52 protein-coding genes and 1 pseudogene (1 of these 53 running past the window's edge) are annotated in these 55,973 nt (G+C 63.2%); 32 read left to right on the plus strand and 21 right to left on the minus strand.

Features of this window, described 5'->3' with window-relative positions; genetic code table 11:
- Window positions 1–432 precede the first annotated feature (432 nt).
- Window positions 433–1,815: an APC family permease gene (locus HMPREF3173_RS01180; protein ID WP_070571158.1), complete on the plus strand. Its 1,383-nt coding sequence runs from the start codon at window positions 433–435 to the stop codon at window positions 1,813–1,815.
- 169 nt (window positions 1,816–1,984) lie between these two features.
- Here HMPREF3173_RS01180 and HMPREF3173_RS01185 read toward each other — a convergent pair whose 3' ends face one another.
- On the minus strand, window positions 1,985–2,158 hold the full coding sequence (locus HMPREF3173_RS01185; protein WP_070571159.1) for a DUF2986 domain-containing protein: 174 nt from the start codon (window positions 2,156–2,158) through the stop codon (window positions 1,985–1,987).
- A 142-nt stretch (window positions 2,159–2,300) separates the two neighbouring features.
- Here HMPREF3173_RS01185 and HMPREF3173_RS01190 point away from each other — a divergent pair, with 142 nt between their 5' ends.
- Together HMPREF3173_RS01190 and HMPREF3173_RS01195 are read left to right on the plus strand one after the other, a co-directional pair.
- Window positions 2,301–3,359 carry a sterol desaturase family protein gene (locus HMPREF3173_RS01190; protein ID WP_070571160.1) on the plus strand — a complete coding sequence of 353 codons (1,059 nt, stop codon included), beginning with the start codon at window positions 2,301–2,303 and terminating at the stop codon, window positions 3,357–3,359.
- A gap of 61 nt (window positions 3,360–3,420) precedes the next feature.
- Complete coding sequence (locus HMPREF3173_RS01195) at window positions 3,421–5,970, plus strand: excinuclease ABC subunit UvrA (RefSeq protein WP_070571161.1); 2,550 nt, start codon at window positions 3,421–3,423, stop codon at window positions 5,968–5,970.
- A gap of 32 nt (window positions 5,971–6,002) precedes the next feature.
- On the opposite strand, the gene HMPREF3173_RS01200 is transcribed toward HMPREF3173_RS01195, so the two are convergent.
- A complete protein-coding gene (locus HMPREF3173_RS01200) occupies window positions 6,003–6,932 on the minus strand; it encodes a malate dehydrogenase (RefSeq protein WP_070571162.1) in 930 nt (309 codons plus the stop codon).
- A 280-nt stretch (window positions 6,933–7,212) separates the two neighbouring features.
- Between HMPREF3173_RS01200 and HMPREF3173_RS01205 the strand changes: the two genes are divergently transcribed.
- Window positions 7,213–7,659 (plus strand): MaoC family dehydratase, encoded by a 447-nt coding sequence (locus tag HMPREF3173_RS01205; protein ID WP_070571163.1) that lies wholly within the window; start codon window positions 7,213–7,215, stop codon window positions 7,657–7,659.
- A 14-nt stretch (window positions 7,660–7,673) separates the two neighbouring features.
- Here HMPREF3173_RS01205 and HMPREF3173_RS01210 read toward each other — a convergent pair whose 3' ends face one another.
- Window positions 7,674–8,090 carry a tetratricopeptide repeat protein gene (locus tag HMPREF3173_RS01210; RefSeq protein ID WP_232095182.1) on the minus strand — a complete coding sequence of 139 codons (417 nt, stop codon included), beginning with the start codon at window positions 8,088–8,090 and terminating at the stop codon, window positions 7,674–7,676.
- Between the two features lie 401 nt (window positions 8,091–8,491).
- Between HMPREF3173_RS01210 and HMPREF3173_RS24495 the strand changes: the two genes are divergently transcribed.
- From HMPREF3173_RS24495 to lapD, 3 genes are all read left to right on the plus strand, one after another.
- Entirely contained in the window at window positions 8,492–8,662 is a 171-nt protein-coding gene (locus HMPREF3173_RS24495; RefSeq protein WP_167358089.1) for a hypothetical protein, read from the plus strand.
- 145 nt (window positions 8,663–8,807) lie between these two features.
- Window positions 8,808–9,485: a cysteine protease LapG gene (gene lapG / locus HMPREF3173_RS01215; RefSeq protein WP_139146797.1), complete on the plus strand. Its 678-nt coding sequence runs from the start codon at window positions 8,808–8,810 to the stop codon at window positions 9,483–9,485.
- A 9-nt stretch (window positions 9,486–9,494) separates the two neighbouring features.
- On the plus strand, window positions 9,495–11,441 hold the full coding sequence (gene lapD, locus HMPREF3173_RS01220) for a cyclic di-GMP receptor LapD (protein ID WP_070571166.1): 1,947 nt from the start codon (window positions 9,495–9,497) through the stop codon (window positions 11,439–11,441).
- Window positions 11,442–11,468: 27 nt separating this feature from the next.
- Here the strand turns inward: lapD and HMPREF3173_RS01225 are convergent, their stop codons facing one another.
- Both HMPREF3173_RS01225 and HMPREF3173_RS24765 read right to left on the minus strand, forming a co-directional pair.
- Complete coding sequence (locus HMPREF3173_RS01225; protein WP_070571167.1) at window positions 11,469–11,810, minus strand: tryptophan synthase subunit beta; 342 nt, start codon at window positions 11,808–11,810, stop codon at window positions 11,469–11,471.
- Window positions 11,811–12,092: 282 nt separating this feature from the next.
- Window positions 12,093–12,479: a hypothetical protein gene (locus HMPREF3173_RS24765; RefSeq protein WP_256543710.1), complete on the minus strand. Its 387-nt coding sequence runs from the start codon at window positions 12,477–12,479 to the stop codon at window positions 12,093–12,095.
- Here HMPREF3173_RS24765 and HMPREF3173_RS24770 point away from each other — a divergent pair.
- Window positions 12,478–12,750, plus strand: coding sequence for a hypothetical protein (locus HMPREF3173_RS24770; protein ID WP_256543734.1), 273 nt, complete (start codon window positions 12,478–12,480; stop codon window positions 12,748–12,750). The genes HMPREF3173_RS24765 and HMPREF3173_RS24770 overlap by 2 nt on opposite strands.
- A gap of 121 nt (window positions 12,751–12,871) precedes the next feature.
- Window positions 12,872–13,501: an SDR family NAD(P)-dependent oxidoreductase gene (locus HMPREF3173_RS01235; RefSeq protein ID WP_256543711.1), complete on the plus strand. Its 630-nt coding sequence runs from the start codon at window positions 12,872–12,874 to the stop codon at window positions 13,499–13,501.
- A gap of 59 nt (window positions 13,502–13,560) precedes the next feature.
- Here HMPREF3173_RS01235 and HMPREF3173_RS01240 read toward each other — a convergent pair whose 3' ends face one another.
- The 3 genes from HMPREF3173_RS01240 to HMPREF3173_RS01250 are packed head-to-tail and all read right to left on the minus strand — an operon-like array spanning window position 13,561 to window position 15,448.
- Complete coding sequence (locus HMPREF3173_RS01240) at window positions 13,561–14,367, minus strand: DUF3618 domain-containing protein (protein ID WP_070571168.1); 807 nt, start codon at window positions 14,365–14,367, stop codon at window positions 13,561–13,563.
- A complete protein-coding gene (locus HMPREF3173_RS01245; RefSeq protein ID WP_070571169.1) occupies window positions 14,364–14,792 on the minus strand; it encodes a phage holin family protein in 429 nt (142 codons plus the stop codon). The genes HMPREF3173_RS01240 and HMPREF3173_RS01245 overlap by 4 nt, the downstream gene beginning before the upstream one ends.
- On the minus strand, window positions 14,792–15,448 hold the full coding sequence (locus HMPREF3173_RS01250; protein ID WP_256543713.1) for a hypothetical protein: 657 nt from the start codon (window positions 15,446–15,448) through the stop codon (window positions 14,792–14,794). The genes HMPREF3173_RS01245 and HMPREF3173_RS01250 overlap by 1 nt, the downstream gene beginning before the upstream one ends.
- Before the next feature lie 423 nt (window positions 15,449–15,871).
- Between HMPREF3173_RS01250 and HMPREF3173_RS01255 the strand changes: the two genes are divergently transcribed.
- The 5 genes and pseudogenes from HMPREF3173_RS01255 (at window position 15,872) to HMPREF3173_RS01270 (ending at window position 21,079) form a co-directional block, all read left to right on the plus strand.
- Window positions 15,872–17,173 carry an SDR family oxidoreductase gene (locus HMPREF3173_RS01255; protein WP_070571262.1) on the plus strand — a complete coding sequence of 434 codons (1,302 nt, stop codon included), beginning with the start codon at window positions 15,872–15,874 and terminating at the stop codon, window positions 17,171–17,173.
- A gap of 60 nt (window positions 17,174–17,233) precedes the next feature.
- Window positions 17,234–17,521, plus strand: a pseudogene (locus tag HMPREF3173_RS24775) (hypothetical protein); the annotation flags it as partial.
- Window positions 17,522–17,560: 39 nt separating this feature from the next.
- On the plus strand, window positions 17,561–18,775 hold the full coding sequence (locus HMPREF3173_RS01260) for an MFS transporter (RefSeq protein WP_070571170.1): 1,215 nt from the start codon (window positions 17,561–17,563) through the stop codon (window positions 18,773–18,775).
- Between the two features lie 101 nt (window positions 18,776–18,876).
- Window positions 18,877–19,776: a LysR family transcriptional regulator gene (locus tag HMPREF3173_RS01265; RefSeq protein ID WP_070571264.1), complete on the plus strand. Its 900-nt coding sequence runs from the start codon at window positions 18,877–18,879 to the stop codon at window positions 19,774–19,776.
- Window positions 19,777–19,960: 184 nt separating this feature from the next.
- Complete coding sequence (locus HMPREF3173_RS01270) at window positions 19,961–21,079, plus strand: sensor histidine kinase (RefSeq protein WP_070571171.1); 1,119 nt, start codon at window positions 19,961–19,963, stop codon at window positions 21,077–21,079.
- Window positions 21,080–21,087: 8 nt separating this feature from the next.
- Here HMPREF3173_RS01270 and HMPREF3173_RS01275 read toward each other — a convergent pair whose 3' ends face one another.
- Complete coding sequence (locus HMPREF3173_RS01275; RefSeq protein ID WP_070571172.1) at window positions 21,088–21,486, minus strand: MerR family transcriptional regulator; 399 nt, start codon at window positions 21,484–21,486, stop codon at window positions 21,088–21,090.
- Window positions 21,487–21,560: 74 nt separating this feature from the next.
- Here HMPREF3173_RS01275 and HMPREF3173_RS01280 point away from each other — a divergent pair, with 74 nt between their 5' ends.
- Both HMPREF3173_RS01280 and HMPREF3173_RS01285 read left to right on the plus strand, forming a co-directional pair.
- Window positions 21,561–22,625, plus strand: a complete 1,065-nt coding sequence (locus HMPREF3173_RS01280; protein ID WP_070571173.1) for an SDR family oxidoreductase — start codon at window positions 21,561–21,563, stop codon at window positions 22,623–22,625.
- Window positions 22,626–22,763: 138 nt separating this feature from the next.
- Window positions 22,764–23,663, plus strand: a complete 900-nt coding sequence (locus HMPREF3173_RS01285) for a DMT family transporter (RefSeq protein WP_070571174.1) — start codon at window positions 22,764–22,766, stop codon at window positions 23,661–23,663.
- A 67-nt stretch (window positions 23,664–23,730) separates the two neighbouring features.
- On the opposite strand, the gene HMPREF3173_RS01290 is transcribed toward HMPREF3173_RS01285, so the two are convergent.
- From HMPREF3173_RS01290 to HMPREF3173_RS01305, 4 genes are all read right to left on the minus strand, one after another.
- Window positions 23,731–24,984, minus strand: a complete 1,254-nt coding sequence (locus tag HMPREF3173_RS01290) for an OprD family porin (protein WP_070571175.1) — start codon at window positions 24,982–24,984, stop codon at window positions 23,731–23,733.
- Between the two features lie 60 nt (window positions 24,985–25,044).
- On the minus strand, window positions 25,045–26,349 hold the full coding sequence (locus HMPREF3173_RS01295; protein ID WP_043215617.1) for a CitMHS family transporter: 1,305 nt from the start codon (window positions 26,347–26,349) through the stop codon (window positions 25,045–25,047).
- 123 nt (window positions 26,350–26,472) lie between these two features.
- Complete coding sequence (locus tag HMPREF3173_RS01300) at window positions 26,473–27,786, minus strand: dicarboxylate/amino acid:cation symporter (protein ID WP_070571176.1); 1,314 nt, start codon at window positions 27,784–27,786, stop codon at window positions 26,473–26,475.
- A gap of 63 nt (window positions 27,787–27,849) precedes the next feature.
- A complete protein-coding gene (locus HMPREF3173_RS01305) occupies window positions 27,850–28,929 on the minus strand; it encodes a 4-oxalomesaconate tautomerase (RefSeq protein WP_083299896.1) in 1,080 nt (359 codons plus the stop codon).
- A 147-nt stretch (window positions 28,930–29,076) separates the two neighbouring features.
- Here HMPREF3173_RS01305 and HMPREF3173_RS01310 point away from each other — a divergent pair, with 147 nt between their 5' ends.
- Entirely contained in the window at window positions 29,077–29,970 is an 894-nt protein-coding gene (locus HMPREF3173_RS01310; protein ID WP_043215830.1) for a LysR family transcriptional regulator, read from the plus strand.
- A gap of 48 nt (window positions 29,971–30,018) precedes the next feature.
- Here the strand turns inward: HMPREF3173_RS01310 and tcuB are convergent, their stop codons facing one another.
- The 3 genes from tcuB to HMPREF3173_RS01325 form a co-directional block, all read right to left on the minus strand.
- Window positions 30,019–31,200, minus strand: a complete 1,182-nt coding sequence (gene tcuB, locus HMPREF3173_RS01315; RefSeq protein ID WP_070571178.1) for a tricarballylate utilization 4Fe-4S protein TcuB — start codon at window positions 31,198–31,200, stop codon at window positions 30,019–30,021.
- Window positions 31,181–32,635, minus strand: a complete 1,455-nt coding sequence (tcuA, locus tag HMPREF3173_RS01320) for an FAD-dependent tricarballylate dehydrogenase TcuA (protein ID WP_070571179.1) — start codon at window positions 32,633–32,635, stop codon at window positions 31,181–31,183. The genes tcuB and tcuA overlap by 20 nt, the downstream gene beginning before the upstream one ends.
- Window positions 32,636–32,783: 148 nt before the next feature.
- Window positions 32,784–33,704: a LysR substrate-binding domain-containing protein gene (locus HMPREF3173_RS01325; protein WP_070571180.1), complete on the minus strand. Its 921-nt coding sequence runs from the start codon at window positions 33,702–33,704 to the stop codon at window positions 32,784–32,786.
- 215 nt (window positions 33,705–33,919) lie between these two features.
- Here HMPREF3173_RS01325 and HMPREF3173_RS01330 point away from each other — a divergent pair, with 215 nt between their 5' ends.
- The 6 genes from HMPREF3173_RS01330 (at window position 33,920) to HMPREF3173_RS01355 (ending at window position 39,576) form a co-directional block, all read left to right on the plus strand.
- A complete protein-coding gene (locus HMPREF3173_RS01330; RefSeq protein ID WP_090344703.1) occupies window positions 33,920–34,855 on the plus strand; it encodes a cyclase family protein in 936 nt (311 codons plus the stop codon).
- 126 nt (window positions 34,856–34,981) lie between these two features.
- The gene (locus HMPREF3173_RS01335; RefSeq protein WP_070571181.1) at window positions 34,982–36,154 is read left to right on the plus strand and encodes an MFS transporter; all 1,173 of its coding nucleotides are present in this window, start codon (window positions 34,982–34,984) and stop codon (window positions 36,152–36,154) included.
- A 73-nt stretch (window positions 36,155–36,227) separates the two neighbouring features.
- Complete coding sequence (locus HMPREF3173_RS01340; RefSeq protein ID WP_070571182.1) at window positions 36,228–37,133, plus strand: LysR family transcriptional regulator; 906 nt, start codon at window positions 36,228–36,230, stop codon at window positions 37,131–37,133.
- Between the two features lie 92 nt (window positions 37,134–37,225).
- Window positions 37,226–38,023 (plus strand): SDR family NAD(P)-dependent oxidoreductase, encoded by a 798-nt coding sequence (locus HMPREF3173_RS01345; RefSeq protein WP_070571183.1) that lies wholly within the window; start codon window positions 37,226–37,228, stop codon window positions 38,021–38,023.
- A 21-nt stretch (window positions 38,024–38,044) separates the two neighbouring features.
- Window positions 38,045–38,452: an SRPBCC family protein gene (locus tag HMPREF3173_RS01350; protein WP_070571184.1), complete on the plus strand. Its 408-nt coding sequence runs from the start codon at window positions 38,045–38,047 to the stop codon at window positions 38,450–38,452.
- 137 nt (window positions 38,453–38,589) lie between these two features.
- Window positions 38,590–39,576: a zinc-binding dehydrogenase gene (locus tag HMPREF3173_RS01355; RefSeq protein WP_070571185.1), complete on the plus strand. Its 987-nt coding sequence runs from the start codon at window positions 38,590–38,592 to the stop codon at window positions 39,574–39,576.
- Between the two features lie 28 nt (window positions 39,577–39,604).
- On the opposite strand, the gene HMPREF3173_RS01360 is transcribed toward HMPREF3173_RS01355, so the two are convergent.
- From HMPREF3173_RS01360 to lhpI, 4 genes are all read right to left on the minus strand, one after another.
- The gene (locus tag HMPREF3173_RS01360; protein WP_070571186.1) at window positions 39,605–40,390 is read right to left on the minus strand and encodes an SDR family oxidoreductase; all 786 of its coding nucleotides are present in this window, start codon (window positions 40,388–40,390) and stop codon (window positions 39,605–39,607) included.
- A 230-nt stretch (window positions 40,391–40,620) separates the two neighbouring features.
- The gene (locus tag HMPREF3173_RS01365; RefSeq protein WP_070571187.1) at window positions 40,621–41,631 is read right to left on the minus strand and encodes an aldo/keto reductase; all 1,011 of its coding nucleotides are present in this window, start codon (window positions 41,629–41,631) and stop codon (window positions 40,621–40,623) included.
- 170 nt (window positions 41,632–41,801) lie between these two features.
- Window positions 41,802–42,809, minus strand: coding sequence for a trans-3-hydroxy-L-proline dehydratase (lhpH, locus tag HMPREF3173_RS01370; RefSeq protein ID WP_070571188.1), 1,008 nt, complete (start codon window positions 42,807–42,809; stop codon window positions 41,802–41,804).
- Between the two features lie 22 nt (window positions 42,810–42,831).
- Window positions 42,832–43,737, minus strand: a complete 906-nt coding sequence (gene lhpI, locus HMPREF3173_RS01375) for a bifunctional Delta(1)-pyrroline-2-carboxylate/Delta(1)-piperideine-2-carboxylate reductase (RefSeq protein WP_070571189.1) — start codon at window positions 43,735–43,737, stop codon at window positions 42,832–42,834.
- Window positions 43,738–44,046: 309 nt separating this feature from the next.
- Between lhpI and HMPREF3173_RS01380 the strand changes: the two genes are divergently transcribed.
- The 8 genes from HMPREF3173_RS01380 (at window position 44,047) to HMPREF3173_RS01415 (ending at window position 51,792) form a co-directional block, all read left to right on the plus strand.
- Complete coding sequence (locus HMPREF3173_RS01380) at window positions 44,047–44,841, plus strand: FadR/GntR family transcriptional regulator (protein ID WP_256543720.1); 795 nt, start codon at window positions 44,047–44,049, stop codon at window positions 44,839–44,841.
- 171 nt (window positions 44,842–45,012) lie between these two features.
- Window positions 45,013–46,437 (plus strand): MFS transporter, encoded by a 1,425-nt coding sequence (locus HMPREF3173_RS01385; protein ID WP_337993573.1) that lies wholly within the window; start codon window positions 45,013–45,015, stop codon window positions 46,435–46,437.
- Window positions 46,438–46,696: 259 nt separating this feature from the next.
- On the plus strand, window positions 46,697–47,473 hold the full coding sequence (locus tag HMPREF3173_RS01390; protein ID WP_070571191.1) for an ABC transporter substrate-binding protein: 777 nt from the start codon (window positions 46,697–46,699) through the stop codon (window positions 47,471–47,473).
- 24 nt (window positions 47,474–47,497) lie between these two features.
- On the plus strand, window positions 47,498–48,187 hold the full coding sequence (locus HMPREF3173_RS01395) for an ABC transporter permease (protein WP_043208939.1): 690 nt from the start codon (window positions 47,498–47,500) through the stop codon (window positions 48,185–48,187).
- A 16-nt stretch (window positions 48,188–48,203) separates the two neighbouring features.
- Entirely contained in the window at window positions 48,204–48,899 is a 696-nt protein-coding gene (locus HMPREF3173_RS01400) for an ABC transporter permease (protein WP_371906658.1), read from the plus strand.
- Window positions 48,900–48,908: 9 nt separating this feature from the next.
- The gene (locus tag HMPREF3173_RS01405) at window positions 48,909–50,021 is read left to right on the plus strand and encodes a succinylglutamate desuccinylase/aspartoacylase family protein (RefSeq protein WP_070571193.1); all 1,113 of its coding nucleotides are present in this window, start codon (window positions 48,909–48,911) and stop codon (window positions 50,019–50,021) included.
- A gap of 18 nt (window positions 50,022–50,039) precedes the next feature.
- Complete coding sequence (locus HMPREF3173_RS01410; protein ID WP_043208946.1) at window positions 50,040–50,804, plus strand: ABC transporter ATP-binding protein; 765 nt, start codon at window positions 50,040–50,042, stop codon at window positions 50,802–50,804.
- A gap of 79 nt (window positions 50,805–50,883) precedes the next feature.
- Window positions 50,884–51,792 carry a MurR/RpiR family transcriptional regulator gene (locus HMPREF3173_RS01415; RefSeq protein WP_070571194.1) on the plus strand — a complete coding sequence of 303 codons (909 nt, stop codon included), beginning with the start codon at window positions 50,884–50,886 and terminating at the stop codon, window positions 51,790–51,792.
- 60 nt (window positions 51,793–51,852) lie between these two features.
- Here the strand turns inward: HMPREF3173_RS01415 and HMPREF3173_RS01420 are convergent, their stop codons facing one another.
- Window positions 51,853–53,232 (minus strand): purine-cytosine permease family protein, encoded by a 1,380-nt coding sequence (locus HMPREF3173_RS01420; RefSeq protein ID WP_070571195.1) that lies wholly within the window; start codon window positions 53,230–53,232, stop codon window positions 51,853–51,855.
- 220 nt (window positions 53,233–53,452) lie between these two features.
- On the opposite strand from HMPREF3173_RS01420, the gene HMPREF3173_RS01425 reads away from it, so the two are divergent.
- A protein-coding gene (locus tag HMPREF3173_RS01425) for a bifunctional diguanylate cyclase/phosphodiesterase (RefSeq protein ID WP_070571196.1) crosses the window boundary here: on the plus strand, window positions 53,453–55,973 show its 5' portion. 32 nt of this gene lie beyond the right edge of the window; only the first 2,521 of its 2,553 coding nucleotides appear in the window; its start codon is at window positions 53,453–53,455; its stop codon lies beyond the right edge, outside the window.

Raw genomic sequence — 55,973 nt, forward strand, 5'->3', positions numbered from 1 at the left:
CGGAAATACAGGGTTACTTCAGACCTTCCTTAGTGGTCATCGAGCAATATTGCCGCTGTTGTCATTCGAAATCCGATATCCGTTCGATGGCAATATAAATGCCTTGAAAGTACTAAGTAGTTACACCTACTTAATGAACTACAGGAATTGACCTGCAGTGGTACGGCTCTTCTAGTTCCGAAGGCCCGGTTTTATATCGCTGCCATGGCCTGGCGCCATTCGAGCCCGCAGGTCGCCCCACTCATGCCGTAAAACGCTTGTGAAGCTGCAAGTTTCAACGTAGCGACTCTTGGACGTGCTGAATGCGTTATTTCAACGCAGGTCATCACGTGCCCGCACCGAGGTTTTTTCAAAGAGAACAAACGTACCCCCATAGTCACGATCGACTCAAATACCGCCAGTGCCTTGCCTCTGAACTTTCAGGAGTCAGTAATGAATATAACAACAAATGCGGCCGATACCTCCTCCCACCATTCACCGTCGCAAAGCACCTCATCAAGTCGTTTCCGCCAGTCCATGAGCCTGACCGCCCTAGTGCTGTTCGGTTTAGCCTACATGGTGCCGCTGGCGGTATTCACCACTTACGGACTGGTCACCCAAATGACCCAAGGGCATCTGCCCACCGCCTACATACTGACGCTCGTCGCCATGCTGTTCACCGCCTACAGCTATGGACGAATGGTCCAGGCCCACCCCTATTCCGGCTCGGTGTACACCTACACCCGCAAGGCCTTCGGCACCTACTTCGGCTTCATGGCCGGATGGACCCTACTGCTTGACTACATCTTCCTGCCGCTGCTGAGCTACCTGTTGATCGGCATCTACATGTCCGAATACTTCCCCGAAGTCCCCGCCTGGATATGGGCGCTCGGCTCCATCGCTCTGGTGACTTTCCTCAACCTGATCGGCATCGAGTCCATCACCCGTGTCAACTGGGTGCTGATCGTTGCCCAGTTGGTGTTCATCGTTGTCTTCATCGCGCTGTCGATCAGTCACCTGAACCAGCAAGCGGGGCCTGTTTCGCTGCTGGCGCCCTTCCACCATGAAGGCTTCAGCGTGCCGCTGATCATGACCGGCGCAGCCGTACTTTGCTTGTCGTTCCTGGGCTTCGACGCGGTGTCGACCATGGCCGAGGAAACCCCCAACCCACAACGTCGCATCCCCCAGGCGATCATGGCGGTGACAATGATCGGTGGCCTGCTGTTTCTGGTGGTGTCCTGGTGTGCCCAGATGGTGTTTCCGGAGTGGAGCACTTTCCACGACCCCGACTCCGCATCGGTGGACGTCATGCGCCGGGTGGGCGGTGAACTGCTGGTGAGCGCCTTCACGGCCACCTACGTGGCTGGTTGCTTCGCCTCGGCGATGGTGTCCCAGGCGAGCGTGTCACGGGTGCTGTTCGCCATGGGCCGGGACGGCGTGCTGCCGCGCGCATTTGGCCAGTTGGTGTCCAAGAAGCGGGTGCCGGCCACAGCCATCATGGTGGTCAGCCTTCTGTCGCTGATCGCGCTGTTCATCACCCTTGATACCGTCGCAAACATGATCAGCTTCGGTGCACTGTTCGCCTTCTCGGCGGTGAACTTGGCGGTGGTCAAGCACTACCTGGTCGGCCAGAAGCTGCGTGGCCTGCGCAACTACCTGTTGTACGGCATGCTTCCGGGGCTGGGTTTCCTGAGCACGATCTGGCTGTGGACCAGCCTGTCGAGCATGTCGTTCATGATTGGCCTGGGCTGGATGGGGCTTGGATTCATCTGCCTGCTGGGGGTCACCCGGGCGTTTCGTGTCAAGCTGCCGGAACTGCAAATCGCGGCTGATTGATTCGGCAGACATGGAGGCACAGGGGCTATGGATGCCCCTTTGCCCGCAAGGCGCGTGCCTTTCGAACAGGTCCAGCCATAAGGAAGGACACTGCGGCGCCTTGAACACCTGGCTCGCCATCAGCAGCGGTCGGTGGCGCCGCTGCGAAGATAGAAAGCGCCGGCGGTGATCAATGCGCGCCCTGCTCGATCTGTGCGCTTGATTCACTCGCCGCCTGCGCGGCCAGCTTCTCCCGCTCGGCCTTGCTGATGTACTTGGGCTTGTTGCTGCGCGGGGCGAGCTTGGCGCTGGCTTTCTTGGCATGGGCCTTGAGCAACTGCTTGATTTTTTTCTGACGGTTCATGATTCACTCTGGCGGGGTCGCGTTGCGCCTATCATACCGTGGGCGTAGCGCCCACAAACCCACGGTTGATGCTTCATATAAAGACGCTTAAGTAAATCAATCTGATTTACAATGCCGTTTCTTTCTCCGAGGCCGCCGTTTCGTGGATGCACTGTCGCTTGCCTTTGAACACCTGACCGAGTGGGTGATCGCGCCCGTCACCGAGCAGTTTCTCGGCATATTCAACATGAACGGCCGTTTCGGGATCTTGTTCCTTTGCATCTCCTATGGCGTCGCCTATGGCCTGTTCCGCTTCAGAAAGCATCGCGGCCTGACCGACGCTCCTTCGTTCTGGCAGTTCATCGGCGCTGGTCGGGTACACCTGCATCCCTCGGCGCTGCTGGATTACCGCTACTACTTCGTGCGAGCCGTCCTCAAAGTCGCGCTAGTGCTGCCTATCGTCAACTGGGTCGATCCCTACATCCTGCATTCAGGCGACTACCAGACCTTTTTCATCAATCTCTGGGGCGAACGCCCGCGCGTGGGTGAAAACCTCGGGCTCTCACTGCTCTACGGGTTGGGGGTGTTCCTGGTCAAAGACTTCATTCATTACTGGGCGCATCGGGCGTTTCATTCCCGCTGGCTCTGGGCTTTTCACAAGGTTCATCATTCGGCGCCCGTGCTGGTACCCGTGACGGCGAGCCGGGTGCATTTCGTGGAGAAGATCGTCGAAAAACTGAGCACCAGCCTATTCATCGGCCTGTACGCCGGTTGCTTCTGGTACGCCTGCGGCGGCGAAATCAGCCGCTACACCTTGTTCGGGGTGACCTACCTGGTGTTCATCTTCAATGGCCTGGCGGCCAACCTTCGCCATAGCCATGTCTGGCTGTCGTTCGGTCCGAAGCTCGAGCATGTACTGAACAGTCCGGCCCAGCACCAGATCCACCACAGTGACGCCCCGCGCCATTTCAACCGCAACTTCGGCACCAACCTGTCCCTCTGGGACTGGATGTTCGGCACGCTCTATGTCACCACCTCAACGCCTGAAGACATCCGCTTCGGCACCGCAGAACAAGACCAGCAGCGTTACCTGACGGTTTACAGCCTGGTGGTCACGCCCTTTATAGAGACAGCCCGCAAGCTTCTGGCAAAGGACGAGGGCACGCCAGAGAACATGCACACCAGACTCCACACCCAACGCCCTCAAGACACCCAGGGGTAGGCGCCGAGGCCCGACAACGGCTACCGTAACCCTTTTGCCAGCCGCCGAGCCGCCGCCCCCCATGACACGCACCCCCTCCCCGACCGATCGCGCCCACCTCGAGACCGAAGACGGCTATGTGGTGGTGCGCGGTGCGCGCGAACACAACCTCAAGGACGTGGATGTCGCCATCCCCCGCGATGCGCTGGTGGTGTTTTCCGGCGTTTCCGGCTCCGGCAAGTCATCGCTGGCCTTCGGCACCCTGTATGCCGAAGCGCAGCGCCGCTACTTCGAGTCCGTGGCGCCTTACGCCCGGCGACTGATCGACCAGGTGGGCGTGCCGGATGTCGACGCGATCGACGGATTGCCCCCGGCCGTGGCGCTGCAACAACAACGCGGTGCGAGCAATGCCCGCTCCTCGGTCGGCAGCGTGACCAACCTGTCCAGCCTGGTGCGCATGTTGTACTCGCGCGCTGGCACCTACCCCAGCGGCCAGCCGATGCTGTATGCCGAGGACTTCTCGGCCAATACACCGCAAGGGGCCTGCCCGGCGTGCCATGGCCTGGGGCACGTCTATGAGGTCAGCGAGGCGAGCCTGGTCCCCGACCCGACCTTGAGCATCCGCGACCGGGCCATCGCCGCCTGGCCACCGGCCTGGCATGGGCAGAACCTGCGCGACATCCTGGTCACCCTGGGCTATGACGTCGACAGGCCGTGGAAAGACCTGCCGCAGGCAGACCGCGACTGGATCCTGTTCACCGAAGAAGCGCCCACCGTGCCGGTCTATGCGGGCCTCACGCCGGCCGAAACCCGCACCGCCCTCAAGCGCAAACTCGAGCCCAGCTACATGGGGACGTTCACCGGTGCCCGGCGTTATGTACTGCATACATTCGCCAACACTCAGAGCGCGCTGATGCGCAAGCGTGTGTCGCGCTTCATGGAGGGTCGCCCCTGCCCAGCGTGCGACGGCAAACGTCTGAAGCCAGAGGCATTGTCGGTGACGTTCTGCGGGGTAGACATCGGCACTCTGGCCCAGATGCCGCTGGACCAGGTCGTGGCCTTGCTCGAACCGGTCAGCCGAGGCCAGGTCGATGCCCAGGACACCCGCTCGAGCGAAAAACAACTGGCCGCGCAGCGCTTGGCCGAAGGGGTGCTGGCGCGCCTGCGCACCCTGCAACAGCTGGGCCTTGGCTACCTCACCCTGGAGCGCGCCACGCCGACACTGTCGACCGGCGAGCTTCAGCGACTGCGCCTGGCCACGCAACTGAGCGCCCTGTTGTTCGGCGTAGTCTATGTGCTCGACGAGCCTTCGGCCGGCCTGCACCCTTCCGACAGCCAGGCGCTTTACGACGCCCTCGACCGCCTGCGCGACGCCGGCAACTCGGTGTTCGTGGTCGAGCATGACCTGGAACTGATGCGCCGCGCCCAATGGCTGGTGGATGTCGGTCCCGATGCCGGCGAACGCGGCGGCCGCGTGCTCTACAGCGGTGCCCCGGCGGGCCTGCGCGAGGTGGCCGAGTCGCACACCGCCCGCTACCTGTTCGACCAACTGCCCACCCCCCACAGTCGCGCCCGCACACCCTCCGGCTGGCTGGAGCTGAACGCCATTCGACGCCACAACCTGTACGGCGTGGACGCGCGCGTGCCGCTGGGTGTGCTCACGGCGGTGACCGGCATTTCCGGCTCCGGCAAGTCGAGCCTGATCGCCCAGGCGCTGCCCGAGCTGATGCTGCTGCACCTGGGGCACGAACCTGAGGAGCCGGACAGCGAAGCCAGCACCGAAGGCCCGACGATCATCGAGCGCACCGGCGGTCACCTGGGCGGCGATGTACAGGCCGTGCAACGGGTCGTGCAGGTGGACCAGAAACCGATCGGTCGCACGCCTCGCTCCAACCTGGCGACCTATACCGGGCTGTTCGACCCTGTGCGCAAACTGTTCGCCGCGACCGCCGAAGCCCGCAAGCGCCGCTACGACGCGGGGCGTTTCTCGTTCAACGTGGCCAAGGGGCGTTGCGACACCTGTGAAGGCGAAGGCTTCGTCAGCGTCGAGCTGCTGTTCATGCCCAGCGTCTATGCCCCCTGCCCCACCTGTCACGGCGCCCGCTACAACGCGGACACCCTTGCGGTGCAATGGAATGGCCGCAACATCGCCGACGTGCTGCGCATGACCGTAGAAGAAGCCTGCGATTTCTTCGCCGACGAGCAAGCAGTATCGCGCTCGCTGCAGGTGCTGCGCGAGATCGGCCTGGGTTACCTGCGTTTGGGCCAGCCGGCTACCGAGCTGTCCGGCGGCGAGGCGCAGCGCATCAAGCTGGCCACAGAGCTGCAGCGCAGCCAGCGAGGGCGCACGCTGTACGTGCTCGACGAGCCGACCACCGGCTTGCATGTGGCCGATGCCGACCGGCTGATGGCGCAGTTGCAACAGCTGGTCGATGCCGGCAACAGTGTGGTGATGATCGAGCACGACATGCGCATGGTGGCCCAGGCCGACTGGGTGATCGACATCGGACCTGGGGCGGGCCAGGCCGGGGGCAGGGTCGTCGCGACCGGCACCGCCGCCGAGGTTGCCCAGGTTCAGGGCAGCCGCACCGCGCCCTATCTCGCGCAGGCGTTGGCCCGCGGGCACGCCTGAGGGCGCTGCGGATAAACCCGCGCCCTGCAGGCTCACATCGCTTTCATTTCGCCGATGTCACGCGCCACCTGGTCGGCTGAGTGGTCGAACATCGATTGCTCCTGCGCATCCAGGGGCAGTTCGATGACCCGCGTCAGCCCTTGCTCTCCCAGCACGCAAGGCACCCCCATGGCAATGTCCCGGCGCCCGTACTCGCCCTCGAGGATCGCGACCGCAGGCAGAATGCGGTTTCGACCGTTGGCGATCGCATCCACCATCTGGGCGATTGCCACGCCCGGTGCATCGCATGCGCTCCCAACCTTCTTCAAGCCCAGGATTTCGCCGCCTCCCTGACGGGTACGCTGCACGATCCGCTCGATCTGCTCAGAGGTCAAAAAGTGCGAAAGCGGTACAGAGCCGACCGTGCAGTACCGCATCAACGGCACCATGCTGTCACCATGGCCTCCGAGCACCAACGCCGCGATATCACGGGCAGAAAAGCCTGTCTGTTCGGCAATGAAGCACTTCATCCGCGCGGTATCCAGCACCCCGGCCTGCCCGAACACCTTGTCGCGGCCCAGCTCACTGAGGCTCCAGGCCCGGTAGGTGAGCACATCGACCGGGTTCGACACCACCAGTACGATCGCCGACGGGGCATGCTGGTTGATGTCCCGCATGATGCCGTCGAGTATCGGCAGGTTGATGCTCAGTACATCCTGGCGCGACTGGCCCGGCTTGCGCGGCACGCCCGCGGTGATCACCACCAACTCGGAATCCTGCAGCAGCTGGGCATCGCCCCCTCCGTAGACCCGGGTATCGGAACCGGACTCGACGGCGGCCTGCCAGACATCCAGTGCCTTGCCCTGCGCCATGTCCCCCTGCACATCGATCAACGTCAGCTCACGGCAGAACTCCTCCCGGGCGATGATTTGCGCCGCCGCCTCACCCACCATTCCGGCACCCACAATGGACAATTTGTTCACCTCACACCTCCTCGCGGCCCGCGCCACCAGCCAGACGCCGCCGATACCAGCAGTATCGGCCCTGGCGAAGACCTCGCAGTGCTTTCACGACGCAAGGCCGCCTGGGGTGTTGTCGATAGCGGAAGTGAACCTCGAGTCAGATCAAGGTTTCGCTTGGCGCTTTCCGGCGCCGCGACATCTGGCTACAAGTGTCGGCCTACTTGAACAAGGCCCCACGATCGCGTTTGATGAGCCGAGCGCAGCGTGCCGCTCCCGGCCTCTGCCCCGTGAGGAGCCTGACATGACCGACCCGATCTATCTGGAGGACTTGGCCGTAGGTGATACCTTCACCAGCGGTGAGCACTGCCTGGATGCCGAACAGATCATCCGCTTTGCCCGTGAGTACGATCCACAGCCGTTTCACCTGGACGAAAGCCTTGCCAAGGACACGTTCTTCGCAGGGTTGGCCGCCAGCGGCTGGCAGACCAGTGCGCTGACCATGAAGCTGTTGGTGAGCAGCCTGCCCCTGGCCCGCGGCGTGATCGGTGCCACTGCCGAGGTTTCCTGGCCGCAGCCCACCCGAGCAGGCGACCGGCTGCGTGTGCAGAGTACCATCGTGAGCATCACGCCCTCGCGCACGCGCCGCGACCGCGGCATGGTGGTGGTCGAATGCATCACGTCCAACCAGCGGGGCGAAACCTTGCAGCGCATGACGAGCAAGGTGCTGTGCTTTGCACGTGAGCCCTAGGCGCCCCGCCGGGGTCAGTAGCGGATGAGTTGTTCGGCAGTGATCATGCCGCTGGCATCGCCACCGGCCCGCTCTGAGTCCTTGATCGCCGCAGGCATTGCACCTGAGCGCTGAGCGTTGCGGGCCGCCGTTATCAGCTGAAGATTGCGAGCGTACAGCGCACGATTGGCGCCGACACGAAGATTGGAGCGGGCCGCCAGCGTCTCGGCCTGCTGGTATTGCCCCTGCTGCAAGCGCAACACACCCAGGTAATGCAAGGTGGCGGGATTGTTCGGCTGTATGTGCAGCGCGCGTTCCAATGTCGCCGCAGCCTGGTCCAGATGACCTTCTGCATATTGCTGCGAGGCGGCTTCGATCAACGCGGTGGAGGCGTTGTTGCTACGGGCTTGAGTGGCACGGCCGCCAGCCATGGCACACTGGGATACGATCACCGTCAGACACAGGCATAAAGCCAACCATACAGGCGTGCTTGGCATCGGAAACGAACTCGACAAGACCGGGTGGACTGCCACGCGATGGGCAGGTTTGCAGCCGTCCAGGTTGGCTGGGCCCTTGTTCGAAAGGCAAGGGATGCTATCGACCGGGCCCGCCGCTTGAAGTTCCACGTCGCCCGGCCTGATCCACCGCTTTCGCCTCACCCAAGGCTGGCCTAGGTCGGGATGAGGTTTCCAGCCTTGCAACGGCCAGCGGCCATCAGGGCCGTGCTCGCGGACAGGACCAATCGGCCAATTCCGATGGAAAGCCTGCCGTCTGCCAAAAACCAGGCTGCATCCTGGGATCCAAAGGCGTTATGGTTAGCACCATCCCCACGTCAATTGCCATGGAGGCAGTCATGACCACCCTCTTTCGCGCCAGCCTGCTGCTGTTGATCGTCGGCATGATCCTGGGCGACATCGTGCTCGCCAGCGTTGGCTTGTGCGGTGTGTGTGGCATTGCCGTGCATGGCACGATCCAGCAGGATGCCCGGGCAGAGCCGCCCGCCGAATCGGACTTCATTGCATAGCTGGCGCATGGCCATAGCTGCGCGCCGATCATCTACACTGCTCGTTGTCGCCGGGCAGTGACTTGCCCTGCGCTTTTCCCGGACGACAGCACCACGGTTGTCAAGGATCGGTACTCAATAGGCCTTAGCAGTGGCGAAACCCAGGATGCTCGAAACCGTCGTGTGGCGTCTCGGCCTCGCTGTCCTCCTGGCGCTTGTGCTGCTGGGCAGCCTGCGCGCCGATTGGGATTTCTCGCAGATCAGCCGACGGGCCCAGGCCCTCTATGGCCCTCTGGGCCCAGGCCAGGCGCGCATCGATGCCTGGCAGCAGCTGCTTGCCACCCAGCAACAAGGCAGCGAGCTGGAACGGCTGCGGCAGGTCAATCTCTTCTTCAACCAGCAGTTGCGCTACGTCGAAGACATCGACCTGTGGCGCGACGTCGATTACTGGGCCACACCGATCCAGTCACTGATCAAGGGCGCAGGCGATTGCGAGGACTACGCTATCGCCAAGTACTTCAGCCTGCGGCGCATGGGCATACCCAGCGAGAAGCTGCGCATCACCTACGTCAAAGCCCTGCGCCAGAACAGGGCGCACATGGTCCTGACCTATTATTCGACCCCACAGGCCCAGCCGCTGGTGCTCGACAGCCTGATGGACGCGATCAAGCCGGCGGGCGAGCGCACCGACCTGTTGCCGGTCTACGCCTTCAACGGTGAAGGCCTCTGGCTGACCGGCGCCTCGGGGAACAAGAAAGTCGGCGATACCAAACGGCTGTCGCGCTGGCAGGACGTGCTGAAAAAGATGCAGGCCGAAGGCTTCCCGGCCGAACCGGTCTACTAAGGAGCGCAGATGTCACTGTTCAAACAATTGCTGTTCGCCATTTGCCTGTTCCTGGTGGTTGCCTTCACCGGCAGCTTCATGGTCAGCCTGGAAAGCTCGCGTAGCCAGTACGTGAACCAGCTGCGCTCTCATGCCCAGGACGGTGCCACTGCATTGGCCCTGTCGCTGACGCCGAACATCGACGACCCGGCCATGGTCGAGCTGATGGTGAGCTCGCTGTTCGACAGCGGGTACTACGCCAGCATCAAGGTCATCGACCTAGCGTCCAACGCCGTGCTCGTGGAGCGCCACGCCGAACCCGATAGCAACGGCGTGCCCGCCTGGTTCATTCGCCTGGCGGGACTGCAGGCCGCCGGCGCGGACGCCATCGTCAGCCGTGGCTGGCAGCAGGCGGCACGGGTCGAGGTGGTCAGCCACCCCATGTTCGCCCTGGCCAAGCTCTGGCAAGGCGCCCTGGGCAGCCTGGGCTGGCTGCTGCTGTGCGGGGCCCTGAGCGCCGTGTTGGGCGCCCTGCTGCTGCGCCGCCAATTGCGCCCGCTCGATTACATGGTTGCCCAATCCCATGCCATCGCCCGCCGGGAGTTTCTCAGCCTGCTGGATCTGCCCCGCACGCCCGAACTGCGCCGCGTGGTGCAGGCCATGAACCAGATGGTCGAGAAGCTCAAGGCGCTGTTCCACGAGCAGGCCGAGCGCAGCGAGCAGCTGCGTGCCGAGTCGTATCAGGACAGCCTCACTGGCCTGGCCAACCGGCGTTACTTCGAGATGCAGCTCAACGACCAGGTCAGCAACGTCGAGGACGCCCGAGCCGGCTACCTGTTGCTACTGCGCCTCCAGGACCTGGCCGGCCTCAACGCGCGCCTGGGCGGGCAACGTACCGATCAGTTGATCCAGGCGGTGGCCGAACAGCTGCGCCGCGCCTGCGCCTCCCATCCCCAGACCCGCGACCTGATCGCGCGCAGCCGTGGCGGCGAGTTCGCCGTACTGGCGCCGGGCCTGGACTTCGAGCAAGCCGTGCACCTGGCCCAGGCATTGGAGCGAGACTTGCACAGCCTGCACCAGACCGAGGCCAGCGATGTCAGCCCGGTGGCCCGCATGGGCCTTGTCCCCTATACGCCAGGCGATGAGCCCGACGCACTGCTCAAGCTGGCCGATGAAGCCCTGGCGCGCGCCGAGCACCAGGGCGCACCGAGCTGGGTGTGCCTGGAACGCAGCGCCGCGACGCAGGCACCCGACAGCCAGAATGCCTGGCACTCGCGGCTCGACCGGGCCCTGGACCGGGAGCTGTTCGAGCTGTTCTTCCAGCCGGTGGTCGATTGCCAGGTGCCGAGCCGGATCTTGCATTACAAGGTCATTTCCCGACTGCACGATGATCAGGGCGAGCCGTTGGCGGCGGGTCGCTTCCTGCCGTGGCTCGAGCGTTTCGGTTGGATGCCGCGCCTGGACCTGTTGATGCTGGAGAAGGTCCTCAGGCATCTCGAAGGCCACGATGCCTCCCTGGCACTGAATCTCTCGGCCGCCACCCTGGCCGATGACGGCGCGATGCGCCAGGTCTACGAACAGCTCGGCCATCATCGCGCATTGGCCGAGCGCTTGACCCTGGAAATCGGCGAAGAGCAACTGCCCCGGCAGGCCTCGCTCGAGCACTTGATCCGACGCTTGCGCGAGTTGGGCGTTGGCCTGGCGCTGCAGCGCTTCGGCGGGCGCTTCAGCATGATCGGTAACCTGGAAAACCTCGGACTTGCCTACCTGAAGATCGACGGTAGCTACATTCGCCACATCGATCAGGAGCAGCATAAACGCCTGTTCATCGAGGCCATTCAACGGGCGGCGCACAGCATCGACCTGCCGCTTGTTGCCGAGCGGGTCGAGTCCGAAGGGGAGTTGAACGTACTGCGCGAAATGGGCGTGCAGGGGATACAAGGGCAGCTGGTAGGCGAGCCTGCGCCCTATCGCTGACGTCAGCGCTGCCGCCCCCGGACGGGCTCAGATCAGGCCACCGCCCTCGTCTTCCTCGATCAGGTTGTTCAGGCTGCCGAGCGCCTTGCGCGCCGAGGAGCGGTTGAGCAGTTTGGACTGAGCGTCCGGCGGCAAGTCGGTGATGCTGATCACGCCCTTGGTGGTCAGCACATCGATCAGGTCTTCGAGCACACGGATCATGTCCAGGTCACTCTGCTTGAGCTGGCGAAGGCTGTTTTCCACCACATCGTCCGCGAACCAGGCCTGGATTTCGCCATGGTCGGCGGGGAGTATTTCCGTGTACTCGGCGTAAGGAGCGGCTTCGACCCGCAACAGTTGGCCTGCGGCATCGCGTTGCACGTAATACATGGTATCGACCCTCGTGACGTGTTGGTTTCGCCTTGTCTGGCCTTTGCGCGAATACATTTCATACAGCCCCTCGCTACGCAGCATAGGCAAAGATCGCCGGGCAACAAGTAAGGCGAGCCTGTTCATTATCGCGGGATAGTCCGTTTGGAGGATTCCTCTGCAGCGGCGCCGATCAACCATGGCCACGGTCATCTCACACCCACGCCTTGTGTCAAGGAGCGCTCCGTGCAGAAAGTCATCTACCTGCTTTGGCAACCCGAGCACGACACGTTCGATTCGTTCTCACAGCAATTGAGCGGCCCCCTCGCCGACCGCCTGCAAACCCTTGGCGCCCGGCACCTGCAGCTGAACCTGGCCGACGCCGACGTGAGCGCCGCCAACGGCTTGCGCCAGACACAGGCAGGCCCCCTGCCCCAGGCCGTACTGAGCTTCTGGCTGGACAGCGCCGCCGGCGAATTCCGCCGCCCATTCGACGAGACCTTGCAGGTGATCTGTTCGCGCATTGCGGGGTACCTGGTCTGCGAGTCGGTGCCCATCCGCAACACGCGATTCCCCGCCTGCCCCGGCCAGCGCACCCACGGCTTTTCGCAACTGGCCTTCCTGCAACGGCCGGCGCGCTTGAGAGGCCTGGCTCGAGGTCTGGCAAAACCACCACACACGGATAGCCATCGATACCCAGGACAACTTCCAGTACGTGCAAAACCTGGTGGTGCAGGTGCTCACCCCTGGCGCCACCGCGTTGGCGGCCATCGTCGAGGAATGCTTCCCGCCGGCAGCCATGGACGATCCGCAGGCGTTCTTCGATGCGCCGGGCGATGAGGCGAAGTTCCAACACAACCTGGCGCTGATGATGGACAGCTGCCAGCGCTTCATCGATTTCGACCAGCTGGGCGCACTGCCCACCAGCCAATACCCCCTGTCACTGGAGTTCCTCGCATGAACCGTCTTACCGGCAAGACAGCCCTGGTCACCGCCGGGGGTCTGGGTGTAGGCCAAGGCATTGCCCTGGCGTTGTGCGCCGAAGGCGCGCGGGTGGCCGTCGCAGACGCACACTGGCCCCCTTGGAAGCGACCTGCGCGCAAATCCGCGCGCGCGGTGGCGAGGCACTGGCGGTGGTCTGCGACGTCACCCAGGCGCAGGCCATCGAGCAGTGCGTGGCCCAGGTGCTGGAAGCGTTCGGCACGATCGACATCCTGGTCAACAACGCCCAGATCGTACCCCTGGACCGATTGCTGGAGGTCAGCGACGAGGCCTTCGCCCAAGGCATGGACTCAGGCCCCCTGGCCACCCTGCGCTTGATGCGTGCATGCCACCCGTATCTGCGGGGCGGCGGCGTGGTGGTCAACCTGGCCTCCTCTGCCGCAGTGCGCTGGGACGCCTGCGGCTATGGTGCTTATGCGGCGGCCAAGGAAGCCATCCGCTGCCTCAGCCGCGCAGCCGCATGCAAATGGGGGCCTGATGGCATACGCGTCAACGTGATCGCGCCCCACGCCTTGTCTCCAGAGCTCGAAGGCTGGATGCAAGCCCACCCGCAAGAAGCCGAAGCGTTCCTGCAGGGCATTCCGCTGCGCAGGGTCGGGGATTGCGAAAACGACATCGGTCGAACGGTCGCGTGGTTGGCCAGCGACGAAGCAGGCTATTTGACCGGCGCCACGCTGCCGCTCGATGGCGGCCAGGCGTTCTGGGGTTGAGCATGCAGTAGCGCCAGCCTCCTGGGACGCTCCGGAGGCTGGCGGCCATTACCGGCAGATCAAGGTGGAAAACCCAACCCTGCGGAAAGATCGGCCCCCTTGGCATCACGCGCCGTGCCAGGCGCCTGTTGCCCCGAGGTATCGTCGACGGCGTGTTTCACCGACGCCTTGAGCCCCTCGCCCTTGGCCTTGAGCGCGTCGGTGACCCGATCGCTGCTGGGCCCCATGAGCCGATCCTCTTGACGCGTGCCGGGCAGCGCAGCGCCCAGCGCCGCCCCCAGCAGTACGCCCAGCGCGGCCAGCACCAGCGGCTGCTCCTTGAGCAGGTGGTCCATCTGGCCCTTCAGGGCGGTGGCCTGGTCGCCTATCTGATGTGCGCGGCTGCCCAAGGATTGGGCAGAATCGCTCACCGAGGCGCGTGCGCCCTGGCCGAGCTCGCTGGCGCGGTCCCTCGCATCGTGGGCTTTGCTGCGCACCTTGTGGCTGGCATCGTGCACCGTCTGTGCGGCTTGGGCGAATGCACCTTTCACGGAATCGACCGCATCACCCAGTTTTTCGCCCAGCCCAGGCCCTGTGGATGCAGGGCCTGGATTAAAGGGCCGGTGCTGGTTAAGGCCCAGCCAAGCCAGGCCCAGGACCGTCAGGGTCACAGGTACCGGGTTGTTCTTGAGGGTGGTGCCCAGGTTGTGCAGGAACTCGCCACCATTGCCTTTGCCATAGGCAAGCAGCCTGTCGACCAGTTGCCCAGGGCTCAGTCGTTGTTCCAGTGCATCGACCAGTTCGTTTATGTGCTCGCGCTTGGCGTTGATTTCCTGCTCGAGCAAGTCGGGGTCTTTTTGTGCGTCGCGTTCGAAGGCGCTGGTCATGGCAGTTTCCTCTTCAAGGTGTCCTTGTCCTGCTCCATGGCATGCAACGTACGGTCAGGTCTGAGGTGCGAAGGCTCGAACTGCTTCTTGCCCGATTGCACCATGATCAAGCCGACGATGACGGTGACGGCCCCCACGATCAGCGCAGCCAGCCACGGCTCCAGCACCATCGCCAGGGCATAGACCGCCGCCAGCAGGAGGATGACAAAGCCTGCCAGCAACACGATCGCGCCGGTCGCTACGGCCGCCGTGCCGGCCTTGAGCGTGGCCAGGTTCTGTTGCAATTCGGCCTTGGCCAGTGCCAGCTCCTTGGTGAACAGTTCCGGGACTTCGCGCATCAATTGGCGCAGCAGACCCGTCACGCCCACGGGATCGTCGACCGTCGGATGTGCAGTTGGGGGGTGTTGCAAAGGGTCCTTGTTCATCACTCGCCTCCTTTGAGTGGATCGCGATCCAGTGGGCTGTCACTCACCGGCCTTCCGGCGCCGAGCCCCACAGGGTCGACGGGGGTGTAGGGTTTGTGGGTGGACACATCGCTCGCCCGATCGGGCACGGCTGGCAGGGTGTGATCGGGCTCAGGGGGCGCGTGCGTCGTAGGTTGAGGGGGTTCGGCGGTTGCGTGGCGGTTGCTGGCACTGGCGAAACGCGACAATGCAAATCCCACCGCCACGCTGCCTGCGAGAAAGAGTGCAGGATTATCCCGCGCCAGTTGTGCACCTCGCTGTAGCAGGCTTTCGGCACTTTCATGACGAACCTGCTCAGCGAAGCTGCCCATGCAGGTGGCCGCCTGGTTCAGATAGTGGGAAAGCCCTAGGCTGTCGTGGCCTTCAAGCTCCGAAGCCGCCGAACGCGCGCCTTCCTTGAAAGCGTCTAGCTGCTCCGCCGCACGGTCGCGGTATTGCTCGTACTGGTGGGTACCTTGGGTTTTCGCATCATCGAGCAAAGCTCCGGCTTCATCGGCAATGGCGTGGAGGTGATCCTGTGTACTGCCCGGCCTGGAGGTGGCGCTGGGGTCGTTTTTTTTCATCATGACGTCCTCGAAGTTGACGATTGGGTGAATGCCGGAACTTGCGACATTCATTCGAGGGACGTGGGCGCAATACGGGGAGTTCAGTCAAAGCGATCGGCAACGGTTCGCCGCGGTGCCAATGGCTCGTGCACGATCCATTAGGGCCGTGCTTTAGCGCGCACCTGCCTGCGCCGATTTCCCAAACCGCCTGCACTTTTGATGCCCCGCGACATCAGGTGCACAACCCCAACGTCGCTGCCCGCCAGGCATGCGTCTGTATCAGCGCATGATGGACACCGACCACAGATTGCGCCTGGCCAACCAGCAGACAAGGACTGCCCGGTGTCAGCGGGTCTGACCATCGAGCGTTTGGCCTGAACTTCCTCAGGCTGTCCAGCTTCCTCTACTTAAACCACCACCGGCCCAACAGGCAGTTCCGTTTGCATGTTGGCCTTGATCATTCACGGCGATGGCTGCCTGAGAGAGGGTTCGATCATGATTGATCCGGCAACGGGAATGAAACCGGGTGAACGCTACCGGGTAAGCGATCCCGACGAGGTCCAGCAGTTTCCGGGATTCTTCCTGGACGGCAAGTATTACCTGGAACCGGAGCTGTTGACGGCCGTCGGCTGGCTGGAAGGTCGGCGGTTCATCTATGACAACCTTACGCCCACAGGCGAGCCGGTGTTCGCGGATCGCTTCGCCGGGACGGTCGAGGACCTGACGCTTCATGTGGTGGAGGGTCCGGCCCTTAAGCTGTCGAGGGTCGATGCCGGGGCTGGCGAAGCGGCTGCGTCTCACACCGAACGCGCCAGTGCTACGCCGCACCGCCCCTCGGTCCAGCGCCGGCTGCAGGGCCAACTGGTGGTCATCACCGGCGCATCCAGTGGCATCGGTCGGGCCACGGCCAAGGCCTTTGCTTGCCAAGGTGCCCGCCTCGTGCTGGCCGCCCGCGACGAACAGGCGCTGTTCGAGGTACTGGATGAGTGCACCGAGTGTGGCACCGATGCCTTGGTCGTGGTTACCGACGTCACCCGTAGCGAACAGGTCGAAGCGCTGGCCGTACGGGCGGCGGAGTTCGGCCACGGACGCATCGACATCTGGATCAACAATGCCGGTGTCGGGGCCGTGGGCAGCTTCGACCAGACGCCGCTCCCCGCCCATGAGCAAGTCATCCAGACCGACCTGCTCGGCTACTTGCGTGGCGCTCACGCGGCGCTGCCGTATTTCAAGGCCCAGGGGCGCGGGATATTGATCAACACCTTGTCGGTCGGCAGTTGGGTGGCCCAACCCTATGCAGCGGCCTATTCGGCCAGCAAGTTCGGCTTGCGTGGCCTGACCGAAGCGCTCAGGGGGGAGTTGACGGAATATCCGGACATCCATGTGTGCGATATCTACCCGGCGGTGATGGACACGCCGGGTTTCAGGGACGGCGGCAACTACACAGGCCATGCGCTCAAACCACCGGGGCCCGTCTACGATCCGGCGTTGGTGGCCTGCGCAGTATCGCCCCGTGCCCACACCACTGTGGGCTCAGCGGCGCGGCTCGCGCACCTGGCCAGTCATCTGGTGCCTCGCCTTGCCCAGCTCACCGGCTGGCTGACCCGTCTGGGCATCGAGCGTAGCCCGAAGGCGGCGGTGTCGGACGGCAATCTGTTCAAGCCTCCTGCTGGCACCCGTGGCGTGCAAGGGGGTTGGCGCACCGACGTACACCCTGCACCTGCGTTGCTGGTCACTGCGGCGGTGCTGATCCTCGGGAGCTGCGCGCTGGCCACGCTTCGACACAAACGGCGCTGAGTGCTCGTAGGCTCTGGTAGGTATGGTCCGACGACACCCTTGCAGGACCCGGCACCACCTGTCGCGTCATCGGACCCTCGCCACCAACTTCCAATGGCCAAGGGGGCCATCGCCAATTTTTCCGCCGGTCTTGCGCAACTGCTGGGCAGCAAGGGGATCCGGGTCGACGGCGTGGCCCCGGACCCGGTCTTTGTCCTGCTCGGCCCCGACGAGGGCAGCTACATCTCCGGGTCACGCTATGGTGTGACAGGGGCACGCCGATGCTGTGAGGCGGCCCCGGGGTTTTGCGCAACACGCACAAGTTCATTGCGGCGAGTGGGTATACCGCCTTGCCGACCGCAGCCCTAGGCTTGTCGCTGACCTGTCAATCCATTTGGAGTGTCCACCATGTCAGCGCGCAGCCCTGAGATTGTTGCTTCACCGTCGGCGTCCGCCGTCGTCACGCCTGCCCTGTCCAAGGCGCTGGTTGTATTTCTGGCGTTCTGTTGCGGCGCCGTCGTTGCCAACCTGTATTACGCCCAGCCGATCGTTGAACTCATTGCGCCCAACATCGGGCTTTCGCCGCAGCATGCCAGCCTGATCGTGTCGCTGACCCAGTTGGGATATGCCGTTGGCTTGCTGTTGCTGGTGCCGCTGGCAGATCTGATGGAAAACAAACGCCTGGTCATCGGCTTTACCTTGGTGGTGGGGGCGTGCCTGGCGGCGGCAGGCTTTGCCGATTCGCCTTCGCTGTTTCTGGCCGCCTCGCTGATGATCGGCCTGACTTCCGTAGCCGTGCAGATCCTCGTGCCCCTGGCCGCGCACCTGGCGCCAGAAAGCAGCCGGGGTCGCGTCGTGGGCAACATCATGAGTGGCCTGCTGCTCGGCATCCTGCTCGCCCGCCCGGTCTCGAGCCTGCTGTCGGAGTACGTTGGCTGGAGGGGCGTGTTCTTCAGTGCCGCCCTGCTGATGGTGGCCATCGCAGCCCTGGTAGCAGTGCTGCTGCCTGAACGGATCCCGAACCATCACACCACCTATGGCCGCTTGATCGGATCGGTGTTCGCATTGGCCAGACGCTATGCAGTGCTGCGCGAGCGCTCGCTGTACCAAGGGCTGCTGTTCGCAAGCTTCAGCTGCTTCTGGACCCTGGCGCCCATCGAGCTGATCCGTCATTACGGCCTCAGCCAGAACGGCGTCGCGCTCTTTGCGTTGGTTGGGGCGGTCGGGGCGGTTGCAGCCCCCATCGCCGGGCGCCTTGCCGATGCAGGTCACGGGCAGGTCAGCACCTTGGCTGCCTTGCTGTTGGCGCCCGCCTCGCTACTGATCGGTGGCATTCCCGGGCTTGGCTACCTGGGCCTGGTAGTGGCAGCTGTCGCCTTGGACTTTGCCGTGCAGTTGAACATGGTCCTGGGGCAACGTGAGGTCTACGCGCTGGACCCGCACAGCCGCGCTCGCCTCAACGCCGTGTTCATGACCAGCATCTTCGTCGGCGGCGCAGTGGGCTCGATGATGGCAAGCCCGCTGTACGAGCGTTTCGGATGGAGTACCGCGCTCTATACCGCTGCCCTGCTCCCGGTCTTGGCATTGCTGGTGTTCGTGGTCAAACACAGGAACGCTCGCTGAGCCGGCATCGCGCTACCTCGATGAGCCTTGACATGGCTATCATCCGTGCAGCCGTTACCTTCGGGCTGGCGCTCCCGGTCCTCTTCGACAAGGTTGTACGTATGGATAAATTTCTGGCATTGAGCATGTTCGTCGAGACGGTACGCTGCGGCGGCTACTCCGCAGCGGCACGGAAGCTCGGCGTGGCCACCTCGTCGGTGGCCCGTCAGGTTGCAGCGTTGGAGGCGGACCTTGGGGCCACGCTCATCACCCGCAGCACGCGGCGCAACAGCCCGACCGACCTGGGCCAGGCCTACTTTGCGAACGCGGTGGCCATCCTCGATGCGCTGGCTGCGGCCGACAGCCTGGTGATGGACCGGGGGAGCGAGGCCAAAGGCACGCTCAGGGTCAGCGTGCCGGTGGAGTTCGGCCGTCACTTGATTTCACCGCATCTGGGGCGTTTTCTCGATAGCCACCCGGGGTTGGAAGTCACCCTCAACCTCAGCGATGAGCGGGTGGATCTTTTCAAGGAGCGCATCGATTTGTCCGTGCGTTTAGGGTCAACGGTTTCCAGCGATGAAGTCATTTGCACCCCGCTCGGCCACTTCCAGCGTTGGCTGGTGGCAAGCCCTGCCTACCTCGAGCAGCACGCGGCCCCCGCCCATCCCCTCGAGCTGCCCCGCCACAGATGCCTGCGCTTCGATTACGGCGGGCCCATGCGCGCCTGGCAGTTCCAGATCGACGACCAGACGGTGCCGGTCCAGGTGCACGGCCAGATGCAGAGCAACAACGCCGACGTTCTCCGCCAGGCTGCCGTCGCCGGTCAAGGCATCGCGCTGCTGGCCGACTGGCTGGTCGCCGAAGACGTCCGGCACGGCCGGCTGGTCCGCTTGCTGCCAATGTTCGAAGTCAATCCAACCTCGGTCGACACGAGCATCAACATGGTGTATTTGCCGGCCAATCGCGAGTCCACGCGTATCAAGGCATTCGCTCGGTTCATGAAAACACTGCTCGACCGTTAATGGGCAACATCATCCTTCGCGGATACACCCTACGACTTCACCGCCGTGATCATCGGTGAATTCCAAGCCATATAACGCGTCGTTGCAAAAGCGTGACAGAAGTTAACGCACTGGTTGTTATACCCCTACAGTTCGATGATCTAGTCTACTGGGACGCCGTTTGAGGACAGTGCCAGGGACCGTTATGAGACTGTACGAATTCATCGAGGGCAACATGGAGCCGATCCTCCAAGCCTGGGAGGATTTCGCGCGTTCGGTGGAGACGCAGCAGCCAAATCTGGATGCGACCGGTTTGAGGAATCACGCCGAGAAGATCCTGCACACGGTCGCTCAGGACATGCGAACGACTCAGACAGCCCATCAACAGTCTGAAAAAGCGCAAGGAAGGGGGCCGCAAATATCCAGCGAGACAGCGGCCCAGACACATGCGGTGGTACGTCTGATGGCAGGCTTCTCCATGGATCAGATGGTCTCCGAATATCGAGCGCTGCGCTCCAGTGTGCTCTCCCTCTGGCTTAAGCACGAAGCATTCGACCAACACCAGGTCCCAGACATGATTCGGTTCAACGAGGCAATAGACCAAGCCTTGGTAGAGTCGATCGCAGCTTATGGGGTGGCAGTGGAGTCGACACGAAAAAAGGTGCTTGCCGTGTTAGGCCATGACCTGCGTTCACCGTTGGGGGCGGTACACATGGCTGGCGATCTGCTTTTGCACCAGAAAGGGCTGGATGAAAGAGGCAAGGCACTGGCATCCCAGGTTTGTACAAGCGCTCGCCGCGCTACGGCCATTGTGAATGACCTGCTCGACCTGGCGCGCTGCAATCTGGGTACCGGCATCCCGGTCTATCCAGAGGAGGTCGAACTGAACCCGATATGCCGCACCGTGATCGAGGAGTTGCAAACCGCTTTCCCGCTGGCCGACATCGTCTTTGACGAAGTCGCGCAGGTGACCGGCCCGTTTGATTCGGCCCGTATCGCCCAGGTCTTTTCCAATTTGATAGGCAATGCCATCCGCCACGGCGATATAGCCTGCCCTATCAAGGTCACGGTGGAGAACGACGCTATCGGTCCGCGTGTGACAGTCCACAACTGGGGAGAACCCATCCCTGCTGACGTGATCCCCTACCTCTTCAAGCCGGAGGGGCGATATTCCAGTTATGCCGCCGGAGAAAAGGGTTCAGCTGCAGGTCTTGGGCTAGGGTTGTTCATCGCGGCGGAAATCGTTGCCAGTCACGGCGGCAGGATTGAAGTCATGTCGAATAAAGAACAAGGGACGACGTTTGCGGTGTTGCTCAAGGGATGAGAGTGAAGTCAAAAATCGATCTGCCTCGTGTAGCTGGCAATCAGCGGCAGCCCTTGGGCAATGGCACTGGCTTCAAGCTTGGCACGCTCGGCGTCGAGAAAGACATACGCGGCCTGCAAGGTGGAGATCTTCGCTTGAATCTCGGCCATCTTGCCGGCAACCAAGGCTGCGCCTTGGGCGCAATTGATCGAGTTACCGCGCCTGGCCGCCAGGATGTCCCCGATCTCGGCGAGTGAAAATCCCGCACCCTGGGCACTTTGAATGAATGCCAGGTCACTAACGGTTTGATCGCTGTAGCTGCGGTAGTTATTGGCCTGTCGATGGGCCACGATCAACCCAAGCTTTTCGTAATAGCGCAACGCGTGGCGGCCGAGTCCACTTCGGCGCTCCAACTCTCCAATGTTCACCTAAAGAAACTCCTTGACTGTAGAGCACGCTCTACACCTTAGCCTGCACCCATCATCCAAACAAGGAATCAGGCATGAGCGTGGAATGTTTCGTCACAGGCGGCAGCGGATTTATAGGCCAACACCTACTGGCCCGTCTTACTGCGACAGGGCACAAGACCTGGGTGCTCATGCGCAATCCTGGAAACATCGAACGGCTCAGAGAACAGGTAAGTCGGCTGGGCGGTAACCCTGCGCATGTCCACGCGGTTGAAGGCGACATCAGCACAGAGGGGCTTGGTCTGAGCGAGGCGGACCAGGCGTGCGTGTCTTCGGCTTCGGTGATTTTCCACCTTGCGGCGGATTTTTCCTGGGGGCTGACGATGGAGCGCGCCCGCGCCGTCAATGTGCAAGGGGCGCTCAGAGTCGCCAGGCTTGCGGCGAGCCAGGACATCCGCTTGCTCATGGTAGGTGGCTTCATGCTGCAAAACCTGGCCCACCTTGCCAGGATCGGCGTCGATAACGAGCGTCCTGAGAACACAGATTGGCCTGCAGTCTACGCCCGTGCTGGGGGCTACGAAGGCAGCAAGATCGAGTCCCATTTCGCAGTCATGCGTTACATGCACGATGCCGGTGCGGATTACACCGTTGTCCATCCTGCTACGGTGTGTGGCCACAGCGAGACTGGGCACATCCCGCAAGGACAACCTCTGGCCGAGCTCATTCGAAACCTGGCACAAGGCCGGTTCAAAGCGATCCCCGGCTCTGCCAGGCACTGGTTGCCATTGGTCAGCGTCGATTACCTGGTGAAGATGATGACCTGCGTGGCGTTCGACCCTTCGATGACCAACCGGCAGGTCCTGGCGCTCTACGCACACACACCGAACCTGCAAGGGATGCTCGAGCAGATCGCAGGAACGCTGCAGGTCAAGGCACCCCGCCGCCATGTACCGATAGGTTTGCTCAGGTGGATTTTGACGATTCCGGGCCTGGCGGCCCGACTGGCGGTCAGCGCCGAATCATTGGACTTCATTCAGACCCAGCGCTTCGACATGCGTCAAAGCGAGCTTCTAGAGCACAAGTATCAATTCACACACCCCGACATGGCGCGGACGCTGGAAAAGACGGTGCGCTACGTCAAAGGCGACTTGCCCCACTGAGGCAACCCGGTTGAGCGGGCTCGAACAATACCTGTGACAGCGGGCCCATGCTCCAAACGCATGCCGCAGGACGCCGGTGCCCATCGATAGAAACAAGTGCCCTGGGCACTCCAAAGACCCATGACAAGGAATGTATTCATGCAGTCTCATTTCGGCAAAGGCGTCCTCTTTGCCCTGGGCGCCGCAGCCCTGAATGCAACAATCGGCGTTCTCAGCAAGGTATTGATGAACAGTGGATTCAGCTCCAGCAGCATCGCCTTGATCAAAACGGTGCTCGGCTGCCTGCTGCTGTCGGTCCTGCTGATGTTTCTCAAGCGGCCCGCGACCACGGCCAAGTGGCTCCCTGCAGCGGTGTGTGCCTTTCTCGGCATTTTCGTGCTGTTCCACTTTGAAACCTCGGCCTACAGCCATTACGCCGCGGCGGGTGTCGTCGTGATTCTGATGGCGAGCGCTTCCATTTCCTCGATCCTGCTGGGACGCCTGGTCCTCCATGACCCCATCACCGCCAACGCAACGGTAGGCGCCGGCTTGACGATCGCCGGTATTGCGGTGATTTTCGGCGCAGACTTGGGCCAAGGCTTCACGCCGCAAGGCGCAATACTGGCGTCGATTGGCGGCTGCGGTTATGGCGCATTTTCGGTGGCCATGAAACGCATGGGTGTTTCCGGCGGGCTGCATTTCACGCGGCAGCTGTTGTTTTTCGGAAGTCTTTACCTGCTGATGCCAGCTGCGACCGATGGTTTCATCCTGGGCGAACTGTCGCTGGCGGCGATCACGGCGTTGCTGGCATTGGCGGCATTGCCGACCATCCTGGGTTTCTTTTGTACCACCAAGGCCATCGAATATTTAAAGCCATCGCAAGTTCAAGCACTGGAACTGACCGAGCCGCTGTTTGCTGCACTGCTGGCGTTCGTGATGCTCAATGAGGTGCCGCGAGACACGCTGTACCTGGGGGCTGGCCTGATTCTCTTTGGCCTGTGCTTCTCCAACGAGCTGATCCGACTGGGCAAGAAGGCGCCACAGCCGTCCGGCGTGTAGTTCGTCTTCAGAAGCTCCGACACGACGCGAGCCGGCGCCCCGAGGTGCGCCGGCTCGCGTCGCTGCATTACCAGACCGCGATGTCGTACGTCAGGTAGATTCGGTTGCTGTCGCGACCGCGGGAAAAATCAGAACGGTAGACATAGTTGCGCAGTTTCACGCCCAACCCTTTGACGGGGCCGGACTGCACAACGTAGGCGAGTTCCATATCACGCTCCCATTCGTTGAGCTCAGCGTCAGCGGAGCGACCATTGTCCCCGCTCAGGTAGCGCGCCATGAAGGTCAGCCCGGGGATACCGGCCGCTGCAAAGTTGTAGGCGTAGCTTGCCATCCAGGTTTTCTCTTCCTCCTCGATGAACTTACCGATGCCGACGTTGCTGAACGAGTAGACCGTCGCGCCGCTGATGTATGGCAGCCCAGCATCGCCGTCGAGCACTTGGTAACCGGCACCGACGGTGTGCCCGGAGTGGGTATACGACACCTGCCCACTGAACATGTCGTTGTCGATCTTGCCGCCGTGAGCGGCTCCGCTGTCGCGGCTTTTGAAGTAGCGCACGTCGGTGGTGAACACCCCGCCGGCCAGCGGCAGGTCGTGTACCAGGCCGGCGTAGTCCTGACGGTAGAAGTGTTCGAGCTGGCCGTGGAAGTAGCTCACACGCAGTTGCTTGTTGATGGCGTAGTCAGCGCCGGCAAAGCTGAAATCGCCAGACTCCTCGCCACCATAGCCATCCAGGTACAGGCCCGTGCTATCGGACGAGTCCCGCTGTTTGAAGCGATCCAGGTGGCCGGCGGTCAGGGTCAGGCCCTGGACATCGGTACTGGTCAGTTGCGTGCCTTGATAGGTCTGAGGCAGTAGCCGCGCATCGTTGTAGACCAACACCGGCGTCTTGGGCAGCAAGGTGCCATGCTTGACCACGGTCTGCCCCACGCGCGCCTTGGCCGTCACCCCGGCGCTGGCGAATTCGTCTGCGGCACGGCCATCGTCGTGGACCGGCAGCAAGCCGGTACCGCTGCGCCCACGGCCCGAATCGAGCCGGACACCGACCAAGCCAAGGGCATCGAGCCCCACACCCAGCGGGCCTTGAGTAAACCCTGATTGGTAATCGAGCAGGAAACCTTGCGCCCATTCCACCCGCTCACTCTTGGCGTTCGCGGCAGCGCGGGGGCTCATGCCCTGTTCGTCACGGAAGTTTTCGTTGAAATAGACATTGCGCAGCTGCAGCTTGAGCTTGCCGTCATCGATGAATCCGGCAGCGCCGGCCACAGGCAGCCAGCCGCAGAGCAGGCCACAGGTGGCCCCACGGAAAACAGCTCGGGACATGTTCGGTACTCTAGTTGTTGTTCTTGGATAGAGGTGGGCGCCAGGAGCGCCCCATGCAGATCAGACGAAGAAGGACAGCGCCCCCGTGAGCAACGCCAGTGCCGTGATCACCAGCGAGGTGAGTACCGCCCATTTGACGGTGGCTTTCTGGAAGTCACCGATATCGCGATCGACCATGCCCACCAGCAGCAAGGTCGAAGCCACCAACGGGCTCATCAGGTGTACCGGCTGCCCCAGCACCGAGGCACGGGCGATTTCGACCGGGTCGATGCCATAGGCGGCAGCCGCGTTGGCCAGGATCGGCACCACGCCAAAGTAATAGGCGTCGTTGGACAGCACGAAGGTCAGCGGCATGCTGGTCAGCGCCACCACCAGCGGGAACCAGTGGCTCCAGGCCTCGGGAATCCAGTCGACCAGGGTCTGCGCCAGGGCATCGACCATCTTGGTGCCGGAGAAGATGCCCGCAAAGATGCCGGCGGCGAACACCAGCAGCACCACGGTCATGGCATTGCCCGAATGGGCGAGGATGCGCTCCTTCTGCAACTCCAGCTGCGGGTAGTTGATCATCAGCGCCGCGACGAAACCGATCATGAACAGCAGCGCGGAGTGCATCACGCCCATCACCAAGGCCGTCATGACGGCAATCACCAGCACCAGATTCACGTACGCCAGCCGTGGGCGCTTGTGCGGGTTGTCGCCGAGGATTTCCTTGATGTAGCAATTGCCGCCACCGGACTCCAGGGCGATGTTGCCGATACGTCGACGCTCGGCACGGCCCAGCAGGTAGGCGGTGAACACCACCCAAGCCGCCCCCCCGATCACGGTCGGCAGCATCGGGATGAAATACTCGGTGGCATCCAGCCCGAGCGCGGCGATGGCCCGGGTCGCCGGCCCGCCCCAGGGGCTCATGCCGCTCATGATGCTCAGCGACAGCATGGACACCGTGGCCAGGATCATCGGATTCATGCCGATGCGTTTGTACAGCGGCAGCATGGCCGCACAGGTGATCATGTAGGTGGTGGTGCCGTCACCGTCCAGTGCCACCAGCAGCGACAGCAGCGCCGTACCGATGGCGATCTTGATCGGGTCGCCATTGACGCGTTTGAGAATCTTGCGGATCAGCGGATCGAACAGGCCAGCATCGATCATCAGGCCGAAGAACAGGATGGCGAACAGCAACAGTGCCGCCGAGGGGGCCACCATCTTCAAGCCATCGAGCATCATCTTGCCCAGCTCGGGGGCAAAACCACCGATCACCGCGAAGACGATGGGTACCACGGTGAGCGCAACGATCGGAGACAGGCGTTTACTCATGATCAGGTAGGTGAAGGTCACCACCATGATCAGGCCCAGGAGTGCGAGCATGGTCTTTTCTCTTGTTTTTATTGTGTTGCGGCCATCGGCAAGGCAGACGGCCCCCTACCCCACTCGGCATCGCCGGGATGTCGAGTGGGATTTTACGTCAACGATGGGAGGTAGAAGAGGCTTTCAGCCGTGATGCCGAGGCTCGGCAGACCAGTCTGCCTGCGCAGTCTGCGTCTCGGCCGGTACAGCCGGGGTGCCGTTCAGGCGACGCAGCAAGGTTTCCCGTTCACAGGCGTTCTCCGACAGCGAGATGACCACGGTGGCCACGGCGTTGCTGGCCAGGCTGGTCAGGGCCCGCGCTTCGGACATGAAGCGATCGATGCCGATCAGCAAGGCCAGCCCTGCCAACGGGATGTCGTGGATGACGGTCAAGGTCGAGGCCAGCGCCACGAAACCACTGCCGGTCACACCCGCAGCACCCTTGGACGACAACAGCATGATCGCCAGCATCGTCACCGTCTGGCCAAGGCTCAGGTCGATGTTGCAGGCCTGGGCGATGAACACCGCCGCCAGCGACAGGTAGATGGCGGTACCGTCTAGGTTGAAGGAATAGCCGGTCGGCAGCACCAGCCCCACCACACCTTTCTTGCACCCCAGCTTCTCGAGTTTTTCCAGCATGCGCGGCAGCACCGGCTCGGTGGACGATGTGCCGAGCACCACCAGAAACTCCTCGCGGAAGTAACGCAGCAGCTTCCACAGGCTGAAGCCGTGTGCGCGGCAGATGCCACCGAGCACCACCAGCACGAAGAACGCGCAGGCGATGTAGAGCGTGCCGACCAGCTTGGCCAATGCGCCCAAGGAGGTCACGCCGTACTGCCCGACGGTGAAGGCCAGCGCCCCGAAGGCCCCGACCGGGGCGAAGCGCATCAGGTAACCGAAGATGCGAAACACCATGGTCGAGGCCGACTCCAGCACATCGAGTACCGGCTTGCCCTTCTCGCCCATGGACGACAGGGCAAAACCACTGAGCACCGCGATGAACAGCACCGGCAGCACTTCACCCTTGTTGAACGCCCCGATGAAGGTGTCCGGAATGATGTGCATGAAGAAATCGACCACGCTGAGCTTCGCCGCAGAGGCTGCGTATTGGCCAAGGCCCTCGGTGCTGAGGGTGGCCGGGTCTATGTTCATGCCCACACCCGGGCGGAACAGGTACACCGCTGCCAGGCCGATGATCAGGCTGACGATCGTCAGCCCTAGGAACAACAGCAAGGTCTTGCTCATCAACCGACCCAGCGAGCGCTTGTCGGTCATGCCGGCGATGCCGGTCACGATGGTGCAGAAGACGACCGGGGCGATCATCATCTTGATCAGCTTGATGAACGCATCGCCCAGTGGCTTGAGCGCAACGGCCTGTTGCGCCCAGAAGTGACCGACCACCACGCCCAGCAGGATGGCGCAGAGGATCTGGAAATACAGTGATTTCGCGAGTTTCATGAGGCATCACCCATTGTTGAAATTGTGCGGATGTGCGGGTTGCGATGTGATGCAAGCAGCTGCCTACCCCGCCAGCCTGCGCAAGGTTGGGGCGTAGACGAAGCCTGAAAACAGCCGGCGGGCGGTTCTAACCACAGAAGCCTGGAGCGTCTTGCCATCGGCGCCGCTGCGCGAAAGCGCGACGTCGATGCCACCGCTCGGGTGCTCCAGGCGCACTTCCTCCAGGTGCTGTGCTTGTTCGCCAAGCATGTCCATGATCACGGTGCCCGGGCTGACGCAGGCAGTCGCCAGCCCGATTGCACCAGTGATGGCCAAGGCGCGATGGCAGTTGTGAGGCATGAAGTAGCGCACTTGCAGCGTGCCGTCATAGCGTGGCGGGGAAACCAGTACGGGCTTTGGGATCACCATGCCGCTGACATCGCCCAGCCCCATGGCCTTGCCAGCCTTCAGGCGCAAGGCCTCCAGACGTTGCAGCAGGCGGGTGTCGGCATCCAGCTGTGCGGGGGTCTCGGAGCCGGTCACGCCCAGCTGGCTGGCCTCGACGATCATCATCGGCATGGCCATGTCGATGCAGGTCACCGGCACGCCGTCGATCACATCCTGGGCTTGGCCTGTGGGGAACAGCTTGCCGGTCTTGCTGCCTACCGCGTCGAGGAAGGTCAGGTGCACCGGGGCGGCAGTGCCAGGCACACCGTCGATTGCCGTGCGGCCTTCGTAACGCACGATGCCACCGGGCGTTTCCACCAGCGAATTGACAAAGGTGTTGGTGTTCAAGTTACGGATGCGTACCAGGGTCTTGCCATCCTGGGCCTTGACCAGCCCTTGCTCGATGGCGAACGGGCCAACGGCGCAGAGCATGTTGCCGCAGTTGGGTGCGGTATCGACCCGGCGCTGGGCGACCATGACCTGCACGAACAGGTAATCGACATCGGCGTCGGCATGCAGTGAGGGGCTGACGATTGCCACCTTGCTGGTCTGCGGGCTACCGCCGCCGATCCCGTCGATTTCCAGCTCATGCCCGGAACCCATCAGGTTGATCAGCAATTCGTCGCGTTCGACCACATTGGCAGGAAGATCCCATGCATGGAAAAAGGGCCCTTTGGAGGTGCCGCCGCGCATGAGTACGCAAGGAATTCGTTGCATGATTTCGCACTCTTGTTGATCAATGGGCATCATTGATGTTGTGGACACAAGATTGACAGGGATGGATAAATCAATCCAATGCAAATATCGTAGCCATTATTGCGATTGATGAATCAATCCAGAGCCAGGGCCAAAGAGCGATACGAGATGGAATACGAGCTGCAAGACATACGATCTTTCGTGAAAATCGCCGAACTGGGCAGCTTCCATGAAGCGGCGGAAGCGCTGCATCTGTCCCAACCCGCCCTGAGTCGGCGGATAAAAAAGCTCGAGGAAGGATTGGGCACCTCCCTGCTGGAGCGCACGACTCGCCGCGTCAGCCTGACCAGTGTCGGGCGGGACTTTCTGCCCAAAGCCAGGCGCTTGCTGGATGACTTCGAGGATTCGATCCTGAGCATTCGCGAACTCGCCGAACGACAGACCGGCCAGGTCACCCTCGCCTGCATCCCGACTGCGGCGTTTTATTTCCTGCCGTCGGTGATCCGCGACTACAACGAGCAGTACCCCAAGATCCGCATCCGCCTGCTGGACCTCAGCGCCAACGACGGGCTCGAGGCCGTGTTGCGGGGCGAGGCCGACTTCGGCATCAACATGATGAGCGGCCAGCACCCGGACATCGAGTTCGTCTCCCTGGTGCAGGAGCATTTTGTCCTGGCCTGCCGTCGGGACCACAAGCTGGCGAACCGCGACGCGGTGACCTGGACAGAACTGGCCGACTACCGACTGATCGGCGTAGGCCGGCTGAGCGGCAACCGGATGCTGCTGGACCATGCCCTGTCCGGGCTCAACCTGCGGCCCAAGTGGTTCTATGAGGTCCAGCACCTGTCCACCTCGCTGGGCATGGTCGAGGCCGGGCTAGGTGTGTCGGCCATGCCCAGCCTGGCCATGCCCAGCGCCGATCACCCGACGCTGGTCAGCGTGCCGCTGATCGAACCCCAGGTCACCCGCACCCTGGGACTGGTCTACCGACGCGGGGCATCGCTGTCGCCGGCGGCGGAGAAGTTCGTGTCGATCCTGTTGGACAAATGGCCCAACCGGTGAGCGAGACACGCAGAACGGTGCAGGGGAGAAACCGGCTGCATTCATGGCTCACTCCCCTTCCAGACCCAGGTTATTGGGCCGGCGCTTTTCGATCGCGAATTTGAGCAGTGCCGCACTGCGGAACAGGCCATGGGCGAACTTGCCGTAGGGCAGCGTGATGAACAGCGCCATGACGGTGCCCAGATGGATCGCCAGCAGGATCGCCATCGCGGCGGTGTCGCGCAGGCCCAGCAGGGCAAGGCCCGTGACGCTGACCAGCAAGAGCAACAGGATGAACGCCCGGTCCATGGGCCGCTGGGCAACATCGCCCTGCTCCGGCGCCCGGCGCAGGTTCAGCGCCAGTAACCCGGCGGGCCCGACGACCAAGCCAAGCCCACCCAAGGTCCCGAGCAACACCGGTGCGCTCAGCAGCGGATACGGCGCCGGGTAGCCCAACAGGTAGTGGTAGCCGGTGGCGACCGCTGTGGCAGCGAAGCACAACAGGAAGCCGTAGAAGGTGAAGTGATGGAAGCGCCGGCGCCAGAGGGTGTAGCGATCATCGGCGTTGTTGCAGCCCTGGCCATGCCCACCGTCCAGATACTTCAGGGTCAGCGCTGCGCTCGAGGCCTCGAGCACCGCCCCCTTGCCCGGTTGCGCCTGGGCCTGGGCAGGCGAGACCGAGCGCCAGAAACGACGCACCGCCACCGCCAGCGCCACACCTGCCGCAGCAAAGACACTGCCGAACATCAACGCCAAGGTGTTGTGCGGGAAGACCGCATAGAAATTCCCCGCCAACCGCCCGGGCAACAGCGTGCCGTTGGCCCACAATGCCAGCAGCAAAAACAGCGACAAGGCCACTGCCAAGGCACTGGCGACATAGGTGCCGTTGTGCCGATACAGCCGCCCGAAGAGACTCGGCCAGGCGTATTCGGCATAGGTCTGCCCGCGCACCTTGGCCATGGCCTGGGGCACGTTGACAGCGAATTCGTGGGGCTGGGCATACTGACAGGCGTGCAGGCAAGCGCCGCAGTTGTGGCACAGGTTGGCCAGGTAATGGATATCGGCCTTGCCGAACTCCAGCCTGCGGGTCATGGCCGGGAACACGGCGCAGAAGCCCTCGCAGTATCGGCAGGCATTGCAGATCCGCATCTGCCGGTCCACTTCCTGCTCCTCAAGGTTCAACACCGGGATCAGGGCGAGGGCCGGCTGGTCGGCATCAGGTTGGTGAGATTCAGGCAGTTGCGCGGTCATGGCGATTCTCTTGTTCTGGATATACATGGCCGGCAGCCGCCGCGGCACTGGTCCCGGCGATGCGGCCGAAGGCAGTGCCAATGGACATGCCGACACCCGCGGTGTAGCCCTTGCCGAGCACATTGCCCGCCATCATTTCGCCGGCGACGAACAGGTTCGGGCTGGGCCGTCCAGCGAAATGGACCGCGGCGGTTTCGTCGGTGCGCAGCCCCAGGTAGGTGAAGGTGACGCCGGGGCGCAGCGGGTAGCCGTAGTAAGGAGGGGTATCGATCGGTCGTGCCCAGTGGCTCTTCACAGGCTCCAGTCCCAGGGTGTGGCAGTCGTCCAACCGGGTGTGGTCGAAGGTGCCCGCCTGGCAGGCTCGGTTGTAGGCCCGCACCGTGTCGACGAAGGGCTGCACGGGCAAGCCGAGCAGGCCGGCCAGGGCTTCCAGGCTATCGGCGGTAGCCCCCGGGAAGACCGGCGGCATGAAGCGGCCAAGGGCTTTCTGGTCGATGATCGAGAAGCCCACCTGCCCGGGCTGTTGGGCCACCAGCCGTCCCCAGATGGCATAACGCTTGGGCCAGAAGTCTTCGCCTTCATCATAGAAACGCTGACCGTCGCGATTGACCACCACGCCCAGCGACACACAATCGATGCGCGTACAGATGCCGCCGTCGTACAACGGGGCCCGGGCATCGATCGCCACCATGTGCGCCTGTGTCGGGTCGCCGATCGTGTCGGCGCCCTGTTCGATCATGCGGCGCAACAGAACCCCATCGTTGAAACGCGTACCGCGAATCAGGAAGTTGTCCGAAGGCCACTCCCCTCGTTCGTTCTGCCCCCAGGCCTCGCGCAACCACTGGCGGTTGGACTCGAAACCACCGGCGGCAAGCACGCAACTGCGCGCCTCGATGCGTTCGGCAGGCAAGTGTCGGCCTTGGGCTTCACGCGCCGGCACGTACGCGGCAACAAAGCGTCCGTTGTGCAACTCTATGTCGGCGACGGGAGTGTCGTAGCGTATCTGTACGCCCAGGTGCTCGGCACTGCGAAAGTACGCATTGACCAGCGCCTTGCCGCCGCCCATGAAGAACGCGTTGGTTCGAGCGGTATGCAGCGCACCGGATAACGACGGCTGGAAGTGCACGCCATGGCGGCGCATCCAGTCGCGGCAATTGGAGGACGCGCGAATCACCAGGCGCGCGAGCGCTTCGTCGGTCTGGCCACCAGTGACCTTGAGCAGGTCCTGCCAGAACTCTTCTTCCGGGTATGACTCGACCAGCACGTCCTGCGGCCCGTCATGCATGCAGCGCAGGTTGCGGGTATGTTGGGAATTGCCGCCCCGCCAGGCACGAGGGGCCGCTTCGAGCAGCATCACGCTGGCTCCGGCCTCCCGCGCCATCAGCGCGGCACAGAGGGCGGCATTGCCCCCTCCGATGACAAGCACATCGATCATTTCGCCTCCAGATCACGAGGAGCCGACTGTTCGGGTGCTCCTCGTGACCGGGGACTCTAATGAGCGGGCATGGACGGCGAAACGCGATCGCCGAGGGGAGGCATTCAGTTTTGCTAAACGGTCCTGGGCGGCAATGGCGTGCCCAGGCTCAAAGTAACCGGGCACCCGGCCACCGCCCCTGCTCCACCAGCTCCCGTGCGAGCTCCTGCAGGACGATCCGGGTCGCCAACGCCGCTGGCGAAAGTTCGTCATCGGTGAGGCTGACGATCACGTTGCGCCGCTGCGCCTGAGCCTCATCGATGGCGAACACACGCAAGCCCGCCTGGTGCGCTCGGGCCACCGTCGCGCCGGGCTGGATGGTGGCGGCGTGACCTGCACAGACACAATCCATCAACAGCGACAGGCCATCGATTTCCATGACGATGTTGGCCTCCAGCCCGGCCCGCTCGAAGATCGAACGCAGTGTCGTGCGCAGGCCATGCTGTGTGCTGGGCATCACCAATGCAAGCGTCGCGATCTGTTCCAGCGTGAGGGCCTCGCCCCAATCGGCCTTGACCAACGGGGCGGGAACCAGAACGAACAGCCGCTCGTTCAGAAGCGGCCGGACATCCAGGCGCGGCCCCGACTCCGCTTGGAACAGCACCGCCAAGTCGAGGTGCCTGGCATTGAGTTGGTTCATCAGGTAGCCGGAGAGCATTTCCACCAGGTGCAGACGGATATCGGGATAGCGTTCGCGCATCCTGTCGATCAAGGCCAGGCCGAGAATCGAGGCGGTGGTCGGCGCAAGCCCCACGCTGGCATAGCCGCTCATGCGCCCGCTTTGCGCGGCAAGAACGGCATGCTCGGCCTGGCGAAGCGCCAGGCGTGCATGGTATTCGAAGGCCAGGCCCGCCGCCGTCGGCGAGACGCCCGTGCTCGAACGTGTCAAAAGCCGCGTACTCACCTCGCTCTCCAGCTTCGACAGTTGCTGGCTCAAGGCGGAGGCGCCGACCCCGAGCTCGATTGCAGCCCTGCCCAGGCTGCCGTACTCCAGGACACTCAGGAAATAGCGAAGCTGACGTAACTCCATACAGGTCTCTTTCAACGAAGGGGCCGATCCGCAACCATGTTAAAGGCATTTGGATCGGTTGCGCTTGATCGCCTGCGGGAGCGGGCTCACCTGCGACTGAGGCCTTCGCTCCTTGACCCACACGCAAAAGTCATTGTCCCGCCCGCTGCTTTTTCTCCCCCCTGCACCCGCCCAGAATCCGCCCCTGACATCACTTCCCGATCAGGAGAATCCGGATGAACTACTTCAAGCCCCTGCTACTGGCCGCCGCCCTGGCCACCACCGCCCAAGCAACCCTGGCAGCCGACTGGCAGGATTCGCCTTATGGCAAGCAGGACGAAATCGGCGCCGCCAACCTGCTGACCCCCGAGGTGGTCAAGCAGGCCGTGGGTCTGGTCAAGACCGGCAAGACCTACCCCTTGGCCGTGCCTGTGAGCAAGGACCTGCCCGCCTTCCGCCATCGCAGCTTCCACCTCTACAACATCCAGCCCGGCGAACAGGCCGGCCAGACGCTGGGCAAGAACAAGTTCAGCTTCAACGATGAACTGGTCAACGGCTGGACCGGCGTCGGCACCCAGCTCAACGGCATCGGCCATATCGGTATCGACAACGTCTACTACAACGGCAACAAGGCAGCGGACTTCGTCACCGTCGAGGGCGTCACCAAGCTCGGCGTGGAGAAAGTACCGCCCATGGTGACCCGCGGCGTGGTGCTGGACATGACCGCCTACTACGGCAAGGCCATCGTGCCGGGTGGCACATCGTTCACCGTGAACGACATCAAGGCTGTACTGAAGAAACAAGGCATCACCCTGCGCAAGGGCGATGTGGTGCTGTTCAACACCGGCTGGCTGGAGCTGATCGGCAAGGACAACCAGCAGTTCCTCGCTACCGAGCCCGGCATCGACCTGCCAGCAGCCCAGTGGCTCGCCGACCAGGGCATCGTCGCCTTTGGCGGGGACACCTGGGCCTCGGAGGTCTACCCCAACCCCACAGGCGAAGAGTTTCCGGTCAACCAGTTCATGCTGGCCAAACGCGGTATTTACAACCTGGAGCTGATCGACACCCGTGCCTTGGTGCGCGACAAGGCCTTCGAGTTCCTCTTCGTGCTGGGCCAGCCGCTGTACAAGGGCTCGACCCAGGTCAACATCAACCCGGTGGCCATCCACTGATCGCCGCCCAGGCGATCGTTGATTTCAAATCAAAAGTCCTTGGCGCAGTCGTGACTTAATCGGCCTTCCGGCCATTGCCATACTGCGCCTCACCTTCACACACTTCGCCCCCCAGGAGCCTTTGCAATGAAACCCGGACACGTCCTGTTCGCCCTGGCCATCGGGGCCTTTGGTATCGGTACCACCGAATTCACCCCGATGGGCCTGCTGCCGGTGATCGCCGAAGGCATCGATGTCAGCATCCCCAGCGCCGGCATGCTGGTGACCGCCTACGCCGTCGGCGTGATGGTCGGCGCACCGATCATGACCCTGCTGTTCAGCCGCTTTGGCAAGCGCGGCGCACTGATCGCGCTGATGGCCATCTTCACCGTGGGCAACCTGCTGTCGGCCCTGGCGCCGGGCTACGGCACGCTGCTCGCCTCGCGCCTGGTCACCAGCCTCAACCACGGCGCCTTCTTCGGCCTCGGTGCGGTGGTGGCGGCCAGCGTCGTGCCGCGCGAGAAGCAGGCCAGCGCCATCGCCACCATGTTCATGGGCCTGACCATCGCCAACATCGGCGGCGTCCCCGCCGCCACCTGGATCGGCCAGCAGGTCGGCTGGCGCCTGGCCTTCGCCGGCACCGCGCTGCTCGGCATCCTGGCCATGACCGCCCTGTGGTGGGCCCTGCCCAAGGGCGAGCGCGGCAGCGTGCCCGATGTGCGTCGGGAGCTCGCAGTGATTGCCCGGCCGAACGTGCTGCTGGCCATGGCCACCACGGTGCTCGGTGCTGGCGCGATGTTCACCCTATACACCTACGTCGCCCCGGTGCTGGCGGACCTCACCGGCGCCTCGGACCGCTTCGTCACCCTGGGCCTGGTGCTGATCGGTGTGGGCTTCACCTTGGGCAACAGCCTCGGCGGTCGCCTGGCCGACTGGTCGCTGGACGGCTCGGCACGTCTCTTCCTCGGCGTACTGGCGCTGATCATGGTGCTGATGCCGTTCGTGCTGGGGTCCCACGTCGGCGCGGCGCTGGCCTTGCTGGTCTGGGGCATATTCACCTTCGCCGTGGTACCGCCGCTGCAAATGCGCGTGATGATCGCCGCCAGCGAGGCTCCGGGCCTGGCCTCGTCGATCAACGTGGGCGCCTTCAACCTCGGCAATGCGGTGGGGGCAGCGCTGGGTGGCGCGGTCATCAGCTTGGACCTGGGCTACGCCGCGGTACCGGTCGCCGGCGGCATGCTGGCGGCAGGCGGCCTGCTGCTGGTCTGGCTGGGCGGACGCAGCAAGGTCGCCGCCAGGGCCGTGGGCGAGACCGTGTAGTTCCCCGACCTGAGGAGGCTAGCCAAGGCAGAGCTGTCCGCGTAAAACTTTGGGCAGTTCCCTTGGAGGTCTCATGCAAGATCTACGTCAGTTGCGCTACTTCGTCGCTGTCGCCGAATGCGAGAACGTTGGACGCGCGGCCGAGCAGCTACACATTTCACAATCCCCCCTTAGCCGGCAGATCGCCCAGCTCGAAGACAACCTGGGCCTTGCCCTGTTCGAGCGGCGCAATCAGCGCCTGTACCTGACCGCCGACGGCCGCACCTTCCTGTCCGAAGCCCGCGGCCTGCTCAAGCACGCCGAACGTCTGGAATCGCTGGGCAAGCGACTGGGCCGGGGCGAGGAAGGCGGCCTGTGCATCGGCTACGTCAACCACGCCATCCATGCCGGCGTGCTGCCCGGCGCGGTGCGGGCCATCCGCAGCGAACGTCCGAACATCCATATCGCCCTCTACAACATGACCCCGCGCGAGCAGTTCGAAGGTCTGCGCCAGCGCAGCCTGGACATCGCCCTGGTCTGCGAGCCCCCGCCCAGCACCGACCCCGACCTGCGTGGCCACCCCGTGCTGGACGACCCTCTGCTGCTGGCCATCCCCGCCGGGCACCCCTTGGCCATCAAGGCCGAACTCACGCCCGCCGACCTGCATGAGCAGGAATGGATCATCACTGGCGGCCAGCCTGACCAGATCAACAAACGCGACGATTTCATTGCCCGCTGCGCCGACGCAGGCTTCACTCCGCGCCTGTCGCTGGAGGCCAACGACCCTCTGAGCGTGCTCGGGCTGGTGTCCGCCGGGCTGGGCCTGGCGATGGTCCAGAGCAGCCTGTCCGCCAGCGCAGGCTCCACCGTCGTGCTGCGCAAGCTGCCGTGGTTCAGCCCCTGCGTGCAGTTGTGGGCAGCCTGGCACCAGGTAGACCTGCGGCCAATCGTGGGCGTGTTCCGCGAGCGGGTGTTGGGGCTCGCAGAAGAGACCGCATAAGTCTTAACTCAGTCGAATTATGTCTTTTACAGTCTGATCAGGCAGCACTAGCATGGCTCCCATCGATGCAACTCATCCACAGGAGCCATTCCATGAACATCGACCTTGGCGGACGTACCGCCATCATCAGCGGCTCGACCGGCGGTATTGGTCTGGCCATCGCCCGCGGCCTGGCCCGCGCCCACGCCGACGTAGTCATCGCCGGCCGTAGCCAGAAGTCGGTCGACGCCGCCCTGGCCGAGCTGCACGCCCAAGGTGGCCGGGGCCAGGTCCACGGCGTGGTGGCCGACCTGGGCACCGCCGAAGGCGCCCAGACGCTGTTCGACGCCCACCCGAGCGCCGACATCCTGGTCAACAACCTGGGCATCTACGATGACGTCGACTTCTTCGATGTCCCCGACAGCGAGTGGAGCCGCTTCTACGACACCAACGTGCTGTCCGGCGTACGCCTGGCTCGACACTACGCACCGGGCATGGTCGACAAAGGCTGGGGGCGGATCCTGTTCATCTCCTCCGAATCCGGCATTGCCATCCCGGCCGACATGATCAACTACGGCGTGACCAAGGCCGCCAACCTCGCCGTCTCCCACGGTCTGGCCAAGCGCCTGGCCGGCACTGGCGTCACCGTCAACGCGGTATTGCCTGGCCCGACGCTCACCGACGGCGTTGCCGCCCTGGTGGCTGAAGCAGCCAAGGTGTCCGGCCGCAGCATTCGCGAAGAGGCGGACAACTTCGTGCGCACCGCTCGCCCGAGCTCGATCATTCAACGCGCCGCCGAAGTGGACGAAGTCGCCCACTTGGTGGTGTACCTCGCATCCCCCTACTCCTCCGCCACCACCGGCGCGGCCCTGCGGGTCGACGGCGGTGTGGTAGACAGCCTCGCTATCTGAATTCAACTGGAGAATCCCATCATGGCCAACGCCTACGCATCCTTGAAGACCCAACACAGCCCTGATCACGTCTGGGCCCTGATCGGCGGCTTCGACAGCCTGCCCGACTGGCTGCCATTCATCCCTGAAAGCCTCTCCAGCGAAGGCGGCCGCGTGCGCTCACTGAAAGACCCGGAGGGCAATGCCATCATCGAGCGTCTGATGGCCTTCGATGAACGACAGCGCAGCTACAGCTACTCGATCCTCACCAGCCCGTTCCCGGTAACCGGCTACCTGTCGACCCTGCGGGTCAAGGCCGACGGCCAGGGCAGCCTGGTGGAATGGCTCGGCGAGTTCACCCCGGTTGGCGTGAGCGACGAAGAAGCCATCGCACTGTTCACCGGCATCTACGAAGGTGGCCTGCAAGCCCTGGCCAAGACCCTGGGCTGAGATGAACACAAGGGGCCGTCACGCAGCGGCCCCTCGTCATTGTTGACCACAGGTCAACAGGCCTTTGCGCCAACACTGCTGTTTCCCCTCGCAACACCTCGCTACCCTCCCCCTTCTTCCCCCCAAGAGGACTCCCCATGTCCACCACGCATCGAGCCTGGGGTTGGACCCCGGGCGCCGGCCTGGACGGCCTTGAGCTCATCGACAAACCCCTCCCCAAACCCGGCCCCGGTCAAGTGCTGGTGGCCAACCGTGCCATCGCCCTGAACCCGGTGGACTGGAAGATCTGCGAATGGGGCCATGCCGATTGGCGCCAGGGCACCGTGCCCGGCGTCGACGGTGCCGGCCTCGTTGCCGCCGTCGGCGAAGGTGTCGACCTGCCCTTGGGCACCCGTGTCGCCTATCACCAGTCGCTGTCCCGTGATGGCAGCTTTGCCCAGTACTGCCTGCTCGACGCAACGCTGGTGATGCACATCCCCGCCAACCTCGACGATGCCGCCGCAGCCGCCATCCCCTGCCCGGCGCTCACTGCCTGGCAAGCCTTGGCCAAAGTCGCCGACGGCGCCTCACGTGATGTGCTGGTGGTGGGCGCGGGTGGTGCGGTGGGCTTCCACCTGGTTCAGCTCGCCGTGCAGCGCGGTCTGCGCGTATGGGCCACCGCTGGCGAGAACCACCATGACCGCCTCAGGCAACTGGGCGTGATAGGTGTATTCGACTACCGCGCCGAGGACTGGCAGGCACGCCTGCAAACTGCCCTGGGCGAACGCCCGCTGCATGCCCTGTTCGATACTGTCAGCGGCGCGCATGCGGCGAGCCTGGCCTGCCTGCTTGGCTACAACGGCCATCTGGTGTGCATCCAGGACCGCCAGGAAACCGCGCCGCTGCCTGCCTTCAGCACAGCGATCTCGTTGCATGAAGTCGCGCTCAACAGCATCCACGCCCACGGTCGACTGCTCGATCGCCAGGCGTTGAAGGTCGAAGGGGAGCGTTTGCTGCAAAGGGTCGCCGAGGGCCGCCTGATGACGCCGCAGCGCCTGGACTTTGACTTCGAGGGGCTGCCGGACGCATTGCGCCAACTCAAGGAAGGCCATGCACCGGGCAAGTGGGTGACGCGGCTGGGATGATCCAGCCGCTTCGCCCAGGCGTGCAAGGTCAGAAAGTGCCCGGGTAGGCACCGCCGTCGATGAGCAGGTTCTGCCCGGTGATATAGCCACCATGGACGCTGCACAGGAAGGCGCAGTAAGCCCCGAACTCCTTGGCATCGCCGAACCGCGCCGCCGGGATTGCCTGGCGGCGCGCCTGGGTGGTCGCCTGCAGGTCGCCGCTGGCCTGGCTCGCCGCCTGTAGCGTCTTTTGCAGACGGGCAGTATCGAAGGCGCCTGGCAGCAGGTTGTTCAGGGTCACGTTGCGCCCGGCCAGACGCTGCTGACGGGCGAGCCCTGCGATGAAACCGGTCAGGCCGCTGCGCGCGCCATTGGACAGCCCCAGGATATCGATCGGCGCTTTCACTGCGCCCGAGGTGATGTTCACCACCCGGCCAAAGCCGCGCTCGGCCATGCCATCGACCACGGCCTTGATCAGCTCGATGGGCGTGAGCATGTTGGCGTCCAAGGCCTTGAGCCAGTCTTCTCGATCCCAGTTCCGGAAATCGCCTGGTGGTGGGCCACCGGCGTTGTTGACCAGGATATCGACCTGCGGGCAAGCGCTGAGCAGGGCTTCGCGCACCGCAGGCTCGGCCACATCGCCAGCGACCGTGCGGACTTCGATGTCCGGGAAGCGGCTACGCAGTTCGGCACCCGCCTGCTCCAGGGTGGTGGCGGTGCGGGCGTTGATCACCAGGTTGACGCCCTCGCCGCCCAGGGCCTCGGCGCAGCCTTTACCCAACCCTTGGCTGGCGGCGCAGACGATGGCCCAGCGGCCCTTGATACCTAGATCCATGTTGGCTCCTCGTTGATTGATGCGTTGGACATTACCACGCGCGCAAGCACGCTTTCCCCTGTGAAAGCAGCGCCTGCACGGGCCATCCTGGCATTACAACGCTCCACACCGAGAGGACGACGAGTTACAACGCGCGGCAAGCTCAACGCATGAAAACGCCGCGCGTGCCCCATCGGCCACGCGCGGCGCGGATGCAGGCAGGGCTGCGGCGCAGCCCTGCCCCGTCATGCTCAGGCGGCCGGAACCGGTGCCAGGGCGTTGATCAGGCCTTGTTGACGCAGGTCGTTCCAGAACGCCGCCGGAATCACGGCGCTCAGCGCGGCATGGTCTTCGTTGGCATGCGCCACGCGGGTGGAGCCAGGAATGGTCGCAACCACAGCTGGGTGAGCCAGGGCGAACTGCAAGGCGGCGGCCTTGACCTCGACGCCATGGGCACGCGCCACAGCACGAATACGCTCGAGCTTGGCCAGTACCGCTGGGGTGGCTTTCTGGTACTCGAAGTGCTCGCCACCGGCAGTCACGCCAGAGCTGTAGGGGCCGCCGACGACGATGCCGACGCCCTGCTCGACCGCCTGCGGCATGACACGTTGCAGAGCGCGGTCATGATCGAGCAGCGAGTAACGGCCGGCGAGCAGGAAGCCATCGGGTTGCGGCTCGTCAAGATCCAGAGTCAGTTCGATCGGTTCGACGCGGTTCACACCCAGGCCCCAGGCCTTGATCACGCCCTCTTCACGCAGGCGGGTGAGGACGCGGAAGGCGCCTTTGCGGGCCGTCTCGAAACGCTCCAGCCACTCGTCACCGTAGAAGTCCTGGGCGATGTCGTGAATCCAGACGATGTCCAGGCGGTCGGTCTTCAGGCGGCGCAGGCTGTCTTCGATCGAACGCAGGGTGGCATCGGCACTGTAGTCGTTGACGATGCGGTTGCGGTTGCCGTGTTCGAACAGGCCGCTCTTCTCGCCCAGCTCGCGGCTGGTGGGGTCTTCCAGTTCGTCGAGGATGATCCGGCCGACCTTGCTGCTGAGCACGTACTCGTCACGTGGACGACCGACCAGGGCATCGCCCAGACGCGACTCGGAGAGACCGGCGCCGTAGAACGGCGCGGTATCGAAGTAACGCACGCCGTTGTTCCAGGCGGCATCGACGGTGGCTTGCACCTCGTCTTGGGGTACGTTGCGGAACATGTTGCCAAGCGGCGCGGTGCCGAAGCCCAGTGGGTTGGCGATAAGCGATTTGAGGCTCATTGATGTCTTTCCTGATGAGGGGAGTCAGTTGTGAACTCCAGTGGCCGTCATCCTATGCCTCCCCCACCAAGACCGTCCAAGTCATAATTCGACAGACTTTAGACCTAGAAAGCAACACTCATGTGGAGGCAAGAGCGGTGCTCCCACAAAGCGACCTCTTGCCCCTTTCATTACCGCACGAGGAAGCCGTGCTTCTGCGGATCGCGATCATCGATGATCCAGTTGCAAAAGCCACAGATGTAAGCGTTGCCCGATACTTCAGGAATCACCGCTGGAATGTCGCCCACAGTGGTTTCCCTGATGACCTTGGCGGTAAAGACCGAACCGATCACCGACTCGTTGACCAACACCTCGTCCTTGCCCAGCAGCCCGCGCAGATAGAGTTGCGCGACACGGCCACTGGTACCGGATCCGGTCGGCGAGCGGTCCACTTCGCGATCGGCGAAGATGCAACAGTTGGCCTGGGTGGACTCAGCGAAACGCGGCGCGCCATCGATGATGGTGCCGTAGATATGGTTGATTTCCGGGATGTCCGGATGCACCACAGCGAATGCAGCGTTGGCCGCCTGCTTCACTTGCGCGCCGAACTGCTTGAGCGTCTCCACCGAGGACTCGCGAATCTCCAGGCCATGCGGCGCGCCGCTGGTGTAGAAGTAGAAGGCGCCACCGTAGGCGATGTCTCCTGTGACCTCACCGAAGCTTGGGGTCGTGACGGTCACATCGCGCTTGTAGATGAACGACGGCACGTTGATGAAGCGTACGCCGTTGGCGTGCTTGCCATCCCACTTCACGAACGCTTCGATGAAGCCACAAGGGGCATCGATACCCACACGCGTTTCCGGTTCGGTACGCTCCACCCAGCCCAGTTCGACCGCGGCCGTCGCCAGTGCGATGGTGCCGTGACCACAGTGGTCGCTGTAACCCTCGTTGTGCAGAAAGATGATGCCGAAGTCCGCCGTGGGCGAAACCGGCTCGGTAAGGTAGCCACCGTACATGTCAGCGTGACCGCGAGGCTCGAACATCAAGGCCTTGCGGATGTCATCGGCGTTTTCCAGCAACCAGGCGCGGCGCTCGACAATGGTTTTGCCCGGCATGCGCGGCAGCCCGGATGTCACGATACGGAACGGCTCGCCACCGGTGTGGACTTCGACGGTGCTGATGCTGCGGGTGATTTGCATGGATGCGTCTCCTTGAATGCGATCACACAGGATTGTTGGCCAGGGCAGCGAGGACCACACGGGCGGCGGCCAAATCCCAGGCGGCGGTTCCTACACTCTTGAACACGGCAGGCCGAGACCTGTCGACGCCATCCTTGAGTGCACTGGCCAGCGACGTGACCTTGGAGCCATCGACACCCGCACGCAGCAGATCACCTGCCTCGTGCCGGGCGCCCTCAGGTTCGTCGACGTAGATGGCGCTGGAGTCCAGGGTCACCTTGCCGATCTCAGCCATCTCTGGCTTGAAGGCGCCCACCCCGACGACCAAGCACCCGCCCCTGCCCGGCTCGTCATAGACAGGCTCGGTGCTGGTAGTGGCGGTAATGACAACATCGACCTCTGGCGCGCTGCTGCCGACCCCTTCGAGGTGTCGATGAAGCTCGCGGTTGCGATCACAAAATGTGACGGCTGACGACAGGTCGCGACCACGCACCCAGATTTTCGCATCCGGATACAGCGCATGAATGGCCTGGACGTGGTAGCGCGACTGAGCGCCAGTGCCCACCAGCAGGATGTCACGCGGCGCATGCTCAAGAAAGGTACGAATGGCCAGCATCGTTACGGCGGCCGTGCGGCGCCCAGTCACTTCCGGGCCGTCCAGCAGGCAGACAACCTTGCCGGTGGCGGCATCGCAAACCGTGACGACCCCGTTGATGGTTGGCAGATTACGCTGGGCGTTGCCCGGCAACACATTGACCAGCTTGTGGATAGCGATGTCCTGCGCGGTGGCAGGCATGCTGAGCAATACACCACCCTCCCCGAGCGGCACGACCATGCGTTCTGGACTCAGAAGCGTACCGGTGTCCAGCTCCCGGGCCGCTCGGGCGATGGCGTCGATCAGTTCGGTGAAGTCCAGCAAGGCAGCGGTTTGGGCTTGATCGCAAACCATGATGGTTTGCTGGGGGTGGAAGCATCACGCACGAGTCTGACTCCCTGGGGCAATGACGTGGGCGCAGAGGATGACTCTGCGTTGGCATGGGGTTGAGCTGGAATCATGTGGCTAAAAAAACTTACCACTATGAGTACAGCGATAGTGTCCGGCTGGAACAGACCGTCATGCAGCGCAACAACCGGTCTGAAAACCGCCCAATTCCTGCTGGATCCTATGCCCACATCACCCTACTGGCAACGATGTTATCGCCGAAAAATGTAAGAACAGGTAAAAAACAAAAACCACTTATCTGCACAAGCCCCATAAGTGGTTAGCCTCTACGCCAGACCGGACGTATACTCCGCACGTCTTTTTCTTCAAAGGTCAGTGGTCATGTCGACAGACCAAAGCCTCACCCAGCCAGCATTCCGCCCCAAGCAAATCTATGAACAGGTCGCCGACCAGATCAGACAGAGCATCGCCGACAGCACCTATGCGGCCGGTTCCAGACTGCCTTCCGAGCGGGACCTGGCCACTCGGCTCAAGGTCAGCAGGCCCGCAGTACGCGAAGCTATTGGCGCCCTGCAGAACGAAGGCTTGGTCATTACCCGGCATGGCTCGGGAACCTATGTACTCGCACAGGATGGCACCCCACCCCATTTGCCCTCGCCTGCGTCGGAAGCCGACTACAGCCCCATCAGTGCCCTGGAAGTCAGGCTCTTGCTGGAGCCTGCGATTGCTCGGCTGGCGGCGCGCAAAGCCACGCGGGATCCGCTGGCAGAACGTTATCTGGCGCAAATGGCAGAAGTGAAAGACATCACCGATGTGCACCAGCAAGCGCTCTGGAGCGAATGCGACCGCAAGTTTCATCACCGCCTTGCGCTGATGACCGGCGATGCCCTGATCGCCAAAATGGCCGATGAAATCGAGCAGACCATGGCTCAACCCCTCTGGAATCGATTGCGTGACGACGGGATCTACGATGCCGAGCGCATCCAGCTGTATGCCGCCGAGCATCGGCTGATTTACGAAGCCATCGTGACCGGCGACGAGCAGGCCGCTGCGTTCTATGTAGAAGGTCACTTGAAACGGGTAAAGAGAGACATTAGCTCGCTGGAATGAGACCCGGCGCTCCTCTTCCTATGCTTAGCCGAAGGAGCATGATTTCCGAGGTTGCAGGCCCAGGGATTCGAAATCCCACTGCGAACGATGCCGATATTTAATTTCAAGCGCCGGGTGACATTTCCTAGTATGTGCCAGGCGCCCTGTCGCCTCCCTCGTTCAGTTCCTGCCATGAGTTTCGCCGTGTTCGCCTTCAAGCAGACCACCCTGTCGCCCCCCGGCGAAGGGGTGCCCAAACCTCAAAGGCTCATCGCCGTCATCGCGATCATGCTCAACATCGCCATGGCCAACCTGGAAACGGCGATCGCCAACACGGCCTTGCCGACCATCGCCGCCGAACTGGGTACCACCGACGCCCAATCGATCTGGGTGGTGAGCATTTATCACCTGGCGATGATCGCCGCCCTGCTGCCACTGGCTTCGCTGGGAGACATCGTCGGCTACCGGCGCATCTCCATGGCGGGCCTGGTGCTGTTCATCCTGGCGTCGCTGCTGTGTGGCCTGGCCCCGTCGTTCGAGTGGCTGCTGGTCGGTCGCCTGGTACAAGGTTTGAGCGCGGCCGGGATCCTCGGTGTGGGGGTGGCGATGACGCGCTTCGTCTTTCCCGACCACATGCTGGGCCGTGGCATGGGGGTCAATGCACTGGTCGTGGGCGCCTCGCTGGCTGCCGGACCGAGCGTGGCTTCACTGATCCTGAGCCTTGCCAGCTGGCACTGGCTGTTCCTGATCAATGTCCCGGTGGGCTTGGTCGGCGTGTTTCTCGGCCTGCGTTCGCTGCCGCCCACCCCTACCAGTGCGCGGGCATTCGATGCTGTGGCGGCGGGGCTCTGCGCGCTGTTTCTTGCTGCCTTGGTGTATGCCGTGAATGGCCTTGCCCAAGGCGGGCCGTGGAGCGTCACGCTGGGCAGCGCGGTGCTCGCCGGGCTTTGCCTGTGCCTATTGCTGCGGCGCCAGGCCGGTCACCCCGCGCCGATCCTTGCCCTTGACCTACTGCGCCAGCCGCTCTACGCGCTGTCTGCCGCCAGCGCTGCGGCGTCGCTCACGGCGCAGAGCCTGGCGTTCGTCGCCCTGCCCTTCATGTTGCAGCACCAGTGGGGGCTCTCCCAGGTCGAGACCGGATTTCTGATCACGCCTTGGCCTGCCATGGCCGCGCTCATGGCCCCCATCGCTGGAAGGCTCTCGGACCGCTACGCGACCGGCACCCTCACCGCGATGGGCATGGGCATACTGGGTATCGGCCTGGTGCTGCTCTGCACCCTGCCGTCTTCGCCCGCGCCATGGGACATCGCCTTGCGCATGGCCGTATGTGGTGCAGGGTTCGGGTTCTTCCAGTCGCCGAACATGCGCGACATGATTTCGTCGATCGCACCGCAGCGCAGCGGTGGGGCGGGCGGCCTGTCGAGCACGATGCGAATGCTCGGGCAGGTATTGGGCGCGGCGTTGGTGGCGGGACTCTTCCAGGTGTATTCAGCCCAGGGCGCTTTTCTGGCACTGTGGGCCGGCGTTGGGTTTGCGGCCTTGGCGTGCGTGGCGAGCGCGTGCAAGTCCCTTGTCTGCGACAAACAGCTGCGAATAAGCGCCTTGCTGGGCCGCTAGGCTCTGCGGGAAATCTATCGGCACCTGTCCGTACGATGTTGCACTGGCGCTCGGAATGCGATTCCCAGTGTTCTCCACACAACCTCCTCGATGGGTAAGACGCGACAGTCTTAGGCGCGCGCTTTGCGCACTCAGGCGCTGATACTTTTATTTTCACCATGATTGATTTGTGAAATTAAACGTGTCATTTTCTCTTCGCACCGAGCCGCACCCCGCAAAGAGGCAGGCCGGTAACGCCCTATCCACCGGAGACAAGAATATGAACAAGACCGGACTTCTAGGCGCATTGGCGCTGTGTGCCTGCAGCGCGTTGGCTCAGGCCGATGAAGGTAGCCTGCGCATCGGCATCGAGGCGGCTTACCCGCCCTTCGCTTACCGCACGCCCGAAGGCGAGCTGGCGGGCTTTGACTACGATATCGGCAACGCCCTGTGCGCGCAGATGCAGGTCAAATGTCAGTGGGTGATCCAAGAGTTCGACGGGATGATTCCGTCATTGAAGGTACGCAAGATCGACGCCGTGTTGTCGTCGATGTCGATCACTGAAGATCGGCTCAAGTCGGTCGACTTCACCGACAAGTACTACCACACCCCCGGCAAGTTCGCGATGAAGGCCGGCAGCCAGATAACCGATCCGGTCCACGACCTCAAAGGCAAAAAGCTCGGCGTGCAGCGTGCCTCTACCTATGACCGCTTCGCCACCGAGCAACTGGAAAGCGCGGGTGTGGAGGTGTTGCGCTACGCCTCGCAGAACGAAGCCTTCCTCGATCTGGTGGCCGGCCGGCTGGACGCCACCCTGGCGGACATCGTCAATACCGAAGAGAGCTTCATCAAGACGCCCGCTGGCCAAGGCTTCGCACTGGTCGGCCCGGACATCAGCGACCCACGCTACTTCGGTCGGGGCGCGGGGATCGCCGTGCGCAAAGGCGATCACGCCAATTTGGCGCGATTGAACGCCGCCATCGCAGCCATTCGTGCCAATGGGACCTACCAGCAGGTGCAAAGCAAGTACTTCCCATTCGACATCTATGGCCAATAGCTCCGGCTAACGAGGACTTACATCATGCTTCACGGCTATGGATCGAGCATTCTCGATGGCGCGTGGTTGAGCATCAGCCTGGCCCTGATGGCGATGGCACTGGCCATCGGCCTTGGTCTGATCGGCGCCGCCTGCCGGCTGTCGCCGCTGCGCTGGCTGGCAGCACTGGGCGAGGTCTACACCACGGTGGTGCGCGGCATTCCTGACCTGGTCTTGATTCTGCTGGTGTTCTATGGCGGCCAGGACTTGGTCAACCGCTTGGCGCTGGTCCTGGGCTACGAGCAGTACATCGACATCAACCCATTCATAGCCGGGGTTTGCACCATGGGCTTCATTTTTGGGGCCTATCTCTCAGAGACTTTTCGCGGGGCCTTTCTCGCCATACCCAAGGGCCAGGCCGAAGCGGGTGCTGCTTATGGCATGGGCAGCCTGCAGGTGTTCTGGCGAATCAGCGTACCGCAGTTGGTGCGCCTGGCGCTGCCGGGCTTCACCAACAACTGGCTGGTGCTGACCAAGTCCACCGCGCTGATCTCCGTGATCGGCCTGCAGGACATGATGTTCAAGGCCAAGAACGCGGCCGATGCCACCCATGAACCGTTCACGTTCTTTCTCACCGTGGCAGGGCTCTACCTGCTGCTGACCAGCCTGTCGCTGTGGATCCTGCGCAGCGTGGAAAACCGTTACTCGTTCGGCTTCAAAGCCGCGGACCTGTGAAGGGAAGGTTTGCATCATGCTTGACTACCACCTGATCTGGCAGAACCTACCCTTGTACCTAAGCGGCATCGCGCTGACCCTGAAAGTGCTGCTGGTTTCCCTGGCCTGCGGCCTGGCGCTAGCGATCCCGCTGGCGCTGATGCGCGTGTCGAACTCATATCTGCTGCGCTTCCCGGCCTGGCTCTTCACCTACGTGATTCGCGGCACACCGATGCTGGTGCAGTTGTTCTTGGTCTACTACGGCCTGGCTCAGTTCGAGCTTGTGCGTCAGAGCCTGCTCTGGCCATACCTGTCCAGCGCGACTTTCTGCACCTGCCTGGCGTTCGCCATCAACACAAGCGCCTACAGCGCCGAGTTGTTGGCCGGTAGCCTGAGGGCCACCCCACGGGGCGAAGTCGAAGCCGCACGTGCCATGGGCATGTCGCGTCTAACCCTGTACCGGCGCATCCTGCTGCCCTCGGCCCTGCGCCGGTCCCTGCCGCAATACAGTAACGAAGTGCTGATGATGCTGCAGACCACCAGCCTGGCGTCGATCGTCACGCTGGTAGACATCACCGGCGCGGCCAAGACCTTCAATGCGCGCTACTACCTGCCGTTCGAGGCTTTCATTACCGCGGGGCTGATCTACTTAGTCCTGACCTTTCTACTGGTGCGCCTGTTCAAGCTGGCCGAACGCCGCTGGTTGACCTACCTGGCCCCACGCAAGCACTGAGGAGCATCCATGCAGCAAATCGACCATATCCTGCCTTGGAGTGCCTGCGGTACCCAACGCACCCTGAGCCTGTTCCGCTTCGGTAACGGCCCGCGCAAAGCCTATATCCAGGCCTCGCTGCACGCGGACGAACTGCCGGGTATGCGCGTGGCGGTGGCCTTGAAGTCCCGCCTGGCCGAGCTGGAAGCCCAAGACCGGCTCAAGGGCGTGATTGAACTGGTGCCGCTGGCCAATCCGATTGGAATCGGCCAGATGTTCCAGGCCACCCACCAAGGTCGTTTCGAGTTCAACAGCGGCAAGAACTTCAACCGCGATTTTCCGGCACTGACCACAGCACTGGTCGAACGTCTGGAGGGCCTGCTGGGCGAGGACGGCGAGGCCAACGTAGCCATCATTCGCCGCACCATGCTCGATATTCTCGAGCACATGCCCCCCGCGCAGTCGGAGCTCGACGGTCTTCGTCGCTTGCTCCTGCAACACGCGTGCGACGCCGATGTGGTGCTGGACCTGCACTGCGATTTCGAGTCGGTGATGTTGCTGTATGCATTGCCGCAGAACTGGCCACGTCTGCGCTCTCTGGCGGCACGCCTGGAGGCGCAGGTGGCGCTGTTGGCCGAAGACGCCGGCGGCAACGCATTCGACGAAGCCTGCGCGGTGCCTTGGACGAAGCTGTCCAAGCACTTCGAGCAGGCCAACATCCCGTTGGCCTGTATCGCCACCACCGTGGAGTTGCGCGGCATGGCCGATACCGAACGTGAACTCTGCCAGGCCAACGCCGAGCACATCCTTGCCTACCTCGCCGATCAGGGACTGATCAGCGGCCAGTGGCCCGATGCGCCAAGCCACTGCTGCCAAGCCACGCCCTTTGCCGGCGCTCAATACGCCTATGCCGAACATCCCGGCGTGGTCAGCTATCTGCAACCACTGGGGGCGCAGGTGAAGGTCGGGGACCCGTTGTTCGAAGTGATCGATCCGCTCAGCGATCGTCACAGCGTGGTCAGGGCCACCACTGACGGCATTCTCTATGCCCGCGAACGCCTGCGCTTCGCCCAACCAGGTCTGTGGCTGGCCAAAGTCGCCGGTAGCACGCCTATTCGCCAAGGTCGCTTGCTCAGCGACTGACACAACGAGTACCCATCGATGAACAAACTGGAAATTCAGGACCTGCACAAAAGCTACGGCAGCCACCAGGTACTCAAAGGCGTCTCGCTGCAGGCCAAGGCGGGCGATGTGATCAGCATCATCGGCTCCAGCGGCTCCGGCAAGAGCACCTTCCTACGCTGCATAAACTTGCTCGAGCAACCCAATGCCGGGCAGATCCTGGTCAATGGCGAACAACTGAGATTGCGCAACTGCCCCCGTGGCGGTCTGCGCGCCGCCGACCCTCGCCAACTGCAGCGCCTGCGCTCACGGCTGAGCATGGTCTTTCAGCATTTCAACCTCTGGTCGCACATGAGCACCCTGGACAACGTCATGCAAGCCCCTGTGCATGTCCTGGGCATGAACCGCAAGCAAGCCCGCGAAAAAGCCGAGTACTACCTGCACAAGGTCGGCGTCAGCCATCGCCGTGACGCCTACCCAGCACACATGTCCGGAGGCGAGCAGCAGCGCGTGGCGATCGCACGGGCCCTGGCCATGGAGCCGGAGGTCATGCTGTTCGACGAGCCGACCTCGGCGCTCGACCCAGAGCTGGTCGGCGAGGTGCTAAAGGTCATGCAGGACCTGGCTCAGGAAGGCCGCACCATGGTCGTAGTCACCCATGAGATGGGCTTTGCCAGGGAGGTCTCCAACCAAGTGCTGTTCTTGCACCAAGGGGTGGCCCTGGAACGCGGCGCCCCTCAGGAGGTGCTCGCACGTCCCCAGTCCCAACGCTTGCAGCAGTTCCTTGCCGGCAGCCTCAAGTAAGCCCGCACGAGCGCCCCGGCTGCGGCCGGGGAATGCCTTGAGATAGACTACGGCCAATCACTCAGGGAGCTTGCGCCGGATGCCGAGCAAATCGAAGAACAATACCGTCTATGCCTCGCCGGTCATGCGCAAGTTGTCGCAACAACTGCCCGACCTACCACCGTCGTTGCGCAAGGTCGCCGACTACATTCTGCGCCACCCGCTAAAAGCGGCGACCCTGACCATCGAAGACATGGCCCAGGCCACCGCGACCTCGCCTGCTGCGGTCAATCGCCTGGCCAAGGCCCTGGACCTGGGCGGCTACACTGGCATGAAAGCCGAGCTGGTGGCCACCTTGCAGCAAATGGTCTCGCCCGTAGACAAACTCCGCAACGAGCTGGCCCAGCGGCCCAGCGGCGACTTCGGCCTGCATGAGCAGATCCAAAGTGCCGGCAGCAACTTGGCCAGCACCGGTAGCAACAATCCAGCCGATGCGTTCGAAGCCTTCGTCAGCCGGCTGATCTCGGCACGCAAAGTCTATGTGCTGGGCTTCGGAAACAGCGCCTACATGGCCGGACTCGCAGCTTCGACGCTAGTGCCGTTCTGCAAGGATGCCTGCGCCATCAGCATGGAGGGCGGTAACGAGAACGCCGCCTACCGCCTGGCAGCAATCACCGAGCAAGACGTGCTGCTGGCGATTTCCATGCCGCGCTACTCCCAGGACACCCTCCAGCTTTCGCGCTTTGCTCGCGAGCGCAACGCCACGGTGCTGGCAATTACCGACTCGCCCGCCTCCCCTCTCACCGCCATCGCTGACCACGTATTGTTCGCGCCCGCCGATCATCCGGTATTGACCAGCTCCAACATTGCCGTGCTGGCATTGATCGAGGGGCTGGTGGCCGGCGTCATGGCGCGCAACAAGGAAGCGGTGAAGCTGGCGACAGAGTTGACCGAAAGCGTGATGGCTTACTTGCACATGCCCGCTGCCAAGACGCCCCGCAAGGGATGACAAGCCCGCTTCCTGCGGGCGTGTTGGGTTTTCAGCCTATCGAAATAGCCGACTAACCAGTTACTCCGGCACCGAGGACTGGAACTGACCTTGCCTGGCCGAGGATGGGCTGTTGACCATGCAATACAGCGCTCCCGCCAGTACCAGGCCCACCACCCAGCTGATGTCCGCGTCCAGCCAGCTCGCGACGAAGCCTGTGTAGAACGACAGCTTCATGAACGGAATGGTGCCGATGATCGAGACGGCGTACACCGCCAGGGTCCGGCGATTGAAGCGTCCGTAGCGGCCCTTGGCGTTGTACAGCTCAGCGACGTCGTAGTGACCGCGGCACACCCAGTAGTAGTCCGCCAGGTTGATCGCACTCCAGGGGATCAACAGGTAGAGCTGCCCGATCAGGATGTCGGCAAAGAAAGTGTCGAAATGGTACTGGGTGGCGATGGCGATCAGCGTGGCGGCGAGGGTCAGCACCGCCATCACCACTGCCTTGGCGGTGGGGGTGACATATCGCAGCCCACCGAAAGCGCCGAAAATCGTCACCGACGACATGTAGGCGCTGTACAGGCAGAGCACGTTGTACTGGATGACGCCAAGCGCAATCACGCCCAGCGCCATCGGCGCCGAAGGCCCGAACAGCGTGGCGATCGCGGTGGCCGGGTTCAGGCCAAGGGCTGTCGGAATCGCGACGGCCAGCAACGCGCCCAGGGCCATCATGGCGAAGGAGCCTAGCGCGCAACCCGAATAGGTTGTCCAGAATGTGGTGCGGGTGTTCACGTTGGCTGGCAGATAGCGTGAGTAATCGGCCACGTAGGGGCCATATCCCAGCGTCCATGACGCCGCCTGCGCTACCACCAGGTTGAAAGCGGTCCACGAGAACGCGCCAGTGGCCGAGGCATTCGCCGACGCCTGGCCGGGATGCAGCAGGATCAGCACCAGGGCGCCACCGAACACCAGCGTGGACAGCAAGCTCATCCAGGCACCCAGTCGGTGAATCAGCTCATAGCCGACGAAGCCGATGACGAAGGTCAGCACACCGACCAGGACGATGGCTTGGTCGTCGCTGATCGGTAGCAGTGCTTTCAAGGCATCGCGCATCAGTACACCGCTGGCGGCCAGGAACAGCACAGCGGCCACCACCATCACAAGCAACGGAATCGCCGCGCCGTAGACACCGAACTGTGCCCGGCTCTGGATCATCTGCGGCACGCCCAGATGCGGCCCTTGGGCCGAATGCGCGGCCATGAAGATAGTGCCGACGAGATTGCCGATCAGTAGGCCGAGCAGCGTCCAGGCAAAGCTCAAGCCTGCGGCGATGCCCAACGTACCGACCATCAGGGCGGTCACCTGGAAATTGGAGCTGAACCAGATGGTGAACAACCGCCTGGGTGTGCCATAGCGTTCAGCGTGAGGGACAAACTCGATACTTCGCGTTTCCAGCTTCACGACCGTCTCCTGAGTGAATTTCGGGATTATCAAGTGGTGCGTGGAGCCTGCCCGACCTGGCGACGAACATCCCATAGCTGCCAACGACGCCTGCGTGCACTTTGTCGGCGCTGGCAAAGCGGCGGTCGCTGGCTGGATAGACCACCGGTCGTCAGCTGCATCGACCTCCCGGGCCCGCACCCGGTCAACCTTGCATTCCCCTGGCAGCGATGGTGAACGAATGGACGTGCTTGCTGACAATGGCCTGTCGCCCCGTAGTCATGTGGTCCGTCAACTGATCGTGGTGTTTTCCTCCGTCTTGCTGCTGGCCTTGGTGCTGGGGCTGTTCTCGCTGTACCGCCTCGCCGGGGCCTTGGATGCGCGTGAGGTGGAGCAAAGCCGCTTCCACGCCGAGTCCGCCATGACTCAGTTGCAAAAGAACGACAGGACGTTTTTGCTGACGCACGCCAACTGGCAAGCCGCCTACGACCACCTGGCCGGGCCGGTCGATAGCCATTGGGCCTACGATGAGGACAATGTCGGCGCCACGCTCTACACCGCCGATGGCTATGACGGCGTGTTCGTACTCAACGATGACGGCACCCACTACGCCATGGTCGACGGACGCTTGAGCGATGCGGGATTCGAGCAGCACAGCGCCAGTGCCGGCAAGGTCCTGCTCCTGGCCCGCCAGGCTGCGCAGACCGAGCAGGCAGCCTCGGGCTATTTGCTGTTCCGCGGCCAGCCTGCGGTGTTCGCAGCCTCGTTGATCCGCCCGCAGGCGTTGCCCCATCACGTGCCGGAGCCCACCACCGTGATGGTGTTCGTCCGCATCCTCACCCCCGCGGTACTCGCCCCGCTGGGTCGATCGGTAGGGCTGACCGGCCTTGCCGTGAGCGACACGGCCAGCGCCCCTACCGGGCGAGGCCTGCTACCGCTCGAAGGCAGCGGCCATGTCTTGACCTGGGAGATTCCCCAACCCGGCACCGAACTGATCAAGACCGTGATCGTCCCGCTGGCCATCGCGGTGCTGCTCATCGCCCTGGCCATGGCCCTGTTTGCCCGCCATGCGATGCGCGCAAGCGCCGGGATCGACCGCAGCCATCGCGACCTGGCGGCCTCCAAGCACGCATTGCAGACTAGCGAAGAGCGCTTCAAGGCCGTAGCCGAAGCCGCCTCGGACTGGATCTGGGAGACCGACGCGCACCTGCGCCTGACCTACCTCTCGGCGCGCTTCGCCGAACTGACCGGGCATACCGTCGAGGCCTGGCTGCAGCGCCCGATCACCGAGCTGCTGTCCTGTGACACCAGCGAGCTCGCAACCTGGCTGCACGGCCTGGCGGCGACCGGCGCCTCCGGCACTTTGCGCTGCCAGTACCAGGATCACCTGGGCCAGCAACGCATCTGCCGCATCGCCGCGCGAGCGACCATGGCCCAGGCCGCTTGTACCGGTTTTCGCGGGACCTGCAGCGACATCACCGATGAAGTGGCTGCCCACGCTCAGATCCAACACCTGTCGTTGCACGACGCACTCACCGGTCTGCCCAACCGCAACAAGCTGTTCCGCTTCCTCGAGCCCTCAGGTCCGGGCGGGGAGGCGCGCCAGGTCGCGGTGCTGATGCTGGATCTGGACAACTTCAAGCCGATCAACGACAGCCTGGGCCATCCCGCCGGAGATGCGGTGCTGATCGAGGTCGCTGCGCGCCTTGGCCAGTGCACCCGGGATAGTGACCTGGTGGCCCGGCTGGGGGGCGATGAGTTCATCGTCGTGCTGACGCACCCCGGAGATCGAGAGGACATGGACCGCTTCTGCCTGCGGGTGATCGAAGCGCTCAAGCGCCCCATGCAGGTCGAAGGCCATGTGGTTCAGGTCGGCGTCAGCCTAGGCGTGGTGTTGTCAGCCGAATACCCCGGCGCCCCTAGCGACCTGATCCGCTACGCTGATGTGGCCTTGTACAGCGCCAAACAGGCGGGCAAGAACACTTGGCGCTATTTCTCGGCGCAGATGAATGCGGCGCTGCTGGACAAACGTGTGCTGGAAAGCGAGCTGCGCGAGGGCATACCACGCGGGGAACTGGTGCTGCATTTCCAGCCGCGCTTCAAGGTCGACGGGATATCGGTCGCCTCGGTCGAGGCGCTGGTGCGCTGGCAACACCCCCGGCTCGGCCTGTTGCGACCGGACCGTTTCATTGCCCTGGCCGAGGAATCGGACCTGATCGTGCTGCTGGGCAATTGGGTGCTGCACGAGGCGTGCACCAAGGCCAGGGAATGGCCGCAGGCGGTGATGGTCTCGGTGAACATGTCACCGGCCCAGTTCAGCCGCTCCGATGTGGTCCAGGACGTCGGCGACGCCCTGCGGGCCACTGGCCTGCCGGCCCACCGCCTGGAGCTGGAAATCACCGAGAACGTCATGCTCAATGACGTCGAAGGCGCTCTGCACACCATGCATGCGCTCAAGGAGCTGGGGGTGCGCCTGAACATGGACGACTTCGGCACCGGCTACTCCTCGCTGGGCTACCTGCGCACCTACCCGTTCGACAGCATCAAGATCGACAAGCGCTTCGTTCAGTCCCTGGGCAAGAGCGGCAGCGACCGCAGTGTGGTCCAGGCCATCATCAACCTCGGCAACGCCATGGGCATGACAGTGACCGCTGAAGGTGTCGAAACCGCCGAGCAACTGGCCTTGCTCAGCGATGACCAGTGCCATGAAGTGCAAGGGTTCTTGCTCAGTGAACCCGTGGAGAACGTGGTGTTGGTCCGCA

This window comes from Pseudomonas sp. HMSC08G10 (assembly GCF_001808425.1).
Classification (GTDB): domain Bacteria; phylum Pseudomonadota; class Gammaproteobacteria; order Pseudomonadales; family Pseudomonadaceae; genus Aquipseudomonas; species Aquipseudomonas guariconensis.

Excerpts from the sequence above, each read along its gene's own strand:
- HMPREF3173_RS01270 (WP_070571171.1), top strand. The coding sequence starts at position 19,961 with ATGAGACTGTACGAATTCATCGAGGGCAACATGGAGCCGATCCTCCAA.
- HMPREF3173_RS01255 (WP_070571262.1), top strand. The coding sequence starts at position 15,872 with ATGATTGATCCGGCAACGGGAATGAAACCGGGTGAACGCTACCGGGTA.
- HMPREF3173_RS01285 (WP_070571174.1), top strand. The coding sequence starts at position 22,764 with ATGCAGTCTCATTTCGGCAAAGGCGTCCTCTTTGCCCTGGGCGCCGCA.
- HMPREF3173_RS01300 (WP_070571176.1), bottom strand. The coding sequence starts at position 27,786 with ATGAAACTCGCGAAATCACTGTATTTCCAGATCCTCTGCGCCATCCTG.
- HMPREF3173_RS01415 (WP_070571194.1), top strand. The coding sequence starts at position 50,884 with ATGCCGAGCAAATCGAAGAACAATACCGTCTATGCCTCGCCGGTCATG.
- HMPREF3173_RS01325 (WP_070571180.1), bottom strand. The coding sequence starts at position 33,704 with ATGGAGTTACGTCAGCTTCGCTATTTCCTGAGTGTCCTGGAGTACGGC.
- tcuA (WP_070571179.1), bottom strand. The coding sequence starts at position 32,635 with ATGATCGATGTGCTTGTCATCGGAGGGGGCAATGCCGCCCTCTGTGCC.
- lapG (WP_139146797.1), top strand. The coding sequence starts at position 8,808 with ATGCTCGAAACCGTCGTGTGGCGTCTCGGCCTCGCTGTCCTCCTGGCG.
- lapD (WP_070571166.1), top strand. The coding sequence starts at position 9,495 with ATGTCACTGTTCAAACAATTGCTGTTCGCCATTTGCCTGTTCCTGGTG.
- lhpH (WP_070571188.1), bottom strand. The coding sequence starts at position 42,809 with ATGCAAATCACCCGCAGCATCAGCACCGTCGAAGTCCACACCGGTGGC.
- HMPREF3173_RS01410 (WP_043208946.1), top strand. The coding sequence starts at position 50,040 with ATGAACAAACTGGAAATTCAGGACCTGCACAAAAGCTACGGCAGCCAC.
- HMPREF3173_RS24765 (WP_256543710.1), bottom strand. The coding sequence starts at position 12,479 with ATGGCTATCCGTGTGTGGTGGTTTTGCCAGACCTCGAGCCAGGCCTCT.
- HMPREF3173_RS01310 (WP_043215830.1), top strand. The coding sequence starts at position 29,077 with ATGGAATACGAGCTGCAAGACATACGATCTTTCGTGAAAATCGCCGAA.
- HMPREF3173_RS01340 (WP_070571182.1), top strand. The coding sequence starts at position 36,228 with ATGCAAGATCTACGTCAGTTGCGCTACTTCGTCGCTGTCGCCGAATGC.
- HMPREF3173_RS01180 (WP_070571158.1), top strand. The coding sequence starts at position 433 with ATGAATATAACAACAAATGCGGCCGATACCTCCTCCCACCATTCACCG.
- HMPREF3173_RS01295 (WP_043215617.1), bottom strand. The coding sequence starts at position 26,349 with ATGCTCGCACTCCTGGGCCTGATCATGGTGGTGACCTTCACCTACCTG.
- HMPREF3173_RS01345 (WP_070571183.1), top strand. The coding sequence starts at position 37,226 with ATGAACATCGACCTTGGCGGACGTACCGCCATCATCAGCGGCTCGACC.
- HMPREF3173_RS01185 (WP_070571159.1), bottom strand. The coding sequence starts at position 2,158 with ATGAACCGTCAGAAAAAAATCAAGCAGTTGCTCAAGGCCCATGCCAAG.
- HMPREF3173_RS01245 (WP_070571169.1), bottom strand. The coding sequence starts at position 14,792 with ATGAACAAGGACCCTTTGCAACACCCCCCAACTGCACATCCGACGGTC.
- HMPREF3173_RS01305 (WP_083299896.1), bottom strand. The coding sequence starts at position 28,929 with ATGCAACGAATTCCTTGCGTACTCATGCGCGGCGGCACCTCCAAAGGG.
- HMPREF3173_RS01385 (WP_337993573.1), top strand. The coding sequence starts at position 45,013 with ATGAGTTTCGCCGTGTTCGCCTTCAAGCAGACCACCCTGTCGCCCCCC.
- HMPREF3173_RS01290 (WP_070571175.1), bottom strand. The coding sequence starts at position 24,984 with ATGTCCCGAGCTGTTTTCCGTGGGGCCACCTGTGGCCTGCTCTGCGGC.
- tcuB (WP_070571178.1), bottom strand. The coding sequence starts at position 31,200 with ATGACCGCGCAACTGCCTGAATCTCACCAACCTGATGCCGACCAGCCG.
- HMPREF3173_RS01240 (WP_070571168.1), bottom strand. The coding sequence starts at position 14,367 with ATGACCAGCGCCTTCGAACGCGACGCACAAAAAGACCCCGACTTGCTC.
- HMPREF3173_RS01265 (WP_070571264.1), top strand. The coding sequence starts at position 18,877 with ATGGATAAATTTCTGGCATTGAGCATGTTCGTCGAGACGGTACGCTGC.
- HMPREF3173_RS01335 (WP_070571181.1), top strand. The coding sequence starts at position 34,982 with ATGAAACCCGGACACGTCCTGTTCGCCCTGGCCATCGGGGCCTTTGGT.
- HMPREF3173_RS01260 (WP_070571170.1), top strand. The coding sequence starts at position 17,561 with ATGTCAGCGCGCAGCCCTGAGATTGTTGCTTCACCGTCGGCGTCCGCC.
- HMPREF3173_RS01225 (WP_070571167.1), bottom strand. The coding sequence starts at position 11,810 with ATGTATTACGTGCAACGCGATGCCGCAGGCCAACTGTTGCGGGTCGAA.
- HMPREF3173_RS01330 (WP_090344703.1), top strand. The coding sequence starts at position 33,920 with ATGAACTACTTCAAGCCCCTGCTACTGGCCGCCGCCCTGGCCACCACC.
- HMPREF3173_RS01395 (WP_043208939.1), top strand. The coding sequence starts at position 47,498 with ATGCTTCACGGCTATGGATCGAGCATTCTCGATGGCGCGTGGTTGAGC.
- HMPREF3173_RS24495 (WP_167358089.1), top strand. The coding sequence starts at position 8,492 with ATGACCACCCTCTTTCGCGCCAGCCTGCTGCTGTTGATCGTCGGCATG.
- HMPREF3173_RS01365 (WP_070571187.1), bottom strand. The coding sequence starts at position 41,631 with ATGAGCCTCAAATCGCTTATCGCCAACCCACTGGGCTTCGGCACCGCG.
- HMPREF3173_RS01390 (WP_070571191.1), top strand. The coding sequence starts at position 46,697 with ATGAACAAGACCGGACTTCTAGGCGCATTGGCGCTGTGTGCCTGCAGC.
- HMPREF3173_RS01280 (WP_070571173.1), top strand. The coding sequence starts at position 21,561 with ATGAGCGTGGAATGTTTCGTCACAGGCGGCAGCGGATTTATAGGCCAA.
- HMPREF3173_RS01360 (WP_070571186.1), bottom strand. The coding sequence starts at position 40,390 with ATGGATCTAGGTATCAAGGGCCGCTGGGCCATCGTCTGCGCCGCCAGC.
- HMPREF3173_RS01355 (WP_070571185.1), top strand. The coding sequence starts at position 38,590 with ATGTCCACCACGCATCGAGCCTGGGGTTGGACCCCGGGCGCCGGCCTG.
- HMPREF3173_RS01350 (WP_070571184.1), top strand. The coding sequence starts at position 38,045 with ATGGCCAACGCCTACGCATCCTTGAAGACCCAACACAGCCCTGATCAC.
- lhpI (WP_070571189.1), bottom strand. The coding sequence starts at position 43,737 with ATGGTTTGCGATCAAGCCCAAACCGCTGCCTTGCTGGACTTCACCGAA.
- HMPREF3173_RS01195 (WP_070571161.1), top strand. The coding sequence starts at position 3,421 with ATGACACGCACCCCCTCCCCGACCGATCGCGCCCACCTCGAGACCGAA.
- HMPREF3173_RS01405 (WP_070571193.1), top strand. The coding sequence starts at position 48,909 with ATGCAGCAAATCGACCATATCCTGCCTTGGAGTGCCTGCGGTACCCAA.
- HMPREF3173_RS01205 (WP_070571163.1), top strand. The coding sequence starts at position 7,213 with ATGACCGACCCGATCTATCTGGAGGACTTGGCCGTAGGTGATACCTTC.
- HMPREF3173_RS01400 (WP_371906658.1), top strand. The coding sequence starts at position 48,204 with ATGCTTGACTACCACCTGATCTGGCAGAACCTACCCTTGTACCTAAGC.
- HMPREF3173_RS01250 (WP_256543713.1), bottom strand. The coding sequence starts at position 15,448 with ATGAATGTCGCAAGTTCCGGCATTCACCCAATCGTCAACTTCGAGGAC.